We start from the raw sequence: 56559 nt of genomic DNA on the forward strand, positions 1-56559 counted from the left end.
CGGTTCCGGTCGACCCTGTTCCAGGACGCGCTCACGCGGCGTGACTACGACTGTCACCTATACCTGCATCAGTCCCTTCCTCTATGGGTGGGTGCACGATGTCCACCCTGGCCTCCATGGCTCGCCGGAGCGCCTCGTGCACGTCATCAACGAAAACCGAGATGTCTGGATTCTCGGGCGCTGATGCCTCGCGCGTCGTCACGCTCACCTGGTGACCTTCATCGTCTGTCAGCTCGCGATCACCGGCCCAGGACGCGTCGTGGGCTGGGGTGAAGGCGCGGACTTGGACCACGCGGTCGAGCCCGGGAACGCGCCGGGCTTGTGCCGCCGGGCGGTGGACCTGATCGCTCAGACTTTCAGGCCTCGGGTGCTTAGGGCCAGGCCGGCCACGAGGAGCGCGGCCACACCGATGATCCCCAGTGGGGTGTCGATGAACAGGTTCATGGCGGCGGGGGTCTGGGGGGTCGCGACGATGGCGAGCACGGTGCCGAACTGGGAGTTCATCGTGCCGTGAGCGGCCGCTGCGGGTAGAGGGTTGCCGGCCGCCCTGTCGGTGAGGGCACCGAACAGCAGGGTCATCGCGATACACGGGAGTATGAACATCGCTACTGCGAGGTGTCGGGGCGCACCGGTGTAGTTGTGCCCGATGAGGACGATCGGCAAGTGCCACATCGCCCATATGACCCCGCCGGCGGCGGCAGCCCGCAGCCGCCCGAGCGGCCGCAACGCTGGCCACAACCAGCCCCGCCACCCGATCTCCTCCCCCAGGGCGAGGACGCACGTCACGAGCAGACCGGCGACGGCCGTCAACGCGACGAGACCGACGGCCTGCGCCGGACCGACCGGTGAGCCTGACGCCGCCGACATCTGCTCCAGGACGATGCGCATCCACGTCCCGCCGGTCAGGTCGCCCGGCACACCGCGCAGGATCATCGCGACCGCGGTCACGACGTGGACGGCCATCACCACCCCCACGGCCACCAGCGTCCACAGGAGTAGAGACCACCACCGACCTCGAAAGCGCAACCCCACCCGGGTCCGCCACGATGTCTTCTCCACCCCCTTGGCCAGGACCACCGAGGCGATCGCCGGGGTCCACATGCCCGCGCCGATCACCAGCGAGTACGAGGGGTGCCGCACCCCGCCCGGCAGCACCCAGAACGGGGCCGCGAACAGTGCGAACAGCCCGTAGGAGATCAGCATGAACACACCGACCCGCCGCCAGGGCACTCGGTCGTACTCGACCCGGGAGTCCCCACGGGAGCCTTGATCCGGGCTGTCGACGTCGGCGTTCGGCGGTGCGGTCGCTGGTTCGTCCGGCAGCTGAGTCATGTGTGGCAACGTTAGCCCACATGTTGCTTTTATCCAACGGAAATTGGATTCAATCCGACAGATCGTCATTGACATGCACTGCTGCTCTCCCTAAGTTGTCGGCCATGGCAGCGCGAGCACGGCGGGACGGAACCACTCGGCCGCTCCACAACCGAGTGCGCGTCCTGCGCGTCGAGGCGGGGATGTCGCGTGCGGAACTCGCTGCGCTCCTCGGCGTCAACCCGCAGACAGTCGGGGCACTGGAGCGCGGCGACCACTACCCGAGTCTGGATCTCGCGATGAGTGTCTGTGAGGTGTTCGACGTCCCGATCGAGGCGGCGTTCGCGCGTCGGCCGTTCGAATCGATCGCCGCCGGCTACCGGCGCGCCGGCGCTTCCGCCAATGGCGAGGAGGCACTGGCATGAGGGAGACCTCCCATCGCGCCCGCAGCCTGATGGTCGTCGCCGGAGGCGCGCTCGGCTGGTTCGTCTTCGTCATGGCGGTCATCACCGGCGAAGGCGCCTACGGCGGCCTCGGGCTGTTCGGGCTGATGACGTTAGCGGTCAGCTGGATCGCGGGCCGGGTCCTCACGCGCGACGTCGCCGAGCGTCGAGCCGAGCAGGTCGACGAGTACGAGTTCGAGCGGCGCAGCGGCGTCCGCGACATCGGTTACATGGTGGCCCTCGGGGCACTGATCCTGGGGTTTGTGCTGCTCGTCGTGGCGTTGAACCTGGCCGACCGGGGCGTCGTCGGCCTGATGCGCCGGAGCCCGCACCTGGCGCTCGCGGGCTATCTCATCGCCGCTTCCCTGCCCACCTTCCTCTTGGTGTGGCGTACCAGCGACGACGAACACGAGACCCACGAAGGAGTTCTGTGATGACGACACACCTGACGACCGGTGAGCTGACTCTCCCGGAGGCACTCATGGCGTTCCTCCACAACGACGAGGGGCAGGTGTACCAGTCGGCTCGACCGAAGCAACTCACCGCGGCCGCCGAGCTGGGCGAGATGCTCCTCCAGGGACAGGTGGGCGCCGCGGGCGACACGATCACCGTGGCCCCCGAGCCCGACGCTCCGACGCGTCCTTGGATGACGGACGCCGTCGCCGACCTGGGCGATACCCCGGTGAAGATCGACACCTGGATCCGTCGCCGACGCGACTCGCTCACGATCCAGCAGGAAGCAGCACAGGAGCAGGGCGTGCTGCACCATGATCGGGCGAAGCTCGCTGGCCTCGTCGGCTACGAGCGGCACATGGTCGACGACGCATTGCGGCAGAGCATCCTCGCTGAACTCGACGGGCCGGCGGCCCAGCAGGCGCCCCGGGTGGCCGCCTTGGCGAAACTGCTCACAACCCCCGCCCTGGCCAGGGTGCAGCGCTTCGACAAGAACCGCCAGGAGCGCCTCACGACACTGGCGAGCGCGGGCCACACACCCGTTCCCGGGCCACTGTTCACTGCCCTCGACTACGGCGTCGCCACGGCAATCGGCATCGGCATCCTGGGCAGCTGAGGACCGGGCGCCGGCACTCGGACTCGACCGCCCGTACCAGTCGCCGTCAGACGTATGGACCGGACCAGTGCACGAGCAGACCTGAGACACGATCGGGTCGGGGTCAACCGGCCCCACCCTCGGCGGTGACCGCGCCTCGTGAGTTCACGGCCACTGAGGCGACCAGCATGACCAGTGCGACGACCAGCATTGAGGCGCCGATCCACGGGGATGCTGCGAGCAGTGCGCCTCCCACAGGAGTAGTTGTCAAGACCTGTGGTTCGGAGTGTCAGGCCGCGTGAGCGTCTTCTCCTGATCCGGGGTCGTCGGGTCGTTCGACCAGGACGCCTTTGTGGAAGGTGACGCCGTTTCGGACGCGGGCGACGAGGGGGGTGCGTTCACGACCCGCCACCGGGATTGGGCGGATTGGATGAGTTCGAACGCCATCGCGACGCCGGCGGCCCGGCTTCCGGGGCCCTTGGTGACCCGCCGCCGGAGACGGACGGTGGCGAAGGTCGTGACCAACCTCTCCTGCCCTGGTCGCAACGGCCCGCTTTCCAGGCGATGGTGCACCGGGTCTACACCGGGCGAGGACACGCAATGGATAACGGGCTCTTCCCAATCAAGGGTGTAGGTGCTGTGTGAATCCGCCGGCTTCGAGGAGGCTGCGGGCGATGTAGTGGGTGAGGTTGCGGCAGCCCGATGTGATGCCGCGCAGGTGTTCCAGACGTCCGTTGATGGCCTCGGTGGGGCCGTTGCTCGTGCCGGGTGGGTCGAAGAACGCGAGCACGTCCTCGGCGCGTTTGTCCAGCGTCCGGCCCAGGCGGGCGATTTCGGCCAGCCCGGCCGGGACACCGCGAGCGAGGGAGTCGATCAGCGCGCTCATGGTGGCCCTCCCGACGGCGCGGTCGGGATCGCGATAGGCGGCGATCATCCGCCGGTACACACTCCAGGTGACCTCGACCGCGACGTGGCGTTCGTCGGCGAACACCTCCGCCAGGCGTGCCTTCTGAGGGTCGGTGAGCCGGTCGGCACCGGTGTGCAGAGTGCGTGGGGACGCGTACAGCGGGTCGCGGGCCCGGTCGCGGCGGCCGAAGATGTCCTGCTGGGTGCGCTGGCGGCATTCGTCCAGGGCGTCAGCGGCCAGGTGGACCACGTGGAACGGGTCCATCACGGCGGTGACGTGCGGGATCTCCTCTACAGCGGCGGTCTTGAAGCCTGTGAAGCCGTCCATGGCGACGACCTCGACCTGGTCCCGCCGCGTCTTGTCGCGGCCGGCGAGCCAGGTCTTGAAGGCGGCCTTGGAACGCCCTTCGACCATGTCCAGCAGGCGCGCCGTCCCCGTGCCGTCACGGACCGGGGTGAGGTCGATGATGACGGTGACGTACCTGTCCCCGCGACGAGTGTGACGCCAGACGTGCTCGTCCACACCGAGCACCTTCACTCCGTCGAAACGGGTGTCATCGCTGATCACAGGCCTGCGTCCCTCGTCGAGGACGGCGGTGTCGGCGGTGTCCCACGCGACCCCGAGCGCTTGAGTGATACGACTCATCGACAGGTGCGCGACCACGAGCCCTTCGAGTGCCCAGGCCAGCGCGGTCCGGGTCGGCTTGCCCCGTGGCGCGGCCGCGGACGTGGGGTCTTGACGCCACACGTGCCCGCACCCGATGCAGCGGTAGCGCCGTAGCCGTACCCGAGGTCGTTCAGACCGGTGAAGGTGGTCACATCAGGGGCCGTGAAGGTAGCGTCGAACACGTCGAGGTCGGACCCACACCCTTGATCGGGAAGAGCCACATTCCCCCGCAAGCGGGAGGTGCCCCCACCGAGCACGCCACCGCGGGAGGCAAGCCGTACCTGTGTGCGGTCAAGGGCGTCGGTTCGGGGCGGATCGTGCCATGGGACGCGTCGGAGCGGCCGGTGACAACGCCGCGATGGGCATCCTTCTTTGCCCTACTCCAGAAGAACGTCCTGGACCGGAGACGCTCCGACTGCTCCTCGACCTCCGACGCGGCCCTCTGGAGACCCGGGCGACGGGGAAGACCCGCATCTCGGGGGAGGACTCTGTGTAGGAAAAGCCACGCATAGTGCTCGAGTTGGCGTCGCTGGACAGCTTCCTCGCCACGCACGAGAAGGAACGTCTCTGCGCCCTGCGTCGATGCCCGGACCTGTCGACGTCGCGAGTGTGCGGAGATGGTGGGCCCGGCGCCCTCGATCTCACCGGGCCAGGGTCCGCCCCGCGGCTCGACCCGAGAAGAGGCATCCGCCGAGGAAGGTGCCTTCGAGGGCGTTGTAGCCGTGCACGCCGCCCCCGCCGAATCCTGCAACCTCGCCTGCCGCGTAGAGGCCGGGGATCGGGCGCCCCTCCGCGTCGAGCACCCGGGAGTCCAGGTCGGTCTGCAATCCGCCGAGGGTCTTGCGGGAGAGGATGTTGAGCCGGACGGCGATGAGGGGCCCGTGCGCGGGGTCGAGGATGCGGTGCGGGGCCGCCACCCGCACGCGTCGCTCCGTCCAGGCCCGTCGTGCGTTGTGGATGGCCATGACTTGCACGTCCTTGCTGAAGGGGTTGGTGATCTCGCGGTCCCTGGCCTGGATCTGACGGTCGAGGCCCGCCACTTCCAGGTGGGGGCCGCGCGAGAGTCGGTTCATGCCGTCGACGAGGGAATCGAGGTCGTCGGCGACGACGAAATCGATCCCGTTCCTCTTGAACGCCTCGATGGGGCCGGGCGCCCCCGAACTCAACCGGGTGCGTAGGAGCAGGCGCAGGTCGCGGCCCGTGATGTCGGGGTTCTGCTCCGAGCCCGAGAGTGCGAACTCCCGCTCGATGATCGTCTGCGTGAGCACGAACCACGAGTAGTCGTGTCCCGTGGCGAGGATCTGTGTCATGGCGCCGAGGGAGTCCGCGCCCGGTACACCGGACATCCCGGTGAGTCGCCGCCCCGTCGCGTCGAACCACATCGACGACGGACCGGGGAGGATCCGGATGCCGTGGTCGGGCCAGATCGGGTCCCACCCGTGGATGCCCTCGGTGTAGGCCCACATGCGGTCGCGGTTGACGAGCCGCCCGCCGGCGCGTTCAGCGATAGCGAGCATGCGTCCGTCCACGTGCGCCGGCACCCCGGCGATGAGGTGGGTGGGCGCCGGGCCCACCCGCTCGGTCGGCCACGAGCGCCGCATGGCCTCACGGTCGTGGCCGATGCCGCCCGAGGTCACGACGACCGCCGGCGCGCGGTGGGTGAACCGCCTGACGACCTCCCGGGAGCTCGCCACCCCACGTGCCGCGTCGTCCTCGACGAGCACCTCGCCCTGCACTCCGACGACCGCCCCGCCCTCTGTCAGGAGCTCGTCGACCCGATGACGGAAGGCGAACCGCACGAGTCCGCGCTTCTCGGCGGCCAGAACGGGCGTCGCGAACGCCTCGACGATGCCCGGCCCCGCACCCCACGTGAGGTGAAAGCGCGGCACCGAGTTACCGTGCCCGGTCGCGGATCCGTCGCCCCGCTCGGCCCATCCGACCACCGGCACGAGACGCACACCGACCCCCTGGAGGTAGTCGCGTTTGCCGCGGTGGGCCAACCGCACGTATGCCTCGGCCCACCGCGCCCCCCAGAGGTCCTCGTCCGAGAGCCTGTCGAACGCGGCCGATCCCGCCCAGTCCTGCACGGCGAGGTCGAGGGAGTCGCGGATGCCCGTGCGTCGCTGCTCCGGGCTGTCGACGAGGAACAACCCACCGAGCGACCAGAACGCCTGGCCGCCGAGGTTGTGCCTGTTCTCCTGATCGAGCACGAGTACTCGACGCCCCGCCTTGGTGAGCTCGTACGTCGCGACGAGCCCGGCGAGACCGGCTCCCACGACGACGACGTCGGGCGTGAACTCCTGCATGTCATCCATGCCCACTCCCTACCAGGTAAATGGTGACATTCCGCGCCGTTGCGCTCGTGCATCGCGCCGATCCGTCGGCCCGGGGAGGCCCGTGGAGAAGGCGCCTTCACACCGGCGAAAAGTGCGGCCGGACGTCTCGGGGTGGCCCGAGGCCCATCGCCGGGAGACGTCACAGATCCCGAGCTCGGCCCCTCGAGACGGGGCGGGAGGGAAGCCCTAGGGGTGTGGGAGCCCTGGCCTCCCTGCCACCTCGGCGGTCACCTCGGCACTCGACGGTGCCTTCGGTGGGGCCTGGTCGGTGCTCCAGGCGCGACCTCGACGGGGATCTCCGCGGAGAGGGTCCAGCCTTCGCGGAGGGGGAGTTCGTCGCCGCTCCAGAAGCGGCCGGGGTCGTACCAGTTCGAGGGGCGGCCGGGTTCGAGGATGCCCATCTCCTCGTAGGCGACGGCGACGAGTTCGGCGCAGTAGGCGGCTGCGGCGGTGCCCGTGGGGTCCTCGTGGGGGAACTCGCTGCGCAGTCGCCGGACGACGGCCATCGACGCCGACCGTCCCCGCAGCCACCGCCACGCGAGCTGGGAGGTGCGGGGGAACGAGGCGCCGTCCCACCGCGCGATCGTGCGCAGCAGGGCGTCCTCCATGTTGCGGGCCGGGACGGGATCGAGCTGCCGCATCCACGCCTGCTGCCCGTACACCTCCGACCAGCGCCGCACCGCCGCCTCCAGGTCGTGGAGCTGGGCACCGCGATGGTTCGTTCCCGTCCACAGGTCGGTGAGGGAACGACCGAGTTCGGCGTGCCACATCATCGGCGGCAGGTCGTCGAGGACGACGGCCATCCCCACATGATTCACCGGCGCGTTCGTGAGGACCCGGATCGCCCGGTCGGCACGCGACTCCCCCCGGAAGAGCCACAGGTCACCCGTGCGGGCGTTGTCGAGCGCTTCGGCGAGGGTCGTCGTCATACCTCCAGTGCATCACGAGCGTCGCCCAGTGGGGCGCCCGCTCTCGACCGGTGCAGCACCGACCGGGGTCGACGCCTGCGGAAGCAGGAGAATCGACGCCGTTCGCACCCCCTACGTGACTCCCCTCTGGGCCCCGCCGTTGAACAGACCCATGGCCGGAGCCACGTACCCCGAACTCCTGCGCACCCCCCTGCACAGGTGGTGGCGCCCCCTCGCGTCCGCAGCGGTCCTGCTGCCCCTCGCGGGAGTGATAACGCTGCTCGTCTACATCGTCTACTCCCTGGGGCTGACGCTCGCGGGAGTCCCGGTGCCCGCCCGGGAGCACTGGATGGACGACGTCTCGCTCCTCATGCCCTTCATGGGCCTGACGAACGCCTCGATGATCCTCGTGGCGCTCGCCGCCGTCGGGGCGGCACATCCGGTGAAGGCGCGGTTCCTCCACTCCGTCGAGGGACGCGTGCGGTGGCGGTGGCTGGGGCGGTGCGTCCTCGTACTGCTGCCGGTCGACATCGTCCTGGTGGCGGGGATCTTCCTCACCTCGGGCGTCTCTCCGGCCGACGTCACCGTCGACGGCGGGGCCGTCCGCCTCCTTCTGTCGGCGCTGCTCATCACCCCGTTCCAGGCCGCGGGTGAGGAGTACCTGTGCCGGGGGTGGATCCTGGCCTCCCTCGGGTCGTGGTTCCGACGCCCGGGCGGCGCGGTGGCCGTGGCGAGTGTGGTCTCGGGAACGGTGTTCGCCGCACTCCACGGCTCGATGGATCCGTGGATGTTCCTCGCCCTCGCGGCCGATGGGGCGATCCTCGTCGTGCTCACGTGGCGCACGGGTGGCCTGGAGGCGGCGGTCGCCCACCACGCCGTGCACAACGTCGTCCTCCTCGTGCCTGGGGCGCTCACCGGTGCCACGGAGGGGATGCTCGTCGACGAGACGTCGGCCGGTGTCCCCGCCGCTGTCCTCGTGACGACCCTGGTCAACGGCGCATTCGCGGCACTCCTGCTGTGGCAGGCATGTCGGGTGGGCATCGCCCGCACCGTCCCTGAGGCCATCGGCGCGACCCCGTGATCCCGAGGGGTCGACGTCGTGCCGCCCTGCGACACTCTCGTCATGGCCTCTCGCACGTCGACCACGACCGGTTCCTCCTTCATGCCGTCCGCCGGCACGTGGTGGAAGCTCCTCGGCGCCGCGGGAGTCGCCGGGCTCGTCGCCACGGGGGCACTCACCGTGCGGCAGGAACGGCGCCGCGCCGCCTACACCCCCGACGAGATCCGCGACCGCCTCCACCGGCGATACGAGGAGGCGGAGGCCGAACTCGCACGTCGTGAGGTCGTCCTCGACTCGACCGTCACCGCACCCCGCCCCTGGAACGAACGCCTCGACCTCGTCCTCCGCCGCCACCGTCACCAGCCGCCACCGTTCCTCGCCCGCCACCTCCCCGCCGAGCCCCGCGACCAGGCCTGAACCCGACCCTCGACCCTGCCGAGTCGGATCCCCGGTAGCGGCGGCTCACGGAAGGGGCAGCGGTGGCGCCTGCCGCGATCAGGCCCCGGTCTTGACACGCCGACGCCGCGCCCGCTCGTCGCGGCTGCGCTTCTCGAGGGGGTGGGCGAGCCAGAGGAGCGGCGTCATGACGACGAGCGCGACGAGGGCGACCCGGACGAGGTCCGTCACCGACCGGATCCCGAGGAACGGGTGATCGAACCACGACGCCACCCACGCCAGGAACGCGATCGAGACGACCCAGGCGACCGCCTGGCCCACCGCCCATCGCGTGCGCTCGCTCACGCCGGCTCTCCCCTCCGTCTCGTCCCATCCGACTCGTCGAGGTGTCGACGGCGCGTGGGGCACCTCCGCGCAGTACACCACCTGCGCGTTCCCTCGGGAGGCTCTGCAGTTCAGGGTTCGTCCAGTGGCCGCGGGTCGCGTTCCCCGTCGCGCACGAGCGGCCATGCCAGCCCGGTGACGAACAAGACCCCGAGGAAGAGCCACCGCCTTCCCCCGATGAGGGAGGCGCTCGTCGACCACCCGATCCCGAGCCCCATGATCAATCCCATCAGGTAGACGACCAGGGTCCACCGCCATTCCATCGAACGCATCGGTCTCCTCCTCCTCCCAGATGTCATCACACCATGCCGTCACACTGGAACCTCCGCCCCCGGATCCGGCCGGGGCCGACCTGAGGAGCACCATGGATCTCGAGTTCGACCCCACCGCCGCCGAACGACTCCAGCGCATCGTCGGCGAGGCGAATCAGAACGCCTACGACATCGTGCGCGGCATCCAGCGCCGCCTCGGTGAGGACGCCGACCCGCTCAGCCACCCCGAGGTCTCCGACGCGTTGAAGCAGGGCTTCGCCCGCAACTTCGCCGCGGTGCAGATGGGCCAGGCGATCCTCCTCTGCCTCGAGACCGGCGTGCCCGTCCGCGACGTCCTCGTCCTCCTCGACCTCGAAGGCCTCATGGAGCAGGAGAAGAGCTTCGACGACGAACTCGACGCCCTCCTCTCGGACGACGACGGGACCGCCTGACACCCTCCGCCGGGGGACGGGGACCCTGCTGTCGCACCCCTTCACTCCTGCCGCCCTGGCCGCATGCATTCCTTCCGTCGGGTCGACGGAGATCTCCCCGCGGGAAACCGCCGGAACGACGGACTCACTGCCGGGTTCGAGTGGTCGGGCAGCTCCACGCCCGCACGCGCGGTCGGCATGTGCGACCGAGTCGGTGGGGCGGACCCCGTCCCACCACACCTCGTGCCGCCTACAGTGACCGCGTGACCGAGAACTCCGCCGCCAGCGCACGTCATGCGTCCGAGAGGACGAAGGTCTTCCTCGACGAGAGCGAGATCCCGACGCACTGGTACAACATCGTCGCCGACCTGCCCACCCCGCCCGCGCCGCACCTGCACCCCGGCACGCGGGAGCCGATGACGGCCGACGACATGGCGGCGCTCTTCGCCCCAGGACTCATCGAGCAGGAGCTCAGCACGGAGCGGTGGATCGAGATCCCCGAGGCCGTCCAGGAGATCTACCGCCTGTGGCGGCCCTCGCCGCTGCACCGGGCCCGGCGTCTCGAGGAGGCGCTCGGCACGACCGCGCGGATGTACTACAAGTACGAGGGCGAGTCGCCCGTCGGCTCCCACAAGACGAACTCGGCCGTGCCGCAGGTGTACTTCAACAAGAACGCCGGCCGCACCCGCCTCACCACCGAGACCGGCGCCGGCCAGTGGGGTGCCGCGCTCGCGTTCGCGTCCCAGGTGTTCGGGCTCACCTGCGAGATCTTCCAGGTCCGCAACACGTACGAGAACAAGCCCTACCGCAGCCTCCTCATGCGGACGTTCGGTGCGCAGGTGCAGCCGTCGCCGTCGATGAACACCGCGGCCGGGCGCGATCTCAACGCCCGGTTCCCCGGCACGTCGGGCAGCCTCGGCATGGCGATCTCCGAGGCCGTCGAACTCGCACTCCAGGACCCGAACGCCTCCTACGCCCTCGGCTCCGTGCTCAACCACGTCGCCCTCCACCAGACCGTCATCGGTCAGGAGGCGATCCGCCAGTTCGCCGGATTCGGGGAGTCTCTGCCCGACCACCTCTTCGCCTGCGCGGGCGGCGGGTCCAACCTCGCCGGCATCGCGTTCCCGTTCATCCGGGAGAACCTCGAAGGGCGCGCGCACGTCGACGTCGTCGCGTGCGAACCGGCCGCCGCGCCGAGCATGACGCAGGGCGAGTTCCGTTACGACTTCGGCGATGTCTCCGGCACGACGCCGCTCATGAAGATGTACACGCTCGGCAACGAGTTCGTGCCCGACCCCGTCCACGCCGGCGGGCTCCGCTACCACGGCATGGCGCCGCTCGTGAGCCACTGCTACCACGAAGGCCTCGTGCGGGCCGTCGCGATCAAGCAGCGGGAGGCCTTCGAGGCCGGGGTGCTGTTCGCCCGCGCCGAGGGCATCGTCCGCGCCAGCGAGTCGACCCACGCCATCGCCGGCGCGCTGCGTCAGGCCCGTGCGGCGGCCGAGGACGGCACGAGCCCCGTCATCCTCATCGGCGTCTCCGGATCGGGCCAGCTCGACCTGCCCGCCTACGCCGAGTTCCTCTCCGGGGACATGCTCGACACGTGACGACGAGCACGTCGTGACGACGGGGCCGGTGGCGAGCGCCGCGCCCCGGTCACCCCTACGCCACTCGTGCACAGGTCATGCGCCGAGCGGTCACGTGTCCACGGGAGGTGACCACAGCGGGGTCGAGGGTGGGACGTCGTCGGAAGACTTCACGCATGACTCCCGTCGTCTTCTACCGCAGCACTCGTTCACTCGTGCTCGTCGGCCTGGCAACGATTGCCTTCTCGATGGTGGGCCTGTTCCTGCCCTTCCAGCACCCCTCCACCGTCTCCCACGCGAAACTCGTCGTGGCCGGTGTCGCGGGCCTCGTGTTCTCCCTGTTCTGCGCGGTGGGATGGGTGCGGCTGTGGCTGCACCGTCACGAACCCGCCCTCGTCGTCGACCACCTCGGTTTCACCGACGCGACGCGCACCGTCGGAGTGGGCCGGGTCGACTGGTCCGAGGTGCGCGGGATCCGCGTCGTCGAGCAAGACCGCGTGCGCCACGTGTGCGTCGATCTCGTCGACGACGAAGCCTTCCTGGCGAGGTTCTCCCCGCGCACCGCGGTGCTGATGCGCAAAAACATCGAGCTGCTGGGGACGCCGGCCGCCATCGCAGCCGCGGGCCTGGACAGGCCGTTCGGCGAAGTCGTCGTCACGATGGAGTCCGCCCTGGCCGCGTCGCGATGGTCGCACGGACGAGCCGCGGTGTGACACCTCGCAGTCATGGTGTCACTCCCGCCCATGCCCACCGCCCGGCCCAGACGCTCGAGGACACTCCGACACTCCGACACTCCGACACTCCGACACTCCGACACGCGGTGACCGCACGACGTCCACGCACGATGAACCCCGATCCGCAGCAGGCGGATCGGGGTTCGCCGTCACGGGCGGGGGTGCTCAGCCCCAGCAATGCTTGGAGGGGTTCCAGGGCGTCGTGCCCTGCTCCCGCAGCAGCTCGCGGGCAGCCGCGTCCTGCACGGACTTCGGCGCATGCTTGGCGCGGGGATAGCCCTTCGACGCCGACAGGCCACGCCAGGTGGAGTCGATCATCTGGTATGCGCCGGACGCCGAGGAGCGCGGGTTCTGGGCGCGGTAGTCGTCGCCGCTCTCGCCGCCGACGGCGCCGTCGTCGACCTCACCCACGATCCTCTCGTCGCCGGTCGTATCGCCGCCCACGGGGGCTGTGCCGTCGTCGTCTGCGTCGAGACGATCGTCCCCGCCTCCCTCGACTGGTGCCGGGAGGTGCGCGACTCCGACGTGGGCGCCGCGATCCTGCTCGTCGCCGACCATGCCGAGCCGGGCCTCGTCGTCTCCGCCCTCGACGCCGGCGCCGACGACTGCGTCACCCGTCCCGTCCGCCTCGGCGAGATCACCGCACGCGTGCGGGCCGTCGTCCGTCGCGGCGGGTCCCCCCGCCACGTGGAACTCCGGGTCGGATCCCTCCACCTCGACCCCGCCGCCCACCGCGTGTGGCGCGGGAACGAGGAGATCGACACGACCGCGACCGAGTTCGCGCTCCTCGCCGAACTCATGCGGCATTCCGGCCAGGTGCTCAGCCGCGCCGAACTCCTCGATCTCGTGTGGGGGCGGGAGGAGTCCGAGACGTCCAACGTCGTCGACCAGGCCGTCGCCCGCCTGCGGCGCCTCGTCGACGAACCCTTCGACCTCGCCACCCTCGAGACCGTCCGAGGCGTCGGGTACCGCCTCGTCGACGACGACACGACCGGAACGCCCTCGAGCAAGGGCACCGGTGGCGGCGACACGTGAGCGGGGGACGGTGGCTGCGCGTCAGTCCTCCGGCGGGTACGTGATCGTCGTGCCCTCGACGTGGGCGAAGGACGTGAGCTTCTCCGCGGTCACCTTGCCGGGGCCCATGATGTCGAGGACGCGCACGCCGCGGACGAGGAGCGCGTCGCCCACCATTGAGCGGTGACACCGCCAGGGCACCGCCTCGGCGCACATGACGACCGTCGGCGCCTCGGCCGCGAGCGTGAGGAGCTCCTCGACGGCCGTGCTGAACTCGGGGGTCTGCATGTAGTCGGCATAGCCGCGGAACGACGCGTTGCGCCAGCCGGTGTTGACGGAGTCCTTCGACGTGTGGCGCAGACCGCCGAGGCCGGGGAGGCGGACGTAGGCGATGCCCCGTGCCTCCAGGCCCGGCGGGAGGGTGTCTCGCCCGTACTGCGGGTTGTGCCGCGAGCCCGGCACGGTGCGGATGTCGACGAGACGGGTGATCCCGTGCTCCCGCAGCAGGTCCACGAACTCGTCGAGCGAACGTGTCGAATGCCCGATGGTCCACACGGTCGGTTCACTCATGACCCCCAGCATGCCGCGCGCTCGCGTCGCCACCGACGGGCCCTCCGGGTGCGGCGCGATCGCGCTCGCCGAGTGAATCCGCCTGACCGCGCATGCGATCGGCGGGTTCGGCCGGACATCGGGGGTGCCACTCGTCCCTCTTGCCTGCATCCGCGGCGTCGGTACACGCTCCCCGATGGGCAGAATGACGACACGTCGGCGGGCGTCGCCGACGCCAGGACGAGGGGTGGACGATGCGAGAGGTCGTGGTGGTCGCGGCTCTCGCCGCGCTGCTCGCCGGGTGTGCCGGCCCCGCCCCGCTCACCCCAGAGGAGCGTCGATCCTTGCATCCCACCCCCTCCGCTCCGCCGGAGACGCCCGTCCCCGCCCGTCACCTCGTCGGTCGCGAATACGTGAAGAACGGCGACGACGCGCAGGTGCTCGACCTCACCGTTCCCGGTGGCCACCTCGGCCCTCGGCCCGTCGTCGTGTTCGTCCACGGCGGCGGCTGGGAGAGCGGCAGCCGCAGCATGTGGGAGAGCAGCGAGGGGGCGAACTTCGCCGCGCTTCGGGCGCTCCTCCTCGAGCGCGGGTGGGCGACGGTGAGCGTCGACTACCGCCTCAGCGACACGGCCCGGATGCCCGCCCAGCTCCACGACGTCAAGGCCGCCGTGCGGTGGGTCCACGCCCACGCCGGTCGGTACGGCCTCGACCACGACCGCATCGCCGTCATGGGCGATTCCGCGGGCGGGCACCTCGCCCAGCTCCTCGGCACGACCCGCGGGCAGGCCGCCCACGAGGGCGACCTCGGTGTGAAGAACGGTGCCCGCAGCGACGTCGTCGCCGTCGTCAGCTACTACGGCGTCTCCGACCTGCGGCGCCTCGTCTCCGACCGTGTCGCCGCCGGGTGCGGGCAAGGATCGGCCGGAGCGACCTCCCCGGAGGGGCGCCTCCTCGGCGCAGACCCTGCTGCCTCCGCCGGGCGTGCGAGGGCGGACGCGGCGAGCCCCCTCACGTACGTCTCGTCCGAGGCCGCGCCGACGCTGATGTTCCACGGGAAACAGGACTGCGTCGTGCCCGCGGCCCAGTCGGAACGCACCGTCGCCGCCCTGCGTCGCGCCGGGGCATCCGCCGATCTCGTCCTCGTCGACGGCGCCCACCACGCCGACCCGGTCTTCTTCACCCGCCCCGAGCTGCAGCGACGCACCCTCGACTTCCTCGCCCAGCACGTCGAGGAGTGAGCGTGCGGCACCCCGTCGGCCCGTAGGGTGCCGGCATGATCGGAACCCCCGACATCGTCACGACCCTGCTCGTCCTCGTCGTGCCGTGGGCGATCACCCTCTTCGTCCTCCACTGGGTCATCCGCCTCGGCGTGCGCCACGGCGTGCTCGACGCGACCGCGGCCCGCGTGGCCCGATCCGCGATGCCGACGGGTTCCGTCCCGCCGTCCCGACCTCAGGGCTGACCGCCGCCCGCGACGCCGCAACTGCGCCCCGGGGTGGGCAGGACCGGACGTCGCCGACGATCTCCACCCGCTCGTCGGCCCGTCAGCCGAGCGAGATCCCCGAGTAGACGCCCGCGAGGGCGAGCGCCGAGAGGGTGACCCCGTCGCGCAGACGACCGGTGGCGATGAGCTCCTTCACCTCGGCGAGGGTGAACCAGCGGGTCGTCGCGACCTCCGGCTCGTCCTCGTCCTCGGCGTCGGACTCGGCGAACTCGAACGAGGCGAGGACGACGTCGACGGCCGCGCCGAACACGCCCACGTCGGGGTAGATCTCGCCGAGGTCGGCGACGAGGGACGCCTGCGCGCCGGTCTCCTCCCCGAACTCGCGGAGGGCGGACTCGGCGGGCGAGTCGTCCTCCTCGTCGACCATGCCGCTCGGCAGCTCCCACGCGCGGATGCCGGGGGTCGGGCGGACCTGCTCGACGAGGAGGATCCGCGGCTCGGGGCCGTCGCGGCGGACGCACACGCAGGCCGCGCCGGTGAGGCGCCCGTCGGTCTCGCCCATCCGCAACCGCAGGTTCGGGCGTTCCCAGCCGCCTCGGTGCGGATCGCGGACTCGACGCGCCAGTGGCCGTGGCGGTCGTCCTCCCACTCGGTGGTCCAGTCGAGGGGATCGCACGGCGGGGAGGTGCGCTGCCGGGCCGAACGGAGGGAATCACGACTCATGCGACCAGTGTCGACGCGTCGCCCGGCCGCGGCGAACCGGGTCGCAACGAAGGGGCGCGCCGCCACGAGGGGGCCGGCAGGAGGTCAGCGCACGGACCGGCGGAGGGCGGACGTCCACGCTGCCGTGAAGAGGCCGCCGAGTGCGCGGCATACGGGGACGGGGACGGCGAGGGCGAGGCGGGCGGCGAGGTCGCGGATGAGGTCGCGCAGCTCGATGATCCCCTCCGGGTCGAGGCCGTTCTGGGGTTCGTCGAGGACGAGGACCTCGGGGTCGGTGAGGAGCGCGATGCCGAGGGCGAGGCGGGCCTCCATGCCGGTGGAGAACGCGCGGGCCTTCGTGCGGGTCGTGACTTCACCAGGTCGCGGCAGCCGAACATGGGAGCGGTGGTCATGTCTCCAGCGTCGTCGCCGCAGGTCAGCGGCACATCCTGCCCGGGGAGGGTTCTGCGAGGGGTGGAACCGCCCGCCCTCCTGCCGTTGGAGGAGACGCGACGTCGCGGACCTCCGACCGCGGGCGGGTTCGAGGCGACGGGGACGGGGCGGCGTGGGCAAACGGCACGAACGACGGACCCACCATGACCGGCGCCGGCAGCGCCGCCCGTCGCCGCAGGTCGGGGGCGTGCCGCGACGCGCCCCTGGATCGAACCCGCCGTTCGTGTCGTTTCGGTCACCGGGGACCGTGCACCGGGTGGGTCAAGCGAGCCGCCCGTCGTCCGCAGATGCGGTTCTCCCCGTCGGCGCGATGCCAGTGACCTCGCCGCCGACTCACCCGTCCGACGGGGTCGTCGCTGCGGGTCGTTCAGCGGCGACCGGGTGCACGTGCGGCGCGCACGTATGCCCAGCAGGCCTGCACGGCGGCCAGGGCGAGGCAGGCGAGGGCGAACCCCCAGAGCACGCGCGCCGGCGTCGACTGCGTGCCGTCGGTGAACGGGGTCCACCACACCCAGGCGGCGAGGGCCAGGACGGCGATGCGGTAGACCATCGAGCGGCGGGCTCGGACGATCGGGCGCGGGGAGACCCGGGCGGCGTAGGCGGCGGGGCCGCCGAACTCCTCGACGAGAGGGGTGCCGGTGTGCGCGGCGTGGGTGCGGGCCTCGTCGAGAAGCCGACGTACCTGCGCCTCGGTGGTGTCGCCCCGGGTGCGGAGGATGCGGGCCAGCTCGCGGGTCCACGTCTCGTCGTCGGTCGGCGTGGGGCGCGACGTCCCGTCCTTCTCGGGGTCGGGCACGAACCGGCCGAGCAACCAGGCGAGCAACGCGTAGCCGGCGGCGAGAGGCAGATGCCACAGGATCGAGCCGTGCCCGAGGGGGTGCGGGTTCGTGAGGGCGAACAGCCCGGCGATGCCGGCCGATCCCAGGGCGACCACTCCTCCGGCGGCGGCCGCGCCGAGGCCGATGGAGTGTCGGGAGACGACGTGCTCCCAGGTCGTCAGCGCCCCGAGTGCCACCAGCGACCCGAGGAAGGGCAGCAGCACCCACGCGAGGGTCCAGTCGAGGGACCGGTCGCCCTGGAGCGCGCAGACGAGCGCGCACAGCAGTGTCACGCCGACGGCGGTGGCCGCGGCCACCTGCGTGAGTTCCCGCCACCGTGCGGGCTCGTCCCGGATGACGTCGGAGCCGTGGACCGCCCACTCCTCCATGCGGCCCCGGGCCCATTCGTCGGCCGGGCCGTAGAGCTCCTCCGGCCCCTCGCCGCTGCTGCGGACCAGGTCGAGCACCTGCCCCAGCGCCCGGTCGGCCGCGTCGGCGCTCACCTGCCCGCGCATCACGAGGGCGAACCAGGCGGCGGAGGCCCAGTCCTCGTCCTCGGCACGGTCGCGTGCGGCGCGGAACTCGTGGGGCTCGGCGCCGTGGACGTGTCGGCCACCGCCTTTGTCGGACGTTCCGTCGGTCATCGTTCCTCCTTCATCGTCGGTCATCGTTCCTCCTTCATCCGCGGCTCCGGCGACCGCTCGGTGGCGCCGGGCCCGTCGCCGAGGGCCTGCACCAGCGCGGCGAGTTCGTCGAGCTCGGTGGCGCGTCGGGCACGCCCGGTGTCGGTGATCGCGTAGGTCCGTCGCCCCGGGCCACCCGCCCCTTCCTCCCAGGTCGTCGTCACGTCGCCGGCCTCCTCGAGACGGGCGAGCACGGGGTAGAGGGAGCCTCCGCGCAGGCGTCCGAACCCTCGGTCCGCCAGCGCCTCGGCCAGGGCGTAGCCGTGTGCCGGGCCGTCCTCGAGGACCGTGAGCAGGGCGATCTCGAGGACCGCCCGCACCCAGGCCTGGGGCCACCGCGCCGGTACTTCGTTCACGTATCTAAGTACGCCACGTATCTAGTGGTGCGTCAAGGGCTGTGGGGAGATGACCACCAGGGGAGTGTCAGGGGAGCGCCACCGTGCCGGGGCCGGTGGCGACGAGGGCGACGGCGTGGGCGAGGACGACGAGGGCGACGCGGTCGCGGGTGTCGAGCTCGAGGAGCAGGTTGCCGACGTGGGTCTTCACCGTCGTCTGCGCGATGAAGAGGTCGGTCGCGATCTCGGCGTTGGTGCGTCCACGCCCGACGAGGCGCAACACCTCGACCTCGCGTGGGGTGAGCGACGCGATCGCCGCATCGGGCGCCGGGTCGTCCACCGGGTCGGGCGTAGGGGCGTCGTCGGTCGGTTCGGGTAGGACGTCCGGTCGCCGCAACGCCGCGAGCAACGCCGGCGCCGCCTGGCTCGCGACCACCGCCTCGCCCCGGTGGATCGCGCGGATCGCACCGACGACCTCACCCGGGTCGGAGTCCTTGAGGAGGAACCCCCGCGCCCCGGCGGAGACGGCACCGAGGACGAGTTCGTCGACGTCGAACGTCGTGAGGACGAGCACCCGCGGGCGGGGCAAGGCTCGGGGGTGGACGTTCTCGAGGTCGGCGGGGAGGCCCGGCGGGGTGGCTCCCCGTCCGAGGGTCTTCCGGATGGGGGTGCTGCGCGTGGGCCGTCGACGCGGCAGGCGCGCCGGCCGCGTCGACGGGGATGGCCGCGACGAACGCCCCGCCGAAGCCGACCTCCCCGGCACGACGGATACAGGGCCCGGGCGACCGTGTCGCGCGACGCGCGGTACGCGGCGCCACGGCCCGACGAGGGGGTGATCCGGCTACCGTTGACGTCTCATGTCTTCCACACCTGACGACGTCGCCCCCGCCCCGCGACCCAGGCGCCGGCGGGGCCGGATCGTGCTCGCGGTCCTCCTCGTCCTCCTCCTCGCGCTCGCGGGCGCCGGCCTGTGGGGGGTCCGCCACCTCTCGGGAAATCTCCGCACGGCCCCCGTCGGCGACGGTGGCGGCCGCCCCGCCACGGACTCGTGGGAGAACCGGCCCGTCGGCGTCCTCGTCATCGGCTCCGACGCGCGGGAGAGCGAGGCGGACTGCAAGCTCGGCGGTGCGTGCACCTCGACCGACACGAACGGCGACGTCATGCTGCTCGTCCATCTCGCCGCCGACCGATCGAACGCGACGGTGATGAGCATCCCCCGCGACACGATGGCCGAGCTGCCCACGTGCACCGACGCGAAGACGGGGACGACGATCCCGGCCCATCGCGGCATGATCAACAGCGCCCTCAAGGGTGGGCCGTCCTGCCAGGCCTCCGCCGTGCACCGGCTCACGGGCATCCCCGTCGACCACTTCGCGATGGTCGACTTCGAGGGCGTCGTCACGATGTCCGACGCGATCGGCGGGGTGCCGGTGTGCGTCGACGCCGACGTCTACGACACGTACTCCCACCTCAAGCTGTCGAAGGGCGAGCACACGCTCGTCGGCCCGGCGGCGTTGCAGTTCGTGCGGTCGCGGCACGCGTTCGGCGACGGCAGCGACCACGGCCGCACGCAGGCACAGCACCTCTTCCTCTCCTCGATGATCCGTGAGCTCAAGAGCGCCGGCACCCTCTCGGACCCGGTGGCGCTGTACCGGCTCGCCGACGCGGCGACGAAGGCCGTCACCGTGGACACCGGCCTCGGCAGCGTCGACAAGCTCGTCGGGCTCGCCGCCGAGGGCGGCAAGGTGCCGGCCGACCGCATCACGTTCACGACGATGCCGACGACGGCCGACCCGAAGGACCCCAACCGTCTCGTCCCCACGCCGGCGGCGAAGACGCTGTGGGCGAAGATCATCGCCGACGAGTCGCTGAGTCGGCCCGCCCCCACCGCGTCCTCCACGCCGGGCGCGACCGGAGCGAGCACGTCGTCCGGCGCATCCTCCCCCTCACCGTCCACCCCGTCGGAGTCGTCGAACTCCACCGAGGACTCCACGTCGGGATCGGGTTCGTCGCCGAGCCCCTCGGGCACGCGACGGGCGACGACCCCGGGATGTGCCGCGGTGAGCCCGTTCAAGACCGTCAAGATCGACGGCGTGCCGATGACCCCGTCCCGCGCCTACGAGGTCGGCACGAAGAAGGGCATCCCCGACTCCGACGCCGCCTCGTGAGCCCGGCGGGCCCGTCCACGGCCCGCGATGCCGCCGCGTCCCCCTGCATCTCCCGCACGTCTGTGTGAGATGGCGACGGATCTCCGTGCGTCCCGGGGCCTCCCACCTGCACGACGGGTACGGCTCGACGCCTTGGGGTAGGGGGGAGTGAATCACTCGCTTCGTGAGGAGAACCCATGACCACCGTTGCCGAATCCATCGTCGACGCCCTCGCCACACACGGCGTCACCCAGATGTGGGGCGTCGTCGGGGACGCCCTCAACCCCGTCACCGACGCGATCCGCAAGGACGACCGTGTCGAGTGGATCGGGGTGCGTCACGAGGAGGCCGCCGCGTTCGCCGTCTCGGCGCAGGCCCAGCTCGACGGCCGCATCGGCGTCTGCATGGGCACGGTCGGTCCGGGCAGCATCCACCTCCTCAACGGCCTCTACGACGCGAAGAAGTCCCACGCGCCCGTCCTCGCGATCTGCGGTCAGGTGCCGAGCGAGGAGATGGGGTCGGACTTCTTCCAGGAGGTCGACAACGACGTCCTCTTCGCCGACGTCGCCGTGTTCTGCGGCACCGTGACGAGCCCGTCGCAGATGCCGCTGCTGCTGGAGCAGGCCGTCAACGCCGCGTACGCGCACTCCGGCGTCGCCGTCCTCACCCTGCCGGGCGACCTCGGTGACATGGCGATTCCCGACGGTGCCCGGCCTGCGACGTTCGCGCCGAGCGCCCAGTGGGCGGCCGCTCCGGAGCGGCAGATCGCCGAGGCGGCGCGCGTCCTCCAGGACGCCGACAAGGTGACGCTCCTCGTCGGCAAGGGCGCCCAGGAGGGCCGCCAGGAGGTCCTCGACCTGGCCCGCACGCTGCAGGCGCCGATGGTCCTCAGCCTCAAGGCGAAGGAGGGCCTCGAGCACGACAACCCCTTCGAGGTGGGCCAGTCCGGTCTCATCGGCAACCCGGCCGCGGCCCACGCGATGGACGACTGCGACGTCCTCTTCCTCGTCGGCACCGACTTCCCCTACCGCGACTGGTACCCCACCGGCAAGACCGTGATCCAGCTCGACGCCCGCCAGGCGCACATCGGGCGGCGCACCGCCGTCGGTCACGCGCTCGTCGGTGACGTCGCCGAGACGCTGCGTCTCCTCAACCCGCGTCTCACGCCGGTGACGGACTCCTCCCACCTCCAGAAGGCGACGGGAGAGTACGCGTCGTGGAAGGACCGGCAGCGGGCCCTCGTCGACCCGGCGTACGAGAAGAAGTCGCTCATCGGCAAGGTGCGGGGCGTCTTCGACAACCCCGACGACCGGATCCGTCCCGAAATCCTCGCCGCCGCCGTCGACCGGCACGCCGCGCCCGACGCGATCCTCACGGCCGACACGGGCATGTCGACGGTGTGGCTGTCGCGGTTCGTCCACCTCGGCGCGGGCCGCCGACTGCTCGGCTCGTTCAACCTCGGGTCGATGGCGAACGCCATGCCGCAGGCGCTCGGCGCGCAGGCCCTCGACCGCAACCGGCAGGTCGTCTCGTTCAGCGGCGACGGCGGCCTCATGATGCTGCTGGGCGACCTGCGCACCGCCGTCACGTACGGGCTGAACGTCAAGGTCGTCGTCTTCGACAACGGCCGCCTCGGCATGGTCAAGCTCGAGCAGGAGCAGGGCGGACTGCCCGAGTGGGGCACCGAGCTCGACAACCCCGACATCGCCGCGGTCGCGACGGCCCTCGGTCTGCAGGCGCGCCGCGTCGAGAATCCGGGCGACGTCGACGAGGCGGTGCGGTGGGCGTTCGCCACCGACGGCCCCGTCCTCCTCGACGTCGTCACCAACCCGGAGGAGGTCTCGGTGCCGCCGAAGCCGACGATCTCGCAGGGGTGGGGCTTCGCGATCGCGAAGATGAAGGAGTCGATCGAGAGCCGTTGACCTGCGGCGCAGCCCGCATCGCCGGCGCGTGACCACGGCCACCTCCGCCCTCCGGGCGGGGGTGGCCGTGGCATGCCCACCGGGGGCCGAGAATGGGCGGGTGATCGTCGACAAGGCCGTGTACATCGAAGGCGTCCGCCATCCCTGCGGCGACCCCAGCACCGAGTTGGAACGTCTCCGCGAGCAGGGTCAGGGGTTCCTGTGGATCGGGCTGAAGGATCCCGCGCCCGCGGAGTTCGCCGCCGTCAACGACGAGCTGCGTCTCCACCCGCTCGCCGTCGAGGACACCCTCACCGGAAATCAGCGCGCGAAGATCGACTTCTACGAGGAGAACGTCTTCGTCTCGCTCAAGACGTTGCGCTACGTCGAGGCGACGAGCGACGTCGAGACGGGCGAGCTCATGATGTTCGTCGGCGACCGGTTCGTCCTCACGATCCGCAACGGGGAGGCCAACCCGCTCGCGGGGTTGCGGGCCTCCCTCGAACGCCGCCCGGAGCGTCTGAAGATCGGGCCGTTCGCGGTGATGCACGCCGTCCTCGACCACATCGTCGACACGTACCTGCAGATCGACATGGAGCTCGGCAACGACCTCACCGACATCGAGGAGGCCCTCTTCGACGGCGACCAGGACGTGCACGGCGCCGACATCTACAAGCTCAAGCGTGAGGTGCTCGAGTTCAAGCGGGGCGCGGTGCCGCTCGTCATCCCGCTGCGGCGCCTCTGCTCGGGCGACGCGCGTTCGCTCGTGCCGAAGAAGCTGCGGCCGTTCTTCGCCGACGTCCTCGACCACCTCATGCAGGTCGTCGACCATGCGGAGGGCTACGACCACCTGCTGTCGGACATCCTCTCGGCCTACCTCTCGCAGGTCTCCGTCCAGCAGAACGAGGACATGCGCAAGATCTCGGCGTGGGTCGCCATCGCCGCTCTGCCGACGATGATCGCCGGCATCTACGGCATGAACTTCGACAACATGCCCGAACTGCACATGCAGTACGGCTACTACGTCGTCCTCGGCGTCATCGTCACCGCCTGCGTCGTGCTCTACGTCCAGTTCCGCCGCTCCGGCTGGCTCTGAGGCCCGTCCGCAGCATACGTCGACGGGGTCGGCCCGGTTAAGGACCGACCCCGTCGTGCGTCTCAGGCCTGGGGCGCCTGCTCCCTGCCGATGAGGTCGGCGCGCTGGTCGTCGAGCTCGTCCGTGTCGAGCGCGGCGAGCGCCTCCGCGGAGAACCCGAAGAAGTAGGTCGCCGCCCACCCGGTGAGGTACCCGACGAGGAGCCCGCCGCCGTAGACGAGGGCGGCCGCACCCATCCCGGCGTCCCCGGTGACGAGGGGGAACAGCGCCCATCCACTCGGGCCGATCGCGGTGGAGCCGACGGTCGTGCCGAGCGCGTCGAAGAACCCGATGAACCCGCCGCCGAAGGCGCCACCGATGCAGGCGGTGACGAAGGGTCGACCGAGCGGCAGGGTGACGCCGTAGATCAACGGCTCCCCGACACCCAGCAGACCCGCAGGCAGCGCCGACGTGATCGTGTTGCGGAGCGAACGGTTGTGCTTGGCGCGCATGTAGACCGCCACCGAAGCCCCTACCTGCCCGGCGCCCGCCATCGCGAGCACGGGCAGAAGGATCGTGTAGCCGGCCTGGGCGATGAGCGTCGTGTGGATCGGGATGAGCGCCTGGTGCAGGCCGAACATGACGAGCGGGAGGAAGAGGCCGCCGAGGACGAACCCGGCCGGGGCACCGCCCGTCTGCAGCAGTCCGTTGGCGGCGACACCGATGCCACCGGCGATCCAGCCGGCGAGCGTCATGAAGACGTAGAGGGTGACGAGCCCCGCGACGAGCACCGTGACGGTCGGGACGACGAGCATCGCGATCGAACGGGGGCACCACCTGCGGCACCACCGCTCGACGAACGCGGCGAGAACGGCGGCGAACAGGGCGCCGATCACGCCGCCCTGGCCGGGCGCGAGGGCCTGGCCGAGGACCGTCACCTTCGCGACCCCGGCGAACGGGATGATCGCCGCCACGGCACCACCGAGGATCGGGGTGCCGCCGAACTCCTTCGCCGCGTTCATGCCGACGAAGACGGCGATGAGGCTCATGAACCCGTTGGCCATCGCGGCGAGGGCAGGGGTGATGCCTGCGGCCCACGGCGTGATCCCACGGGTCGTGAGGTTCAGGAGCACCCCGTTGAGGCCCGCGATGATGCCGCAGGCGATGAGGGCCGGAATGAGCGGCAGGAAGATGTTCGCCACCCGCCGCAGGAGACGCTTGACCGGCGTCTCGTTCCGCGCCTTGCGTTCGGCCTTGAGGTGTTCACCGCGAGCGGCGAGGGCCTCGGCGCTCGTCGCGCTCGTGGCGTCGGGCGCCGTGGACCCCGCCGACGCGGGCGTCCCGGGATCGTCGCCCTCCGTGACGGTCACCTGCGTGAGGCGCCCCATCTCACCGGCGACCTCGTCGACGAGGCCGGGGCCGAGGACGACCTGCATCGTCGGGCCGGGGACGACGCCGAGCACCTTCGGGATCGCCTTCAGGGCATCGACGTCGACCGCGTCTGTGTTCCGCACCCCGATCCGCAGCCGCGTCATGCAGTTCTCGATGTCGTGGATGTTGTCGGCGCCGCCCAGGGCGTCGAGCACCTGTCGGGACAGCGCTGTCACCGTGCTCATGGGATCTCCGTCTCGGTCGTGGGGGACGTCGTGGGGGACGTGGTGGTGGTGTCGCCGGATCCAGCCGCGAGGGCTGCGCGAAGGACCCCGTCTGCACGCTCGAGTTCGGCGTCGACGCGGTCGCGCGGCCACCCGGTGAGGATCGCGAGGACGGCGTCCTTGGCGCGGCCGCCGTGATCGGCGAGAGCGCGGGTCACCGTGGCGTCGTCGGCGCCGGTCGCGGTGGTGACGATGCGGTGGGCCCGGTCGCGCAGTTTCTCGTTCGTGGCGCGGACGTCGACCATGAGGTTGCCGTACGTCTTGCCGAGGCGGACCATCGCGCCCGTCGTGATCATGTTGCAGACGAGCTTCTGCGCCGTTCCCGCCTTGAGTCGCGTCGATCCGGCGACGACCTCGGGGCCGACGACGACCTCGATCGCCACGTCCGCGGCCCGCCCGAGGGGGGAGCCCGCGTTGCACGCGAGCCCGATGGTGCGGGCACCGCGGCGGTGCGCCTTCTCGACGGCGCCGACCGCGTACGGGGTCCGCCCGGACGCCGAGATCCCGACGACGACGTCCGTCGGGCCGATACCCAGTCGCGCGAGATCGTCCACGGCGCCGTCGCGGTCGTCCTCGGCGCCCTCGACGGCCGTCGTGAGAGCGGTCGGGCCGCCCGCGATGAGGCCGACGACGCGGGAGGGGTCGGTGTCGAACGTGGGCGGGCACTCCGAGGCGTCGAGGACCCCGAGCCGTCCCGCGGTGCCGGCGCCGGCATAGACGAGGCGGCCGCCCGCGCCGAACGCCTCGACGACGAGGTCGACGGCCTCGGCGATGCGGGGAAGCTGCGTCGCGACCGCCTTCGGGACCGTCGCGTCCTGCGCGTTGATCCGGGTGAGGAGATCGAGGGTGTCGAGCCGGTCGATGTCCCCGAAGACGGGGTCCACCTGCTCGGTCGTGAGGCGCCAGAGGCCCTCGGCCCGGACGGCGTCGTCGGGCGGGAGGTCGGGCACGTCGGTGGTCATCGGTCAGGACTCCTCGGGTGGGGTGTGGGTGCCGGTGGGACGACGGTGGCGGGGCGCGAGGGCGTGCCACGACTCGTCGATCGCCGCGCGGGCCCGATCGAAGGTGCGTTGGGAGACGAGCGTGAACAGCACGTCGATGACGAACATCTGCCCCGTGCGGGAGGCCATCGCCGCAGGTCGAAGCGCGCTCTCGCGGGCGCTCACGCTGAGCAGCGTGACGTCGGCCGCGGTCACCGGGCTCCCGGGCCGGGCGGTCACGGCGATCGTGGGGATGCCCGCCCGGCGCGCGCGTTCGAGGGGTTCGACGACGTCCACGGTCGACCCCGAGGAGGAGACGACGACGAGGAGGTCGTCCGGGTGGAGCACGACGGCGGCGGTCATCGCGGCGTGGCCCTCGACGAGGGCCTGCGCGAGGACACCGATGCGGGCGAGCTTGCCGGCGAGGTCGAGCGCGACGAGGCCGGAGGCCGCGATGCCGACGACGACGACGCTGCGGGCCGCGACGACCATGTCGGCCGCCCGTTCGAGGGCGTCCCGGTCGAGGGTGGCGGCGGTGTCGCCGATCGCGGCGCACTCCTCGGCCGCGAGCTTCGCGACCGTCGCCTCGACATCGTCGTCCCGGCTGACGTCGCTCGTGACGAGGCGTGACGGGAGGTCACCGGCGGCTCCGGCGGCGAGGGCGATCTGCGTGCGCAGGTCCCGGTATCCGCGATACCCCGCCGAGGTGGCGAGCCGGACGACCGTCGACTCGCTCGTCCCGACCCGCTCGGCCAGCGCCGCCAGCCCGAGTCCGGCGACCGCCGTCGGGTCGTCGAGGATCTGCTGGGCGACCCGCCGCGGCTCCGGCGACAACGTGGGCAGGACGCGTCGCAGCGCCGCCGTGAGTGGCGTCGGGGTCGGGGTCGGCGTGACGCCGTTCACCGTCCGCGACTCGTGGAGGCGGGCCCCCGGTAGCCGAGGCCACTGCCACGACGGAACAGAACCGAACCGTCGGCGGCCGGGATGTCCACCGGAAGGCGCCCGCGCGGATCGTTCTCGCCCACGAGCGTCCGGACCAGGGACTCCAACGCCACGGGCACCCAGGAGTACGTGGCGAGGTAGGCATCCACCTGCGGGAGATGCGCGATGTCGTAGGGGTTCCGCACCGCGGCGACGACGATCGGGCGCCCCGTGGCACGCAGCGCCTCGACGAGACGCATCTGCGGGGAGTCCGCCGCGACGTTGTACGTCGTGACGAGGACGGCGTCGGCCAGACGGGTCGCCCCGACCGCGGCCTCGATCTGCGCGGGCGTGGGCGTGGCGCCCGTCGTCGCTCGCGTGACGGTGGCACCGCGCACGCGAAGCGCCGACTCGAGGACGTCGTGGGTGGTCTCACCGCTGCTCCACCCGACGAGTGCGATGCGACGACCACGCACCCGGGCGGGCAGCACGCCCTCGTTGCGGAGGAGCGTGGTGGAGTCGTCGGAGACGCGCGCGGCGATGCGCCGGTGATCGGGCCGGCCGACGATCCGCCCGACGGCCGCCTCGTCGACGATCGGACGGGCGACGACGCCCCGCACGGCCTTGAGTTGCAGATGCCGAAGGACCGACTCGTCGAGTCGACGCATCGGGATCCGGCCGGCGCGCACCGCCTCGAGCACGGCGGTGTAGGCCGTGGGGACGTCGGGGGACTGGACGAGCATGTCGGCCCCGGCGAGGATCGCGCGCACCGCGACCTCGTCGTCGCCGTACTTCTGCCTGACGCCGGCCATCATGAGGCCATCCGTCGCGACGAGCCCGCGGAACCCCAGGCGCTCGCGGAGGAGGCCCGTCAGGATCGGCCGGCTGAGGGTCGCCGGGTCGCCGGAGGCGTCGAGCGCGGGGACGACGAGGTGGCCCGACATGACGACGTCGACCCCGGCGTGGATCCCGGCCGCAAACGGCGGGAGGTCGACGCGGGTCCACTCGTCGAGGTCGTGGGTGATCGTCGGGAGGCCGACGTGAGAGTCGACGGCCGTGTCGCCGTGCCCGGGGAAGTGCTTGATGGCCGCACTCACCCCGTGGGGGGCCTGCAACCCTGCCACCTGGGCCTTGACGACGGCCGAGACGAGAGAGGGGTCGGAGCCCGCCGAACGCACCCCGATGATCGGGTTGGCGGGGTTCACATTGACGTCGGCATCGGGGGCGAAGTCCATCGTCACGCCCATCGCCCGCAGCTCGGCGGCGGTCACCCGACCGGCCGCCATCGCGTCACCGGAGTTGCGGGTGGCGCCGAGCGCCATCGCGCCGGGGAACAGCGTCGCGGGAGGACCGATGCGGGTGACGACGCCCTGCTCCTGATCCACCGAGATCGTGAGCGGCACGGGGACCCGGGCGGCGAGGGCCGCCTTCTGGAGACCGTTGGAGAGCCTCGCGATCTGGCGTGGGTCGTTCACGTTGTTCGACCACGCGAAGTAGAGGATCCCTCCGAGGTGGTACTTGGCCACGGCTTCGGCGCCGGTACGGACCCCGAACATCGTGAGGTTCTTCGCTGCCTCCTCGTCGGTGACGTCCGTCGCGCTCGCGCCGTGGACGTAGCACGTGAAGAGCTGCCCGACCTTCTCCTCCACCGTCATCCGACGTAGGACGCGTCGCGCCCAGGCGCGGTGGCGGGGTGCGCTCCCCGGGAGGGTCACCTCGTCGGAGACAGGGGGAGGGGTGGGACGGTGACCGGTGGTCGCGGCGACTGCGGCGTCAGGGGCGGCGGCGAAGGGCAGGGCGGCCGAGCCGAGCGCCAGCCCCTGCAGGACGGCACGTCGATCGATCTGGGGCATCCTCGGTCTCCTCGTCGAGACAGTGAATAGAAACTCCTCGCACTGTAAGAGTAACGTGACTACTTTTTGCTGTTTTCGCTCGCGTGAGTTGGTCGGGTCGTTCTGGGGCCGCGCAGGGCGGTGGGCGCGTGACGGCGGCGGTTCACGAGCGGAGGCACATCCCCGAGGTGCCGTGGGGCACCCTCGGGCCGGGCAGGGGACAGGCGACGTCGCCCGGACCGAGGGGTCCGGGCGTCGTCGTGAGGTCCGTCGTGGCTCAGCGGAACTGCGACTCGATGCGGGAGATCTCGTCGGGGGTGAGGTCGAGGTCGGCGGCGCGGGCGGAGTCGGTGATCGACTCGGGCCGGCTCGCGCCGGGGATTGGGACGACGTGCTCGCCCAGCGACAGCTCCCACGCGAGGACGACCTGCTGCGGGCTCACACCGCGGGCCTCCCCGATCTCGTGGAACGCCGGGTAGGTGACGCCGACGTCCCTGCTGTGGCCGCCGGTGCCGCCGAGCGGACTCCAGGGGAGGAACGCGACGCCGAGCTCCCCGCAGTGCTCGAGTTCGTCACGGCTGCTGCGGAACCGGGGCGAGAACTCGTTCTGCACCGACGCGAGACCGCCCTCGCCGAGGACCTCGAGGGCCACGTCGATCTCCTCGACGTTCGCGTTCGAGATGCCGACCGCGCGGATCTTGCCCTCCTCCTGCAGCTCCTTGAGGGTGGCGACGCACTCGCCGTACACGCGCCACCGGTCGGGCCGATGCCACTGGTAGAGGTCGATGACGTCGCGCCGCAACGCCCGCAGAGACGCCTCGACGGCGCTGCGCAGGTACTCGGGGGAGCCGTCCCGGCCCCACGTCTCGCCCTCGCCGCGGGTGATGCCGCCCTTCGTCGCGACGGCGACGTCGCCGGTGTCGCCGTAGGAGGCGAGGGCCTCCGCGACGATCTCCTCGTTGTGGCCCATCGCGTCCCAGGAGGGCGCGTAGATGTCGGCCGTGTCGATGAACGTCACGCCCGCGCCGAGGGCGGCGTGGACCGTCGCAATGGCCTGATCACGGTCGGGGCGGGCGTTCGCACCCATCGAGAGGGGCATCGCGCCGAGGCCGATCGCCGACACCGTGAACGGCCCGAGATGTCGAGACTTCATGGCCAGACGATAAGGGCAGGAGCGCCTCCCGGTCTCGCCCACCGCGCCGGACCACCCGTCCTCGGCCCCGGGCGCCGTGGCCTCGGCGGGTTTCGAGAGACGCGATCACGGGCAACGAGAGGACATGACGACCAGCGTTCCCACCCTGACCCTGCGTGCCGGCGACGGCACCGTCGACATCCCCCAGCTCGGCTTCGGCACCTGGGAGATCCCGGACGAGGACGTCACCGACGCCGTGCTCCGCGCCCTCAAGACGGGCTACCGCAGCATCGACACGGCGGCCATCTACGGCAACGAGGAGGGCGTCGGCCGCGCCCTGCGCCAGACGGAGATCCCCCGCGAGGACATCTTCCTCACCACCAAGGTGTGGAACGACCGCCAGGGCTTCGACTCCACCCTCGAGGCGATGGACGAGTCCCTCGCCAAGCTCGGCACCGACTACGTCGACCTCTACCTCATCCACTGGCCCACCCCCGCCAAGGACGCCTACGTCGACACGTGGAAGGCGCTCCTCGAACTCCGCAAGCGCGGCAAGGCCAAGGCCGTGGGCGTCTGCAACTTCCACGCCCAGCACCTGCAGCGCCTCGCCGACGAGACGGGCGAGCTACCCGCCGTCAACCAGATCGAGGTGCACCCCTACCTCGCGCAGAACGAGCTGCGGACGTTCAATGCCGAGCACGACATCGTCACCGAGGACTGGAGTCCCCTCGGCGCGCGGCTCAACATCATCGAGGACCCGGTCGTCGGCTCCATCGCCAACGCCACCGGCAAGACCCCGGCCCAGGTCATCCTCCGCTGGCATCTCCAGATCGGCTCCGTCGTCATCCCCCGCTCGACCAAGCCGACCCGCATCGAGTCGAACTTCGGCCTCTTCGACTTCGAACTCACCGACGCCCAGTTGGACTCGATCCGCGGGCTCGACGAGAACAAGCGCTCCGGCCCCGACCCCGACGAGTTCAACGTCGGCGCCTGAGCCACGCCACACGCACGACGGCGGCCGACCCCCTCGAGGGTCGGCCGCCGTCGCGTGTCTCGAGGTGGACCGGGACTCAGCCGCAGTCGCAGATCCCACTCGCGGGGAGCTGGACGAAGCAGCGCGGGCAGATCTTCGGCGCCGGCTCCTCCTTCGCCTTGCTCTTCGTCGCGGCCTTCGACGCCGACCCGGCGGTCGAGGGCTTCGTGCTCCCCGACGTCGACGCCGGACGCGTGCCCGCCCGCGGCGTGCGGGTGCGCTTGGGCATCTCCGGCGCGGGACGCGGCGGCGGGGGCGGGGTCTCCGCCGGGAGCAGATCGACGACGCCGAGGCGCTCGGCGAGCGTCACCGCCTCGGGGATGGCCTGCCACAGCGCGCCGTGACGCACCCGGAACCGTGTGCGTTCACCGCCCCGCCAACTGCCGTAGACCGCGCCCGGGCCGCCACGGGAGTGGAAGTGCTCCCACAGGCCCGGCGACCGCTTGACGACGAACAGGTCGTCCCCGTCACGCATGAGCACCGCCGAGTGCCCGTCGCGGGTCTCGGCGAGGATCGCGACCGCGGCCGTCGCGGGCTCGAGGAGCGTCACGCCACCCATCGCGGCGTCGCCCGCGGGGATCGAGACGCGCAACGCCGCGTCGCCGAGGACCTCGTGGGCGAAGCCGCGCCGCTCGATCTCACCCACGACCTCCGTGAGCGCCTGACGCCCGGTCTCCGTCGGCACCGCGGTCTCGCCGCTCCCACCGTCCTCGTCGACGCCGGTGGGGGCGGGGTCGTGGGCCGCCTCCTGCGTCATGTCGTCGTTGTCGTCCGTGCCCGTCGTGTGGATCGATTCCACGTGCGCCTCCCTGATCGTGCGGTGCGGGCGCCCGACGATCGTCGACCGCGCCGAAACCGCCGGACAGCCTACTGACCCATCGGTCCGCCCCCGACGCCCGGGAGGACAAGCACGCCCGAACTCCCGACGACACCCGGTCACCCGGGGCGTCGGCGTCACCTTCGTCGGGCCCCGGTCGATGGGAAGGGCAGCACCCGGTCGGGCGGCGCCCAGGTGGGCGCTCGGGGGAGGACGGGATCGGAGGGACGCCATGGCACGTGAGGAGACACGTGAGGAGACACGTGTGGAGACACGTGAGGACATGTCGCTGCTCCATCCCGGATGGGACCCGGGGCGACGTCGGCAGGACCGTCGGCGACCCCGCCGGGGCGCGACGGTAGCGGTCCTCGTCCTCGTCGCCGTGGCGGCGGTCGTCGCGCTCCTCCCGTTCCGGCAGGCGGCGCGGACGGAGGATTCGGGGCGCGAACCGGCCTTCCCGGCCGAGACGCTCTCCTCCGCGCCCACGCCGGTCGAGTCGAGGCCCCCGACCGGAAACCCCGAATGGGACGCCGGGAGTCCCCAGGTACCCCCTGCCGTGCTGCCCACGCCGGTGCGCCCGGCGACGGCGGCGCCCGCGACCGCGGAGGCGCCGGCCTGCCGTGTCGACGACCTCTCGCTCGTCGTCCACGGGTGGTCGACGTGGCTCGGCGCGAACGGCACGACCACCCTCACCGCGACGAACCGGACGTCGGCGTCCTGCCTGCTCGGCGGATGGCCCGAGCTGCGTCTCGAGCAGGGCGGGCGCCCCCTCGCCCTCACGATGCAGCAGAGCGCGACCGACCTCGACCACCGCGAGGTGCCGGTGGCGCGCCTCCTCCTCGCACCGGGCACGAGCGCGTCGTCGACGCTGTGGTGGCGCGGGTACGGCACCGCGGCCGACCACGCCGCCCCGCAGCGCCTCACGGTGCGTCTCGGCGACGTCGAGCGGCGCCTCGTGCCCCTGCCCGGTGACCCCGCCTACGCCCCCGATCCCGACGGCCCCGACTCCCCGGCGCCGTTCGACCTGATCGACGGCGGCACGATCTCCCTCACTCCCTGGCGGCCCGCCGCGTGGTGACAGCCGCGAGACGTCGGCGGGTGCGCCCGCATCGAGGGCCCACCTCGCCCGGCACTCCGTCATACAACGATGGATGCGGGGGGCACCCGGCAACGACCCCGTGGCCGTGACCAGGGCGGATGCGGCCTGCGTCGAGGCGAAGGGGCCTCGGGCCGCATCGGTGGACGACGGAGAGCCGGAGATCGCGCGGGAGGGTCCGAATTTTGCGCACGGCCGGGGGATGCCGATGGGTCGTTCCCGCCAGAACCCGGCAGCCGCGGGAATAGCGTTCCCGCATGAAGCCACTCGTGATTCGCAGTGCGATCGTCGCGTCCCTCGGCGGGTTGATCTTCGGGTTCGACACCGCTGTCATCTCCGGAGCCGAGGAGTCCGTCCAGCGGGTCTTCGGGTTGTCCGACGGCATGCTCGGGTTCACCGTGACGACGGCGCTGCTCGGCACGATCCTCGGCGCCCTCACGGCCGGCAAGCCCGCGGATGCCCTCGGCCGCAAGCGTGTCCTCGTCGCCATCGGTGTGCTGTACGTCGTCGGCGCGTTGGGGTCGGCCTTCGCCCCCAACGTGTGGCTGCTGCAGCTCTTCCGGTTCCTCGGCGGCATCGGCGTCGGTGCGTCCTCCGTCGTCGCCCCGATCTACACCGCGGAGGTCGCGCCGCCCGCGAACCGCGGCCGCCTCGTCGGGCTCGTCCAGTTCAACATCGTCCTCGGCATCCTCATCGCCTACGCGTCCAACGCGGTGATCCGGAACATGGTCGAGGGCGACGGTGCCTGGCGGTGGATGCTCGGCGTCATGGCCGTGCCGGCCGTGATCTTCCTCCTGCTCCTCGCGACCGTGCCCGAGACGCCGCGGTGGCTCATGTCCGTCGGCCGCACCGAGGAGGCCGAGGCCACGTCGCGTCGCCTGTGCTCGACCGACGACGAGGCCCGCCTCCAGATCGACGAGATCCGCGCCTCGATGCGTGCCGACGAGAACGCGAAGGACGTGCCGTTCTTCACCCCGGCCCACCGCAAGGTCATCCTCATGGCCGTCGCGATCGCGTTCTTCAACCAGATGTCCGGCATCAACGCGATCCTCTACTACGCCCCGCGCGTCATGCAGGAGGCCGGCGCCTCCCAGAACTCGGCCTACCTCATGAGCGTCGGCGTCGGCGTCGTCAACCTCGTCGCGACGATGACCGCCCTCACCGTCATCGACCGGATGGGGCGCCGCAAGCTCATGCTCGTCGGGTCGATCGGCTACCTCGTGAGCCTCGGGTTCCTCGCCGGCGTGATGTTCTACTACGAGCGCGTCGGCTTCGACTCGACCTCGAGCCTGCTCGTGCTCATCGGTCTCACCGTGTTCATCGCCGCCCACGCGTTCGGGCAGGGCTCGGTGATCTGGGTGTTCATCTCCGAGATCTTCCCCAACCGCATCCGTGGTCGCGGTCAGAGCCTCGGTTCCCTCACGCACTGGGTGTTCGCGGCGATCACGTCGTGGGCGTTCCCGCCCATCGTCGGCGCCCTCGGTGGCGGTGTCGCGTTCTCGATCTTCTTCGTCTGCATGGTCGGACAGCTGCTGTGGGTGCTCAAGGTCATGCCCGAGACGAAGGGTGTGCCGCTCGAGGAGATGGAACGTCGCCTCGGCCTCGGCAGCGCCCGTGATGCCACGCCTGCGCACTGACCTCGTCCCCGCCGTCGCCCCCGGCCCCCGCCGTCCGCGGTGTGGGTCGGGGGCGTTCGTGCGTCCGCCCCGCGCGCGGGGGCCGCTGCCTCGTGAGGCCCGGTCGCGACGATCCACCGGCGGACCCATCGGACACATGAGAGGACCCCGGACGGCAGGCTTCCCCACCGCCGTCCGAGGTCCTTCCCCTCATGCCCGGCCCAGCGGCGACGGGCCGGGTGCCGCACCGGTCGGGGGCCGCACCGGTCGGGAACGGGCACGCTGCGACGCCTGCGCGACGCGGCGGCGGATGCCGGTGACAGCTGGGTCGGCCGGGTCGGTCACGGGGCGTCCCACGCGCAACCCCTCGGGCCGTCGCGTGCACGACCGGGGCGGTTCCGGGGAGGATGGGGCGCGACAGCCGTAGGCGCATCGCCCACACCCGACTCGTCGACACCGTTCGACACGTCTCTTCACGGAGGATTCGACATGACGACGCCCCTCACCGACGACGAGCGCCGGATCGTCACGATCCTCGCCTTCGCCTCCCGGGAGTTCGACCGCGCCCGTGACCTGCTCCTCGGCGACGACGAGCCGGGCGAGCAGGAGGTCGCGGCCGGTGTCGAGGCCGACCCGAAGACGGAGGAGGAGCACAAGGGGGCCGCCCGGAAGGTCCTGTCCGCCGCAGGCGCCGTGGTGGGGGTCGCGGGGCGGCTCGCGCTCGGCTCGGTGCATCCCCGCGCGAAGGGCTGGGACACGGCGAGTCTCGACGACCGGATCGACTGGTGGACCAAGCGGTTCGGCACCGCGGCCGCCGCGCTCGCGGCCGTGCCCGGGCTGGGAGGCAAGATCGGCAAGATGGTCGGGGTCGGTGACGTCGTCGGCGCGGCCGCGCAGATCCTCGTCGTCAACGCCGTCGCCCGTGAGACGGGGCGCGACGACGTGAGCGACCGCGTCGCCGCCGCCGCCCGCATCGTCCTCGGCCACGACCTCGACCCCGCCGCGGTGGACGCCGTCGTCGACGCCCCGGAGGCCCAGCCCGAGCCGGAGGTGCCGGGGGAGGCCGCCGAGGAGAAGGCGGGCATCCTCGGCCGCGTCGGCCGCACGGGTGCGCTCGTGTGGCGGGTCGCCACGCGCATCAAGGGCGTCCGTGCCGATCTCGACGAGCGTCAGCAGGGCGGGTTCCTCTCCCGCGCGGTGAGCAACCTGCCCGGCGTCGGCGCCCTCGGCGCGTTCGTCTCCGAGCGCTCCGGCATCTCCCAGGCCGCCGACAAGGCCCGCGAGGAGTTCGCCGCCTGACGTTCCGCGACGCCCCGTCGCCCCGTCCTCGTGACGGCGCGGCCCTCGCCGACGCCGACGCCGTCCCCCACGCGGGAGGGCGTCGGCGTCGCCGCGCGGGTGGGTGTCCTGCCGTCGTCTGCGATGACGCCCGTCCCCTGCTCTGATGCCGGTGGCGTGAGCCGCGGTTCGCCGCGACAGGACGTGGCGGGGTCGGGGATGCTGGGGCGATGAGCGGCGAGGGTGTGGGCATGCGGTTCGGGGAGGTCGTCGCGACCTCCGCGCAGGTGGGGGCGACCCGCTCCCGCACGACGAAGACGTCTCTCGTCGCCGACGCGCTGCGTCGCGCCGGGGCGGGCGAGGCGCGACTCGTCGCCTCCTACCTCGCCGGGGAGCTCCCGCAGCGCCGCACGGGCGTGGGGTGGCGCTCGCTCACCTCGCTGCCCGAGCCCGCCGACACCTCGACCGTCACCGTCGCCGACGTCGACACCGCGATCACCGAGATCGCCGCGCTCACCGGCGCCGGGTCGGGCGCCCGTCGCGCCACCGCCGTCGCGGCCCTGTTCGGTCGCCTCACCGCGTCCGAACAGGCCTTCCTCCGCGGGTTGCTCACGGGTGAGGTGCGACAGGGCGCGCTCGACGGGGTGCTCCAGGCCGCGGTGGCGGAGGCCGCCGACGTCCCCGTCGCCGCCGTGCGGCGCGCGGTGATGCTCGCCGGGTCGACGACGGCGATCGCCGAGGCCGCGCTCGGAGGCGGTGTCGAGGCGCTCGCGGAGATCGGCCTCGTCGTCGGGCGTCCGCTCCGGCCGATGCTCGCCGGGTCGGCGCCCGACGTCGCCGCGGCGATGACACAGACCGGCGACGGTGCTCCCGTCGCGCTCGAACGCAAGCTCGACGGCATCCGGCTCCAGGCGCACGTCTTCACCGGCGAGGCGCAGGTGGGTGAGAGCGGGGTCGAGGTGCCCGAGGGAGGCCCCTCACCCGACGGGGACGCGGGGATGCCCGGGCGGCGGTCCGTCCGGCTGTTCACCCGCTCCCTCGAGGACATCACCGACCGTCTCCCCGAGGTCGTCGACCTCCTCGCCGCCCTGCCGGTGCGCAGCGCCGTGCTCGACGCGGAGGCGATCGCCCTCCGACCCGACGGACGCCCACACCCGTTCCAGGTGACGGGCGCCCGCACCGCGAGCCGCACCGACCCGGCGGCCCTCGCCGCGACGACGCCGGTGACGACGTTCGCGTTCGACCTCCTCCACCTCGACGGGGAGGACCTCCTCGACGTCCCCGCGGGCCACCGGTTCGCCCGCCTCGCGGCGCTCCTGCCGGAGGAGGCGCTCGTGCCGCGGCTCGTCACCGCCGACCCCGAGGAGGGTGCGGCGTTCTTCGACGCCCAGATCGCCGCCGGTCACGAGGGCGCCGTCGTCAAGAACCTCGACGCCTCCTACGCGGCGGGTCGTCGCGGGGCGGGGTGGGTCAAGGTCAAGCCGCGCCACACCCTCGACCTCGTCGTCCTCGCCGTCGAATGGGGCGGAGGCCGTCGCCGGGGCACGCTGTCGAACATCCACCTCGGGGCGCGCGACCCGGAGGCGTCGGGCGGATTCGTCATGCTCGGCAAGACGTTCAAGGGCATGACCGACGAGATGCTCCAGTGGCAGACGCGGCGGTTCCTCGAGCTCGAGACGCACCGCGAGGGGCACGTCGTCCACGTGCGGCCCGAGCAGGTCGTCGAGATCGCCTTCGACGGGCTTCAGCGTTCGACCCGCTACCCCGGCGGGCTCGCCCTGCGGTTCGCCCGCGTCCTCCGCTACCGCGACGACAAGACCGCCGGCCAGGCCGACACGATCGAGACCGTCCGCGCCCTCGCTGGCTGACCCGCCCCGTCGCCACCACCGCTCGCGCCACTGCGCCAGGACAACGCCGTGAGAACGGAGTCGATGCGCCGCGCAGGGCATCGGCCCCACGCCGACCTGCGGCGCTACCGACAGTGACCGAATCGAGTCCGTTCTCATGGCGGTACGCGCCCGGCCCCGCGTCGTCGACCGGTTCGACGACGCCGCCGCCGGACGGGGTGCTCGGGTTGCCGCAGCGCGGACGGTCGCGTAGGCAGGACGCATGGGTGCACCCGAGCTGGAGCAGACGTACGCCGCCGCAGTACCGGATCTCTCGACGCCGTGGCGTGCGGCGGAGGTCGCCGAGCCGCGTCTCCTCGCGTTCGACGACGGGTTGGCAGGTGAGCTCGGGCTCGATGCCGCTTGGCTGCGCGGCCCGGAGGGGGTGCGGTTTCTCACCGGGGCCGTGCCGGAGTCGCAGCCGACGTACGCACAGGGCTACGCGGGGCACCAGTTCGGTTCGTACTCACCGGTGCTCGGTGACGGTCGCGCGCTTCTCCTCGGTGAGCTCGTCGCCCCCGACGGCGTGCGTCGAGACCTCCACCTCAAGGGCTCGGGGCGTACGCCTTACGCCCGCGGCGGTGACGGCCTCGCCGCCGTCGGTCCGATGCTGCGCGAGTACCTCATGGGCGTCGCGATGGCGGCGCTCGGCATCCCGACGACGCGGTCGCTCGCGGTCGTCGCGACCGGCGGCGTCGTGCGGCGGGAGCGGCCGCTGCCGGGGGCCGTCCTCGCACGGGTCGCACGGAGTCACCTGCGCGTTGGTACGGTGCAGTACGCCGCGTCGACCGGGCGGCTCGACATCCTTAGCGGCGTCGCCGATCACGCGATCGAACGGCACCACCCCGCCGCCCGCGACGCCGACGACCCCTACCTCGCCCTGTTCGAGGCGGTCGCGCGGGTGCAGGCGGAACTCGTCGCGCAGTGGATGGGCGTCGGGTTCGTCCACGGCGTGATGAACACCGACAACTGCACCCTCTCGGGCGAGACGATCGACTACGGCCCGTGCGCGTTCATGGACGCCCACGACCCGCGCACGGTGTATAGCTCGATCGACCACGGCGGCCGGTACGCGTACGGCAACCAGCCGGGGATCGTGCAGTGGAACCTCGCCCGCCTGGGAGAGGCGTTGCTGCCGTTGATCGGTCGCGCGCAGGGCGAGCTCGACGGGCAGGCGTTGTCCGAGCCGACCGAGGCCGCCGTCGAGGCGGCGACCGACGTCCTCGCGCGGTTCCCGGAGTTCTACGACGCGGCGTACCTGCCGCTCATGGCCCGCAAGCTCGGTATCGACGCCGACGCCGCGGGGGAGGGCCTGCGCGGGATCGTCACCGATGCGCTCGCGATGCTCACCGCCGCGCGCGTCGACCACACGCGGTTCTTCCGCGACCTGGCGGCCGGCACCGCACGCGACCTGTTCGACGACCCGGCGCCCTTCGATGCGTGGGTGCAGCGCCGCGACGCCGTCACCGGCTCCGACCGCGAGGCGACGACGGCCGCGATGCGCGCGGTGAATCCGCACGTCGTCCCCCGCAACCACGTCGTCGAGGACGTCCTCGCCGCGGCGACCGAGGGTGACCTCGCCCCGTTCGAGCGGGTCGTCGAGGCCCTCCGGCATCCGTACGACGACGAGACGACCGTCCCCGACCTCGCCCACCCCGCCCCGCAGACCGCGGCCCCGCACGTCACGTACTGCGGCACCTGAGCGGACGCGCGGGTCAGACGACCGCGGCGGGCGCGGCGGCCGGCGTCACCCCTCGCTGAGGGGCCGGCGCCCGCGGCGGGAGTCGAAGATGAGGGAGGTCTCGGCGTGGGCGACCCCGGAGCGGGTCGTGAGGTGGTCGAGGACGAAGTCGCGCAGGTCGCCGGCCGTCGGCTGGGCGACGTGGACGTAGAAGTCGGTGCCGCCGGAGACGTGGAGGAGGCTCACGACGCCGGGGAGGTCGGGCACCGCGGCGGTGAACTCCTCGATGTCGGCGCGGGCGTGCCCGGCGAAGCGCACGGCGACGATCGCCTCGACGCCACGCCCGACGGTCGCCGGATCGACGTCGGCGTGGACCCCGCGGATCACGCCGCGCTCCCGCAGCGACCGCACGCGCGCGAGGCACGTCGACTCGGCGAGGCCGCTCTCACGGGCGAGCTGCGCGTTCGACATGCGGCCGTCCTCCTCGAGGAGGGCGAGCAGTGTGCGGTCGACCTCGTCGAGGGGGCGGGGATCGTCCTGGCGGGTCATCGGCGGCCGTCTCTCGGCTGGGGGAAGGAGCGACGCGACGTCGACACCGCGTCCCGCCCAGCGTAGAACGATCCGTGGGGGAAGATCCTGCGAAACGATTGACCATCCGCCGCAGGATCCGCAGACTGTGAGCAGCCGCACGGAAGATCACGACCGTGCCGGATCCACCGCCGACGATGCCGGAGTCCGCCATGTCAGACACGCACGACCTCACCCACGCCGGGTTCGACACCCTCGCCGTCCACGGTGCACGCGAAGACCTCGCGTCGCTCGGACTGCACGTCCCCTCCATCGACCTGTCGAGCACGTCGCCCCTGCCCGACGTCGAGTCCGGTGGTGACTCCTACGAGAACCTCGCGACCGGCGGCACCCTCGAGGAGGGTCACTCGGCCGTCTACCAGCGCCTGTGGAACCCCACCGTCGCCCGCATGGAGGAGGCCGTCGCCTCCCTCGAGGGCACCGAACAGGCCGTGTCCTTCGGCTCCGGCATGGCAGCCCTCTCGGCCGTGCTCCTCGCCTGCGTGCAGGAGGGCAAGCCGAACATCGTCGCCGTCCGCCCCCTCTACGGCGGCACCGACCACGTCCTCGCCACCGGGATGCTCGGCACGAAGGTCACGTGGGCCACGGCCGACGAGGTGGGCACGTCGATCACGGACGAGACCGGCCTGATCATCGTCGAGTCGCCCGGCAACCCGACCCTCGAACTCGTCGACATCGCCGACGTCGTCCGCCAGGCCGGCGACGTGCCGGTGATGGTCGACAACACGTTCGCCACCCCGGTGCTCCAGCGGCCGCTCGAGTTCGGCGCGACGCTCGTCATGCACTCGGCGACGAAGTACCTCGGCGGTCACGGCGACGTCCTCGCCGGTCTCATCGCGACGAACGCGGAGTGGGCCGCGAAGATCCGCGGCGTCCGCGCCCTCACGGGCGGCATCCTCCACCCGCTGTCGGCGTACCTCATCCACCGTGGCCTGCAGACCCTCCCGATCCGTGTGCGGGCCCAGCAGGCCGGTGCGCAGGTCGTCGCCGAGTGGCTCACGACGCAGGAGGGTGTGGAGAAGGTCTACTACCCGGGCGTCGAGGGCGACGACCAGGCCGGGCTCCTCGGCCGTCAGATGTCGGGCCCCGGCGCGATCGTCGCGTTCGACATGGGCTCCTACGAGGAGGCGGCGAACATCGCGAACCACACGAAGCTCATCACGCACGCCGTCTCGCTCGGCGGTGTCGACTCGCTCATCCAGCACCCGGCCTCGCTCACGCACCGCCCCGTCGCGCCCGGGGCGCGTCCGGTGCCGGGCGTCCTGCGCCTCTCCGTCGGCCTGGAGGACCCGAAGGACCTCATCGCCGACCTCGAGCGGGCGATGCAGGCCTGACCACCCGGTCGCAGACACGACGACGCCGGGAGGGACTGCGTGTCCCCTCCCGGCGTCGTCATGTCACGCGGTCATCGCATGCGCGGTGCGGGACCCTGCGGCGATCGTCATGTGGCGACCGGCAGGCGCCGATCGTCACGGGGTGGGCATGCCACCGGCGACGGCGATCGTCGCGCCGACGACGTAGCTGCTCTCGGGCGAGGCGAGAAACACGTACGCGGGGGCGAGCTCGGTCGGCTGACCGGCACGGCCGAGCGGCGTGGCCTTGCCGAACTCCGGCAGGTTCTCGGTGAGCTGGCCACCGGAGGGCTGCAGCGGGGTCCAGATCGGGCCGGGCGCGACCGCGTTGACGCGGATGCCCTTCGGCGCGAGCTGCTGCGACAGGCTCTTCGTGAAGTTGTTGATCGAGGCCTTCGTCGACGCGTAGTCGACGAGCTGCTGCGACGGCGTGTAGGCCTCGACGGACGTCGTGTTGATGATCGTCGACCCCGGCTGCAGGTGCGGCAGCGCAGCCTTGACGACGCGGAACATCGCCATGATGTTGACGTCGAACGTGGCCTCGATCTGCTCGTCGTCGATGTCGGCGACGTCGGCGACGGCGACCTGCTTGCCACCGTTGTTGACGAGGATGTCGAGCCCGCCCAGGATCTCGACGGCCTTGGCGACGAGGTCACGGCAGAACTGCTTGTCGCGCAGGTCACCGGGGACGGTGCCGACGGTGCGGCCCTCGGCCTTGATGACCTCGGCGACCTTCTGCGCGTCCTCCTCCTCCTCGGGGAGGTAGGCGATGACGACGTCGGCGCCCTCGCGGGCGAACGCGATCGCCGTGGCGGCGCCGATGCCGGAGTCGCCGCCGGTGACGAGCGCCTTGCGGCCCGTCAGGCGGCCGGTGCCGCGGTAGGACTTCTCGCCCAGGTCGGCCTCGGGCGTCATGTCGGCGTCGAGGCCCGTGCCGGGCAGCGAGTCCTCGGGCGGCGTGATCGAGGGGTACCGGGAGACCGGGTCCTGGAACGTGAGCTGGTCGGTCATGGTGGTGTTGGTGTCCTCCGTAGCCATGCCCTGCCCTTACCCGGTCCTCGCCCTGCGCATGCCATGAGGTCGTCATGGGCGACAAGGGAATACGGCTCGGGGCATCGTCCGCCGCCCCTCGGGGAGGGGTGTCGGGGGCGAGGTGACCCGGCGTGTGCGGCCACGGCGGACGGCCGGGATCGGATCGTCGGTGGGGGCGCCTAGGGTGACGCCCATGTCGAGCACCCCGGACGCGCCTCCCCGCGAGCAGTGGGTGGCGCTCGTCGTGGGTCCGTCGGCCGCGCAGGCGTGGGGAGCCCCGCCGCGTCCTCGGGTGGCGTTCGTGGGCCCCGGCATCCGCGAGGTCGTCGACGTCGACGACGCGTCGGCACTCGCCGCACGTCTCGAGGAGGGACGCCCGCGGTGGGTGTGGTGGGCCGCGCTCTCGGCGGGGCGACTCCTCGTCGACGCGGAGGTACGTCCGGCTCGGGTGTGGGATGTCGCCGAGGCACACCGGCTCCTCGTCGGCGGGATGCGCGCCGATCCCGGGCTCGCGTGGGCCGCCGCGCACGGCCTCGACCCGGCCGGGCTCCCCGCCGCCCACCGCGGCGACCTCCTCGACCTCGCGGGCGCCGGGGACGAGGGCGGCGACGAGACCTCTCCGATTCGGCCCGACGGCTACCTGCGCGCCGACGCCGTCGCGGGCGAGTGGGCCGTCACCGACGAGCGCCTCCTCACCTGGGGCGAGGCCGCGCTCGCGTGCGCTCGCGCGCAGGAGGAGGCGGCGCGACGGGTGTCGCCGCGGCTCGTCACCACCGTGCACTCCGAGTCGGCCGCCGCGGCGCTCTGCGAGGAACTGCGCCACGACGGCCTTCCCGTCGACCGCGGCGCCCTCCTCGACATCGTCGGTCCCCTGTGCGGCCCGCCCGCCGCGCGCGACGCGGAGGTGCTGCGCCTCGTGCCCGACCGGGAGGACACCGACCTGCGCAACCCCGCCGCGGTGAAGGACATGCTGGCCTCCGTCGGCATCGACGTCCCTTCGACCCGCAAGCACGTCCTCGCCGACTACGCCGCCGTCCACCCCGTCGTCCCCGCGCTCCTGCAATGGCGCGTCGCCGAACGCATCGCGACGACCTACGGTCTCGCGTGGATCGAGGAGCACATCGGCCCCGACGACCGTCTCCGCGGCGAGTGGCGCCCCTGCGACGGCGGCGCAGGGCGCATGACCGCCGCGAGCGGCCTGCACAACCTGCCCGCGATGCTCCGCCCGGCCGTCGCCGCGGGCCCCGGGCACGTGTTCGTGCGCGCCGACCTCGGGCAGATCGAGCCGCGGGTCCTCGCCGTCGTCTCCGGCGACGCGGCGTTCGTGCAGGCCACGCAGGCCGACGACCTCTACGCGCCCGTCGCCGCCCGCCTCGGGGTCGAGCGGGCGCACGCGAAGGTCGCGGTGCTCTCGGCGATGTACGGCGGCCGTGCGGGGGCCGCGTCCGCCGCGCTCGCCGGGTTGCAGCGGGAGTACCCCGTCGCCGTCGCCCACCTCGAACGGGCCTACGACGCGGGGGTGCGGGGCGAGGCGATCCGCACGTACGGCGGGCGCCTGCTGCCCACGGGCCGGATGCTCGGCCCCGACCGACGCCCCGGGGAGAATCCCGAACTCGACGCCGCACGAGGCCGATTCGCGCGCAACGCGATCATCCAAGGCGCAGCGGCGGAGCTGTTCAAGGCGTGGGCCGCGACCGTACGGGCCACGACGCGCGACCTCGGCGCGCGGATCGTCCTCTGCCTGCACGACGAACTCCTCGTCCACGTCCCCGCCGACCACGGCGAGGAGACCGCCGCCCGCGTCGACCGCGCCCTCCTCGACGCCACCCGCCGCTGGACCGGCGGCAGCCCCGCCCGGTTCGTCAGCGACACCCAGATCGTCGCCCGCTGGTCGGAGGCGAAGGAGTAACCGCCCCCGCACCCGTGACGCCGCCCGCGGCGATGTGAGGATGACCGCGAGACGGTCGGTACCGACCGCGACGACGGCACGAGGAGGACGGTCATGGGTGTGCGGGTGACCGCGATCGGGATCCACCCGGTGAAGAGCACGGCGATCCGGCGCGTGGCGCGGGCCGAGGTCACCGCCGCCGGGCTGCGGGGCGACCGCGAGTGGATGGTCGTCGACGACTCCGGCGAGATGGTCTCCGCCCGCCAGGAGCCGAGGCTGTTCACGGTCTGCGCAAGCACCCCCGCGACGGGCGACACCGCCGCCGACCTGCGCCTCGAGGCACCGGGCGTGGCCCCCCTCGACGTCGCCTACTCGGATGAGGGCGACCGCGACGTGCGGCTGTTCCGTCGGACCCACCTCGTCGGACGCCCCGCGGGTGAGGCCGCCGACGCATGGCTGCAGCGGGCCCTCGGCCGTGACGACCTCCACCTCGTCCGCTGCGCCGAGCCGCAACCGCGGCGCTCGAGGAGCGGGGTGGAGCGCATGGCGACGTTTCAGGACGGTTACCCGGTGACGCTCCTGTCGGAGGAGTCCGTCGTGCAGGTGGACGCGTGGGCGGCCGAGGCGGCCCGGGCCCGCGGGGAGGAGCCGGTCCACGTCGACGCCCGCCGCTTCCGCCCCAACGTCCTCGTGAGCGGCGCCGAGGCCGCGTTCGCCGAGGACGACTGGGAGCGCATGCGCATCGGTGACGTCGTCCTGCGCCGCGCCTCCCTCGTCGCCCGCTGTGTGATGACGACGATCGACCCCGACGACCTCGGCCGCGGCAAGGACCCCATCCGCACCCTCGCCGCCCACCGCCGCTGGGACGGCAGCACGTGGCTCGCGGTCAACCTCGTGCCCGAGCAGGACGGCGTGATCGCCGTCGGCGACGACGTCGAACCCCTCTGACCCTTCCGCGACCGAACGGCGGTCAGGCCGAGGCGTGGTCGCGTTCGAGGTCGAGGAGGGCGCGCTTGCGTTCGACACCGCCCGCGTAGCCGGTGAGATCACCGTTCGCACCGACGACGCGGTGGCACGGCACGACGACGCTGATGGGGTTGCGGCCCACCGCGGCCCCGACCGCCCGCGAGGCGCCCGGCTGCCCGACCTCCGCGGCGAGGGTCGCGTAGCTGCGCGTCTGCCCGTACGGGATCCGGGCGAGCGCGGCCCACACGCCTCGCTGGAAGGCGGTGCCGACCGGGGCGAGCGGCAGGTCGAAGGCCGTGCGCTCGCCGGCGAAGTACTCCCCGAGCTGTCGACGGGCCTCCGAGAACGGGGCCGCGTCATCGTCCCGGGCGCCGAACGTCGCCACGTCGGGCCGGTGCTTCTGGCCGTCGAGGTACACCCCGACGAGATGCGTGCCGTCGGAGACGAGCGTGACCTCGCCGACGGGGGTGTCGACGCTGCTGTGGATCCGCGGCCCGGGCGACCCGTGGGTCCTGGGGCGGCGGGGAGCGTCCGGCGGGGTCGTCATGACCCCGAGTATCGCCCCCGCCCGCGGGTCAGCGACGCCGCACGGTGCCCCGGCCGAGCAGCGCACAGGCGTCGTCGACGGCGGCGCGCGCCCACTGGCCGACGCCGATGAGCGTCGCCGAGGCCGGGCCCGCCCAGTCGCCGTAGCCGACGAGGTAGAGGCCGGGGACGCCCTCGACGCGCGGGCCGTCGGTGACGACGTGGCCGCTCTCCCGGGGTAGGTCGAGGCCGTCGAGGTGTCGCAACGCCGGCCGGAACCCCGTGCACCAGACGAGGTCGTCGAACTCCCGCGTCGTCCCGTCGGCCCACACCGCCCCGGTGCGGGTGAGCCGCTGGGGCATCGGCAGACGTCGCAGTGCACCGGTGTCGCGCGCCTCACGCACCGGCGGGACGACGACGATGTCGCCGAGACCACCGACCCCGCGTGCCCCCTCCTCGCCCCGTACGCGTGCGCTCGCGAGGCGGAAGAGTTCGCGACCGTCGACGTCGTCGGGCAGGTACCGGGGCTCGTCGAGCGTGCACCAGAGGATCTCGGGCACGGCCGGGTCCAGCGCGAGGTCCGCGGCGATCTGAGCCCCGGAGTTCGCGCCCCCGACGACCATGACGCGGCGCCCCTCGTGCGCGGCCGGCGAGACGTAGCGGGAGCAGTGGAGCTGCCGGCCGAGGAACGTCGACCGACCGTCGATCGCGGGCACGAACGGCCGCGACCACGTGCCCGTCGCACTCACGACCACCGGCGCCCGCCACGTGCGCGTCTCGTGGGCGCCGTCGACCCCCACGACCACGAATCCGCCCGCCGCCTGCCGCACCTCGGTGACGTGCACCGGACGTTCGACGGGGATCTCGTACCGCTCCTCGTAACGCCGCAGGTAGTCGACGACGTGCGCGGCGTCGGGATTCCCGCCGCGCGACGGAGGCATCTGCCACCCCGGCAGCGAGGAGAACTCCGCCGGGGAGAACAACCGCAACGACTCCCACGTGTGCGTCCACGCCCCACCGGGCTCCGGCGCGTCGTCGAGGACGACGTACTCGAGCCCCGCCCGCCGCAGATAGAACGCGGCCGCGAGTCCCGCCTGACCACCACCGATGACGACGACGTCCATCGCCCCATCCTGGCACCCCGCGCCGGGCGACGGCAGGGGGTCGCCGACCTCGCCGCACGACGTCTCGGCGGCACCCGGAAACGCATGGCTCGCCGCAATCCCCCTCATGGCGTCCTGACAGGTCCGACGTCGACCCTCGAGGTGTCGGGTCGGAACCGCTCCGACACCCCACGACGGGAGGACCACCGATGACCACCAGGACGAAGATCGCGATGGGCGCAGCCGCTCTCGTGAGCACCGGATCCCTCGCCTTCGCGGGGGCGACCCTCGCCTCCGCCGACACCCCCACCCCGGGCGCCGGCTCCGGCACCACCGCGACGACCGACACGGCCACCACCCCGCCGGACCGTTGCGGACCCGGCGGCGGCTCGCAGGGCGGGCAGCAGCAGGACGACGGGCCGGGTGCGCAGCAGCAGGGCGGGGCGCAGGGCGCGGCGCCGTCGGGTGCCTCGTCGCGCGTGCCCTCCGCGGGGACGAGTCCGACGGACGTCCCGGCCCCTGCGGCGGCCACGACCTCACAGGCCGCGTGAGCGCCGGACGGCCGGGTGCACCACGGAGACGCACCCGGCCGGCCGTGTGGCGTGGCTCATGTCTCCGAGGCCGTCCTGGCCGATCCGCCTGCGGTGACGGGTTTTTCGGAGAGAGGTGTGGGCGGACGTCCTGGTCTTGCGTCCCAGTCGACCGACTAGATGATGCATCACTGTCATACTGGGGGAATGACGGATTCACCGTGGCTGGATGATCGGAGCCAGCGCGTGTGGCGCCGGTGGCTCACCGTGACCGGCGCCCTGCCCGGTGCGCTGGGCGCACAGCTCCAGGCCGACTCGCGCCTCTCGACCGCGGACTTCTCCGTCCTCGTGCAGCTCAGTGAGGCCGAGGGGGAGCGGTACCGCATCGCCGAGCTGGCCGACGCCCTCCAGTGGGAACGCAGTCGCCTCTCCCACCAGCTCACCCGCATGGAGAAGCGCGGGCTCGTCCGGCGCGAGGAGTGCACCCACGACGGACGCGGCGCGTTCGCCGTGCTCACCGACGAGGGTCGCGACCGCCTCGTGCAGGCCGCGCCCGGTCACGCCCGCCTCGTCCGCGGCATCTTCTTCGACGACATCCCCGCCGAGGATCTCGACGCGTTCGAGCGCGTCCTCACCCGCCTCGACGAACGCATCGCCGCCGCCGCGGCGCCCGCGTCGGACTGAGCGTCCGGACACCTCCTCGGTGGCTCGGCCACCGACGAACCCCCTGAACCCCAGGGACTCTCGTGCGTGTGATGCCCTGAGATGCTCGTCGTCGAAGGGTTGTCGCCGACGACGCCTAGTCTCGGAGCAGATCCCACCGATGAGGTGAACGGCGCCGTTCACGCAGCGGTGGGGCCGGGCGTCGTCGGGCGCCCGTGACCCGGGCACGAGGAGGGCGACATGGCACTGCACCTGCATCGCGGGGTCGACACCGCGGCGCTCGCGGCCGGTCTCGCCGGGATGCTCGCCGAGCCGTTGCCCGACCCGCTCGTGCAGGAGTTCGTCGTCGTGCCCGCCAAGGGCATCGAACGCTGGCTCACCCAGCAGCTGTCCCACCGCCTCGGTACGACCGGCACCACCGCGTTCGGTGCCGACGGGGTGTGCGCAGGCGTGCGGTTCGTCTCGCCCGCCTCCCTCGTGGCACTCCTCACCGGTCGCCGCTCGACGTTCTCCGGCCGCGGGGCCGACGACCCGTGGTCCCTCGACCGGCTCACGTGGGCGGTCCTCGACGTCCTCGACACCCACCTCGACGAGCCGTGGCTGCGCACCGTCGCCCGGCACCTCGGCCGCGGCAAGGAGGGGCTCGAGGCGGAGCTGCGCCTCGGCCGCCGGTACGCCGTCGCCCGGCACCTCGCCGGTCTCCTCGCCGACTACGCCCTCCAGCGCCCCGAGCTCCTCGCCGCATGGCGCCGGGGCGAACTCACCGGCACCGAGGGCGACCTCGACTGGCAGGCGCCGCTGTGGCGGCACGTCGTCGAGCGCATCACCGAGGCCCCCGCGACCTCGGACGACGCCGTCGGCCCCGCCCTCGGTGGGGATCTCGACCCGGTGACCCCGCCCGACGTCCGCCACGCCGCGGTCGTCGCGGCGTTGCGCGAGGGCTCCGTCGAGCTCGACCTGCCCCCGCGTCTCTCGATGTTCGGGCACACGCGCCTCGCGAGCACCGAGATCGACCTCCTCGCCGCGCTCGCCACGCACCGCGACGTGCACCTGTGGCTGCCGCAGGCCTCTCCCGTCGCGTGGGACCGCCTCACCGACGTCGTCGCGGACGGACCGATCCGCCGGGCCGACGACGCCTCGGTCCGGCACGTCCGGCACCCGCTCCTCGCCTCCCTCGGCCGCGACGCCCGCGAGTTGCAACGCAGCCTCGTCGGGTGCGGGGCGATCGACCACGGACCCGTCGAGTCCGCCGACCCCGTCGACCCCAGAGGGCGCGACCGTCGGGGCGACACCCTCCTCGCCTGGTTGCAGGAGGACCTCGCCGACGACCACCCCGCCGACGCCGCACGTCGCCGCGCTCGGGTGATCGACCCGCGCGACGACTCGATCGGCATCCACGCCTGTCACGGTCCCGCCCGCCAGGTGGAGGTGCTCCGCGACGTCCTCACCGGACTCCTCGAGGACGACCCCACCCTCGAACCCCGCGACATCCTCGTCATGGTCCCCGACATCGAGGAGTACGCACCCCTCTTCGCCGCCGCGTTCGGACTCGGCGACGAGGCGGGCGAGTTCGCCCACCCCGCCCACGGATTCCGCGTCCGCCTCGCGGACCGCTCCCTGGTCGCGACCAACCCCCTCTTCCACGTCACCCTCGCCCTGCTCGACCTCGCGGCCGGCCGCGTCACCGTCTCGCAGATGCTCGACCTCGCGACCCACCCGGCCGTCGCCCGCCGTTTCCGTTTCGACGACGACGCCGTCGAGAAGATCGAGGCGTGGATCGAGCAGGCCGGCATCCGGTGGGGCCTCGACGCCGCCCACCGCGAGACCTACCGCCTCGCCGCGTTCGACCAGAACACGTGGCGCGCCGGCCTCGACCGGCTGCTCCTCGGCGTCGCGATGGCCGACGGCGTCACGACGCACGGCGACGCCGGGGACACCGGGTTCGGCGACCGCAACCACCTCGGCCCGGTCCTGCCCGTCGACGACGTCGGCTCCGGCGACATCGACCTCGTCGGTCGTTTCACCGAGTTCACCGATCGCGTCGCGGCCGTCCTCGACGCCGTCCGCGCCGCCGACGGCGTCCACGAGTGGATGGCGGCCCTGCGCGGCGGGGTCGCCGCCCTCACCTCCGTCGCCACCGCCGACGAGTGGCAACAGGCCCAGCTCGACCGGGAGCTCGTCTCCGTGGCCGACTCCGCCCGCACCGACACCCACATGCGCCTCGCCGACGTACGGCGTCTCCTCGAACGTCGCCTCGGGGGCCGCCCCACCCGCGCGAACTTCCGCACCGGCACCCTCACCGTCTGCACGATGGTGCCGATGCGCTCGGTGCCGCACCGGGTCGTCGCCCTCGTCGGACTCGACGACGGCGCATTCCCCCGCGCCGAGACCCTCGACGGCGACGACGTCCTCCTCCGCGACCCCCGCACCGGCGAACGCGACCGCCGCAGCGAGGACCGCCAGCTCCTCCTCGACGCCCTCATGGCCGCGCGGGAACACCTCGTCCTCACGTACGGCGGCGCGAGCGACGTCGACGGCTCCACCCGGCCCCCGGCCGTGCCCGTCGGTGAACTCCTCGACACCATCTCCGGCCTCGCCGACGACGTGACGAGGGACGACGGCACCCCTCGCGTGCTCCACGCCCACCCGCTCCAGCCGTTCGACCCCGCTCTCCTCGACGCCGACGCCCCGTTCACGTTCGACCGGGCCGCGTTCGAGGGCGCCCTGGCGCTCGCCGCGCACCGCACCCCGCGCGACCCGTTCCTCACCGGCCCGCTGCCCACCGGTCCCGACGCCGGCGGCGACGTCGCCCTCGACGACCTCCAGGCCTTCTTCGCCAACCCGGCGCGCGCGTTCCTCCGGGAACGTCTCGACGTCCAACCGCTCCGCGACGAGGAGTCCGACCTCGACGCGATCCCCGTCGAGCTCGACGGGCTCGGCACGTGGGGCGTCGGCGACCGGATCCTCCACGACGCCCTCGCCGGCGTGCATCCCGACAACGCGGTGCGCGCCGAGGCCTCCCGTGGCCTCGTGCCCCCGGCCAAGCTCGGGGAGCGGGCCGTCACCGGCGTCGTCGGCGTCGTCCACGCACTCATGGCGGCCGCCGCCCCCGTCCGCGTCGGCGAGGCCCGCGCGGTCGACCTCACCGCCGTCCTCCCCGGCGGTCGCCGACTCACCGGCACCGTCACCGGGGTGCACGGCACCGACGTCCTCACGGTCTCCTACTCGGCCCTCTCGGCGAAGTCCCGCATCCGCGCCTGGATCGACCTCCTCGCGCTCACCGTCGCCCACCCCGAGGGGCCCTGGGTCGCCCACGTCGTCGCCCGGCAACGCGGCGGCGCCGTGCATCGTGTGTGGGGACCGTTGCCGCCGACCGCGGCCGCGCAGTGGCTCGCCGACCTCGTCGACGTGCGCGACCGGGGTCTCTGCGAACCGATCCCGTTGCCGCCCAAGGCGTCCCTCGCCTACGCCGAGGCCGCCTCCCGCCGCCGCGACGTCGAGGCCGACGATCCCCATGCGGGGCGCGACACGACCGCGCCCGTCGACGCCGCCCGCCGCGCCTGGGAGACCGACCGCAAGCGCGGCGCCTTCCCCGGCGAACACGCCGACCCCTCCTTCGCCCGCATCCACAGCGACGGCGCCCCCCTCGAGGTGCTCTTCGCCGGGTCCGGCCCCGACGAGACGTGGAACGACGAACCCACCCGATTCGGCCGCTACGCCGTCCGCGTGTGGCAGCCCGAGATCACGAACGGCAGGCGGGTGTGATGAGCGCGCACGACCACGAAGCGACGACCCCGGCGCACGACGTACCGTCCGCGGAGACGCCCCGACTCGAGACGTTCGACGTCCGCGCCCCCCTGCCCACCGGCACCGTCCTCCTCGAGGCGAGCGCGGGCACTGGCAAGACGTGGACGATCGGCGCGCTCGTCACCCGGTACGTCGCCGAGGGCGTGGCGACGCTCGAGGAGATGCTCGTCGTCACGTTCGGCCGCGCCGCGAGTCAGGAGCTGCGCGCCCGCGTCCGCGAGCACCTCGTCGACGCCGTGCGCGCCCTCGCCGATCCGCCCCCGCCGGAGCGCCGCGACGCGCTCGTCGACCTCCTCCTCGACGCCGACGCCGCCGAGCTCGCCCTCCGCCGCGAACGCCTCGTCGCCGCCCTCGCGGGGTTCGACTCCGCGACGATCGCGACGACCCACGGCTTCTGCCAGATCGTCCTGCGCTCCCTCGGTGTCGCGGGCGACACCGAACGCGACGCCCAGCTCGTCGAGGACGTGAGCGACCTCCTGCGGGAGGTCGTCGACGACCTCTACCTGCGCGGATTCGCCCACGACGAGGCGACGCCCGTGTTCTCCCTCGCCGAGGCGCGGGCCATCGCGGCCGACGTCGTCGAGAACCCCCAGGCCCGCATCGAACCGTCCGACCCGCCCGCGGGGTCCCCGGCGGCGCGTCGCGTCGGGTTCGCCCGCGCCGTGCGCGACGAGATGGCGCTGCGCATGCGTCGGGGCGGCCTCCTCGGGTACGACGACCTCCTCACCCGCCTCGCCGCCGAGCTCGCCGACGAGGACTCCCCGGCCGCCGCCCGCATGCGGAGCCGGTGGCGCATCGTCCTCGTCGACGAGTTCCAGGACACCGACCCCGTCCAGTGGGCCGTGCTCGACCGGGCGTTCTCCGGCCACTCGACCCTCGTCCTCATCGGCGACCCCAAGCAGGCGATCTACGCCTTCCGCGGCGGCGACGTCGTCACGTACCTCGACGCGGCCCGCACCGCCGACGTCCGCCGCACCCTCGGCTGCAACCACCGCACCGACGACGCACTCCTCGCGCCCCTCCAGGTCGTCCTCGAGGGGGCGCAGCTCGGCGAGGCGGGCATCGTCGTGCGTCCCGTCTCGGCCGCCCACGAGGGGTCGCGAATCTCCGGCGCGCCGTCCGACGCGCCCTTCCGCGTGCGGGTGCTCGACAGGTCCACCCTCACGTGGCGCTCCGACCGTCTGCCGCCGGTCGCGACGATGCGCAGCCGGGTCGCCACGGACGTCGCGGGCGAGATCGGCGCACTCCTCGCCTCGGGAGCGACGTTCGGCGAGGGCGAGCACGCCCGCCCCGTGCGCCCCGGCGACGTCGCCGTCCTCGCGCACACCTCCCGCCAGCTCCAGGCCGTGCGGGACGCGTTGCGGAAGGCCGGGATCCCCGCCGTCCTCGCCGGCACGGGCAGCGTCCTCGAGACGCAGGCCGCGGCCGACTGGCTCACGCTCCTCGTCGCGATGGACGCCCCCCACCGCACCGGCCTCGTGCGGGCCGCTGCGCTCACCGACCTCCTCGGCTACTCCGCCGCCGACCTCGACGGCGGCGGCGACCGCCTCACCGACGCCCTCGCCGGGCGCATGCGTCGGTACGCCGACCTCTTCGCCACCCGGGGGCTCGCGGCCGTCATGGCGATGCTGGACGCGGAGGGGCTCTCCTCCCGGATGCTCTCGCTCCAGGGCGGCGAACGCGACCTCACCGACCTCCGCCATGTCGCGGAGATCCTCCACGAGGAGGCCCACGTCGGCCGCCTCGGACTCGTCGCGCTCATCGGGCGCCTCACCGACCTCCGCGAGGACGCCCGTCGCGCCGGCGGGTCGACGCGGCGCCGCCGTCTCGACAGCGACGCCGCGGCCGTGCAGCTCGTCACGATCCACGGCAGCAAGGGCCTCCAGTACGACGTGTGCTTCGTGCCCTACCTCTGGGACCGCTGGGTGCCCGAACCCGACCGGCCGACGTACCACCTGCCCCCCGACGCGCAGGGCCACCGCGCCCGCGCCGTCGACGTGGGCGGACGTCACCCCGGACGACGGGACGCGCTCGCCACCCACGCCGAGGAGGAGGCGGGCGAGTCCCTCCGTCTCGCCTACGTCGCGCTCACCCGCGCCCGCGCCCAGGTCGTCACCTGGTGGGCGCCGACGAAGAACACCGAGGGTGCGCCCCTGCACCGACTCCTCCTCGGCCGCGGCCCGGGGGAGGCCCAGGTACCCGACACCGTGCCCGTCGCCGACGACGTCACCACCGTCGCGACCCTGCGGCGGTGGGAGGCCGCAGGTGGGCCCGTCGTCGAACCCGCCCGACGCGAGGAGACGCCCGAGCCCGCACCGCCCACGCCGCCGGGCGAGCTCGCCGTCCGCACGTTCACGCGCACCATCGACCTCGCCTGGCGCCGCACGAGCTACAGCGCCCTCACCCGGGACGCGGGCGTCCACGCGCTCGGTGCCGTCGTCACGAGCGAACCCGAGGTCCTCGGCACCGACGACGAGGCCGACCTCCGCGTCGAGCAACCGCCCACGCTGCCCGGCGATCTCCCCTCGCCGATGACGGATCTGCCGCTCGGCACCCGGTTCGGCTCCCTCGTCCACGGCGTCCTCGAGGAGGCCGATCCGCAGGCCCCCGACCTGCGTGCGGAGTTCCTCGAACGCATCGCCGAGCTCCGCGTGCTCTGGCCGATCGAGCTCGACGCCGACGACCTCGCCGACGCGCTCGTCGCCGTCTGCGACTCCCCGCTCGGCCCCCTCGCCCCCGGAGCCACCCTCCGCGACATCGGCCGCGGCGAACGGCTCTGCGAGGTCGAGTTCGAACTGCCCCTCGGCGGGGGCGACGAGGCGGGTGCCGGAGGTGTCCCCGGGGACGTCGCCGACGTGCGCCTCGGGCAGATCGCCGCCCTCCTGCGCGCCCACCTGCCCGAGGACGACCCCATCCGCCCCTACGCCGACGAACTGGACCGCCCCGAGCTCGGCGGCCAGCTCCTCCGCGGCTACCTCACCGGCTCGCTCGATGTCGTCATGCGCGTCGACGGTCGCTACCTCGTCGCCGACTACAAGACGAACTGGCTCGGCCCCTTCGAGGAGCCCCTCACCGCCGCCGCGTACGTGCCCGACAACCTCGACGCGGCGATGCGGCACTCCGACTATCCGCTCCAGGCCCTCCTCTACGCCGTCGTCCTCCACCGCTACCTGCGGTGGCGCCTGCCCGGGTACGACCCCGAGCAGCACCTCGGCGGCGTGCTCTACCTCTACGTCCGCGGCATGTGCGGGCCGGAGACGCCCCTCGTCGACGGTCGGCCCTGCGGTGTGTTCTCGTGGCAGCCGCCCGCGGTGCTCGTCGAGGAGATCTCGGCCCTGCTCGACGGAGGAACCCGATGACGACCCCACCCGCCGACTCCCCGCTCGCGCGGCTCACGGCCCTCGCCGCCTCGCCCGTCGACGCCCGCGTCGCGCTCCGCGCGCCCGAGCCGCTCGCGACGTTCAACGCCGCCGGATACCTCCGCCCGGCCGACGTCCACGTCGCGACCCGCCTCGGCGCCCTCGCCGGCGAGACCGACCCGGACGTGTGGCTCGCGCTCGCCCTCCTCGTGCGCGTCGTCCGCGACGGGTCGACGTGCCTGCGTCTCGCCGAGGCCCACGAACTGGCCCCCGAGGTCGTCGACGACCCGACCGCCGACGACGACATCACCGGCACCCCCGGGGCTGCCGCCGAGGCCGGGACGACCGCCGACGGGATCGCTGGGGGTGCTGCGGCGGGCCCGGCCGGCGGCCTGCCCTGGCCCGAGCCGGTGCGGTGGGCGGTGGCCGTGGCGGCGAGTCCGCTCGTCGCGGCGGGGGTGCTCCGGTTCGAGGACGGACTGCTCTACCTCGACCGGTACTGGGCGGAGGAGCGCAGCGTCTGCGCCGACCTCCTCCTGCGTCGCCGTACGCATGTGCCCGCCGTCGACGCGACACTCCTCCGCCGCGGGCTCGACGAGGTGTTCCCCGACGCCGGGTACGCCGAGCAGCGCGAGGCCGCGGCGCGACTCGTCCACGCCGGCACCGGGGTCCTCACCGGCGGCCCCGGCAGCGGCAAGACGACGACGATCGCCGGGTTCCTCGCCGTCCTCGTCGACCAGCTCGACGACGGGACCGGCACCCCGCCCCGCATCGCTCTCACCGCACCGACGGGCAAGGCCGCCGCCCGACTCCAGGAGGCGGTCGCCGACGCCACCGCGCGGTTTCCCGAGCACGCCCGCGCACGCCTCGAGGGACTCGAGGCGTCGACGCTCCACCGCCTCCTCGGCTGGCGGCCGGGATCCCGTACCCGGTTCCGGCACGACCGGACGAACACCCTCCCGCACGACGTCGTCGTCGTCGACGAGTCGTCGATGCTCTCCCTCACGCTCACGGCGCGGCTCCTCGAGGCGCTGCGGCCGACGACGCGGCTCGTCCTCGTCGGTGACGCCGACCAGCTCGCCTCCGTCGACGCCGGTGCCGTCCTCGGCGACCTCGTCGGTGGCCTCGGTGGCGCCGACGACCTGGGCACCGGCGACACTCCCGTCGACACCGGTTCCGACGCGGGGTCGGCCGAGGCCGACCCCGGGGAGAGCGGCAGGGGCCGGGGGGTCGC

Annotated in this window: 50 protein-coding genes and 2 pseudogenes (1 of these 52 only partly in view); 28 read left to right on the forward strand and 24 right to left on the reverse strand. The window is 72.7% G+C overall.

Annotated elements, in window-relative coordinates; all coding sequences use genetic code 11:
• Positions 1 to 348: 348 nt before the first annotated feature.
• On the reverse strand, positions 349 to 1332 hold the full coding sequence (locus MOPEL_RS00005; protein WP_009480818.1) for a CPBP family intramembrane glutamic endopeptidase: 984 nt from the start codon (positions 1330 to 1332) through the stop codon (positions 349 to 351).
• Positions 1333 to 1487: 155 nt separating this feature from the next.
• Between MOPEL_RS00005 and MOPEL_RS00010 the strand changes: the two genes are divergently transcribed.
• From MOPEL_RS00010 to MOPEL_RS17480, 3 genes are read left to right on the forward strand one after another with little or no spacing between them, the layout of a single operon-like run.
• Positions 1488 to 1736 (forward strand): helix-turn-helix transcriptional regulator, encoded by a 249-nt coding sequence (locus tag MOPEL_RS00010; protein ID WP_009480819.1) that lies wholly within the window; start codon positions 1488 to 1490, stop codon positions 1734 to 1736.
• Positions 1733 to 2188, forward strand: a complete 456-nt coding sequence (locus tag MOPEL_RS17475; protein WP_009480820.1) for a hypothetical protein — start codon at positions 1733 to 1735, stop codon at positions 2186 to 2188. Before MOPEL_RS00010 ends, MOPEL_RS17475 begins: the two co-directional genes overlap by 4 nt.
• Entirely contained in the window at positions 2188 to 2823 is a 636-nt protein-coding gene (locus MOPEL_RS17480) for a GPP34 family phosphoprotein (RefSeq protein WP_009480821.1), read from the forward strand. The genes MOPEL_RS17475 and MOPEL_RS17480 overlap by 1 nt, the downstream gene beginning before the upstream one ends.
• 268 nt (positions 2824 to 3091) lie before the next feature.
• Here MOPEL_RS17480 and MOPEL_RS16305 read toward each other — a convergent pair.
• The 4 genes and pseudogenes from MOPEL_RS16305 to MOPEL_RS00035 form a co-directional block, all read right to left on the reverse strand.
• A pseudogene (locus MOPEL_RS16305) lies at positions 3092 to 3321 on the reverse strand (IS256 family transposase); the annotation flags it as partial.
• Positions 3322 to 3424: 103 nt separating this feature from the next.
• Positions 3425 to 4495: pseudogene (locus tag MOPEL_RS00025) on the reverse strand (ISL3 family transposase); the annotation flags it as partial.
• A gap of 521 nt (positions 4496 to 5016) precedes the next feature.
• Positions 5017 to 6690, reverse strand: coding sequence for an FAD-binding dehydrogenase (locus MOPEL_RS00030; RefSeq protein WP_009480823.1), 1674 nt, complete (start codon positions 6688 to 6690; stop codon positions 5017 to 5019).
• 248 nt (positions 6691 to 6938) lie between these two features.
• The gene (locus tag MOPEL_RS00035; RefSeq protein WP_009480824.1) at positions 6939 to 7640 is read right to left on the reverse strand and encodes a hypothetical protein; all 702 of its coding nucleotides are present in this window, start codon (positions 7638 to 7640) and stop codon (positions 6939 to 6941) included.
• Positions 7641 to 7791: 151 nt separating this feature from the next.
• Here MOPEL_RS00035 and MOPEL_RS00040 point away from each other — a divergent pair, with 151 nt between their 5' ends.
• Together MOPEL_RS00040 and MOPEL_RS00045 are read left to right on the forward strand one after the other, a co-directional pair.
• Entirely contained in the window at positions 7792 to 8700 is a 909-nt protein-coding gene (locus MOPEL_RS00040) for a CPBP family intramembrane glutamic endopeptidase (protein ID WP_009480825.1), read from the forward strand.
• Between the two features lie 42 nt (positions 8701 to 8742).
• A complete protein-coding gene (locus MOPEL_RS00045; protein WP_141631084.1) occupies positions 8743 to 9096 on the forward strand; it encodes a hypothetical protein in 354 nt (117 codons plus the stop codon).
• Between the two features lie 78 nt (positions 9097 to 9174).
• On the opposite strand, the gene MOPEL_RS00050 is transcribed toward MOPEL_RS00045, so the two are convergent.
• The gene (locus tag MOPEL_RS00050) at positions 9175 to 9420 is read right to left on the reverse strand and encodes a hypothetical protein (RefSeq protein ID WP_009480827.1); all 246 of its coding nucleotides are present in this window, start codon (positions 9418 to 9420) and stop codon (positions 9175 to 9177) included.
• Between the two features lie 110 nt (positions 9421 to 9530).
• On the reverse strand, positions 9531 to 9731 hold the full coding sequence (locus MOPEL_RS00055) for a hypothetical protein (protein WP_009480828.1): 201 nt from the start codon (positions 9729 to 9731) through the stop codon (positions 9531 to 9533).
• Positions 9732 to 9823: 92 nt separating this feature from the next.
• On the opposite strand from MOPEL_RS00055, the gene MOPEL_RS00060 reads away from it, so the two are divergent.
• The 3 genes from MOPEL_RS00060 (at position 9824) to MOPEL_RS00070 (ending at position 12440) form a co-directional block, all read left to right on the forward strand.
• Positions 9824 to 10162: a hypothetical protein gene (locus MOPEL_RS00060; protein WP_009480829.1), complete on the forward strand. Its 339-nt coding sequence runs from the start codon at positions 9824 to 9826 to the stop codon at positions 10160 to 10162.
• Positions 10163 to 10404: 242 nt separating this feature from the next.
• Positions 10405 to 11748, forward strand: coding sequence for a TrpB-like pyridoxal phosphate-dependent enzyme (locus tag MOPEL_RS00065; protein WP_009480830.1), 1344 nt, complete (start codon positions 10405 to 10407; stop codon positions 11746 to 11748).
• Between the two features lie 155 nt (positions 11749 to 11903).
• On the forward strand, positions 11904 to 12440 hold the full coding sequence (locus MOPEL_RS00070; RefSeq protein ID WP_009480831.1) for an STM3941 family protein: 537 nt from the start codon (positions 11904 to 11906) through the stop codon (positions 12438 to 12440).
• A gap of 186 nt (positions 12441 to 12626) precedes the next feature.
• On the opposite strand, the gene MOPEL_RS17485 is transcribed toward MOPEL_RS00070, so the two are convergent.
• On the reverse strand, positions 12627 to 12872 hold the full coding sequence (locus MOPEL_RS17485; protein WP_169316254.1) for a transglycosylase family protein: 246 nt from the start codon (positions 12870 to 12872) through the stop codon (positions 12627 to 12629).
• Between the two features lie 99 nt (positions 12873 to 12971).
• Here MOPEL_RS17485 and MOPEL_RS00080 point away from each other — a divergent pair, with 99 nt between their 5' ends.
• Positions 12972 to 13496, forward strand: a complete 525-nt coding sequence (locus MOPEL_RS00080; protein WP_009480833.1) for a response regulator transcription factor — start codon at positions 12972 to 12974, stop codon at positions 13494 to 13496.
• A 21-nt stretch (positions 13497 to 13517) separates the two neighbouring features.
• On the opposite strand, the gene MOPEL_RS00085 is transcribed toward MOPEL_RS00080, so the two are convergent.
• On the reverse strand, positions 13518 to 14045 hold the full coding sequence (locus MOPEL_RS00085) for a DUF488 domain-containing protein (protein ID WP_040632148.1): 528 nt from the start codon (positions 14043 to 14045) through the stop codon (positions 13518 to 13520).
• A gap of 233 nt (positions 14046 to 14278) precedes the next feature.
• Here MOPEL_RS00085 and MOPEL_RS00090 point away from each other — a divergent pair, with 233 nt between their 5' ends.
• Together MOPEL_RS00090 and MOPEL_RS00095 are read left to right on the forward strand one after the other, a co-directional pair.
• Positions 14279 to 15265 carry an alpha/beta hydrolase gene (locus tag MOPEL_RS00090; protein ID WP_009480835.1) on the forward strand — a complete coding sequence of 329 codons (987 nt, stop codon included), beginning with the start codon at positions 14279 to 14281 and terminating at the stop codon, positions 15263 to 15265.
• Between the two features lie 35 nt (positions 15266 to 15300).
• The gene (locus MOPEL_RS00095) at positions 15301 to 15489 is read left to right on the forward strand and encodes a hypothetical protein (protein WP_009480836.1); all 189 of its coding nucleotides are present in this window, start codon (positions 15301 to 15303) and stop codon (positions 15487 to 15489) included.
• A gap of 82 nt (positions 15490 to 15571) precedes the next feature.
• On the opposite strand, the gene MOPEL_RS00100 is transcribed toward MOPEL_RS00095, so the two are convergent.
• The 5 genes from MOPEL_RS00100 to MOPEL_RS00120 all read right to left on the reverse strand — a co-directional run bounded on the left by MOPEL_RS00100 (position 15572) and on the right by MOPEL_RS00120 (position 19051).
• Positions 15572 to 16033: an NUDIX hydrolase gene (locus MOPEL_RS00100; RefSeq protein WP_009480837.1), complete on the reverse strand. Its 462-nt coding sequence runs from the start codon at positions 16031 to 16033 to the stop codon at positions 15572 to 15574.
• A 245-nt stretch (positions 16034 to 16278) separates the two neighbouring features.
• Positions 16279 to 16746 (reverse strand): ATP-binding cassette domain-containing protein, encoded by a 468-nt coding sequence (locus MOPEL_RS19070; protein WP_169316255.1) that lies wholly within the window; start codon positions 16744 to 16746, stop codon positions 16279 to 16281.
• Between the two features lie 247 nt (positions 16747 to 16993).
• Positions 16994 to 18088 carry a hypothetical protein gene (locus MOPEL_RS00110; RefSeq protein ID WP_009480839.1) on the reverse strand — a complete coding sequence of 365 codons (1095 nt, stop codon included), beginning with the start codon at positions 18086 to 18088 and terminating at the stop codon, positions 16994 to 16996.
• Positions 18089 to 18108: 20 nt separating this feature from the next.
• Positions 18109 to 18483, reverse strand: a complete 375-nt coding sequence (locus tag MOPEL_RS00115) for a PadR family transcriptional regulator (protein ID WP_009480840.1) — start codon at positions 18481 to 18483, stop codon at positions 18109 to 18111.
• A gap of 67 nt (positions 18484 to 18550) precedes the next feature.
• Complete coding sequence (locus tag MOPEL_RS00120) at positions 18551 to 19051, reverse strand: LuxR C-terminal-related transcriptional regulator (RefSeq protein ID WP_141631087.1); 501 nt, start codon at positions 19049 to 19051, stop codon at positions 18551 to 18553.
• Between the two features lie 268 nt (positions 19052 to 19319).
• Between MOPEL_RS00120 and MOPEL_RS00125 the strand changes: the two genes are divergently transcribed.
• The 3 genes from MOPEL_RS00125 (at position 19320) to corA (ending at position 23606) form a co-directional block, all read left to right on the forward strand.
• Entirely contained in the window at positions 19320 to 20630 is a 1311-nt protein-coding gene (locus tag MOPEL_RS00125; protein WP_083841655.1) for an LCP family protein, read from the forward strand.
• Positions 20631 to 20806: 176 nt separating this feature from the next.
• Positions 20807 to 22531 (forward strand): thiamine pyrophosphate-dependent enzyme, encoded by a 1725-nt coding sequence (locus MOPEL_RS00130; protein WP_009480843.1) that lies wholly within the window; start codon positions 20807 to 20809, stop codon positions 22529 to 22531.
• Positions 22532 to 22631: 100 nt separating this feature from the next.
• On the forward strand, positions 22632 to 23606 hold the full coding sequence (gene corA, locus MOPEL_RS00135) for a magnesium/cobalt transporter CorA (protein ID WP_009480844.1): 975 nt from the start codon (positions 22632 to 22634) through the stop codon (positions 23604 to 23606).
• 62 nt (positions 23607 to 23668) lie between these two features.
• Here corA and MOPEL_RS00140 read toward each other — a convergent pair whose 3' ends face one another.
• The 5 genes from MOPEL_RS00140 to MOPEL_RS00160 form a co-directional block, all read right to left on the reverse strand.
• Positions 23669 to 25201, reverse strand: a complete 1533-nt coding sequence (locus MOPEL_RS00140; RefSeq protein ID WP_009480845.1) for a PTS transporter subunit EIIC — start codon at positions 25199 to 25201, stop codon at positions 23669 to 23671.
• Positions 25198 to 26202 (reverse strand): N-acetylmuramic acid 6-phosphate etherase, encoded by a 1005-nt coding sequence (murQ, locus tag MOPEL_RS00145; protein WP_009480846.1) that lies wholly within the window; start codon positions 26200 to 26202, stop codon positions 25198 to 25200. Before murQ ends, MOPEL_RS00140 begins: the two co-directional genes overlap by 4 nt.
• 3 nt (positions 26203 to 26205) lie before the next feature.
• Complete coding sequence (locus MOPEL_RS00150) at positions 26206 to 27123, reverse strand: MurR/RpiR family transcriptional regulator (protein WP_009480847.1); 918 nt, start codon at positions 27121 to 27123, stop codon at positions 26206 to 26208.
• Complete coding sequence (locus tag MOPEL_RS00155; RefSeq protein ID WP_009480848.1) at positions 27120 to 28994, reverse strand: glycoside hydrolase family 3 protein; 1875 nt, start codon at positions 28992 to 28994, stop codon at positions 27120 to 27122. The genes MOPEL_RS00150 and MOPEL_RS00155 overlap by 4 nt, the downstream gene beginning before the upstream one ends.
• Before the next feature lie 256 nt (positions 28995 to 29250).
• Positions 29251 to 30126, reverse strand: coding sequence for an aldo/keto reductase (locus MOPEL_RS00160; protein WP_040632121.1), 876 nt, complete (start codon positions 30124 to 30126; stop codon positions 29251 to 29253).
• 124 nt (positions 30127 to 30250) lie between these two features.
• Here MOPEL_RS00160 and MOPEL_RS00165 point away from each other — a divergent pair, with 124 nt between their 5' ends.
• Complete coding sequence (locus tag MOPEL_RS00165) at positions 30251 to 31099, forward strand: aldo/keto reductase (protein WP_009480850.1); 849 nt, start codon at positions 30251 to 30253, stop codon at positions 31097 to 31099.
• A 76-nt stretch (positions 31100 to 31175) separates the two neighbouring features.
• On the opposite strand, the gene MOPEL_RS17495 is transcribed toward MOPEL_RS00165, so the two are convergent.
• Positions 31176 to 31937 (reverse strand): hypothetical protein, encoded by a 762-nt coding sequence (locus MOPEL_RS17495; RefSeq protein ID WP_009480851.1) that lies wholly within the window; start codon positions 31935 to 31937, stop codon positions 31176 to 31178.
• A gap of 283 nt (positions 31938 to 32220) precedes the next feature.
• Between MOPEL_RS17495 and MOPEL_RS00175 the strand changes: the two genes are divergently transcribed.
• The 5 genes from MOPEL_RS00175 (at position 32221) to MOPEL_RS00195 (ending at position 39533) form a co-directional block, all read left to right on the forward strand.
• Positions 32221 to 33033: a DUF4232 domain-containing protein gene (locus MOPEL_RS00175; protein ID WP_040632123.1), complete on the forward strand. Its 813-nt coding sequence runs from the start codon at positions 32221 to 32223 to the stop codon at positions 33031 to 33033.
• Between the two features lie 275 nt (positions 33034 to 33308).
• Positions 33309 to 34688: a sugar porter family MFS transporter gene (locus tag MOPEL_RS00180; RefSeq protein ID WP_009480853.1), complete on the forward strand. Its 1380-nt coding sequence runs from the start codon at positions 33309 to 33311 to the stop codon at positions 34686 to 34688.
• 468 nt (positions 34689 to 35156) lie between these two features.
• Complete coding sequence (locus tag MOPEL_RS00185) at positions 35157 to 35966, forward strand: hypothetical protein (RefSeq protein WP_009480854.1); 810 nt, start codon at positions 35157 to 35159, stop codon at positions 35964 to 35966.
• Between the two features lie 230 nt (positions 35967 to 36196).
• On the forward strand, positions 36197 to 37813 hold the full coding sequence (locus MOPEL_RS00190; protein ID WP_040632158.1) for an ATP-dependent DNA ligase: 1617 nt from the start codon (positions 36197 to 36199) through the stop codon (positions 37811 to 37813).
• 241 nt (positions 37814 to 38054) lie between these two features.
• Positions 38055 to 39533 (forward strand): protein adenylyltransferase SelO, encoded by a 1479-nt coding sequence (locus MOPEL_RS00195; RefSeq protein WP_009480856.1) that lies wholly within the window; start codon positions 38055 to 38057, stop codon positions 39531 to 39533.
• Between the two features lie 45 nt (positions 39534 to 39578).
• On the opposite strand, the gene MOPEL_RS00200 is transcribed toward MOPEL_RS00195, so the two are convergent.
• Positions 39579 to 40061: an Lrp/AsnC family transcriptional regulator gene (locus MOPEL_RS00200; RefSeq protein ID WP_009480857.1), complete on the reverse strand. Its 483-nt coding sequence runs from the start codon at positions 40059 to 40061 to the stop codon at positions 39579 to 39581.
• A gap of 191 nt (positions 40062 to 40252) precedes the next feature.
• Here MOPEL_RS00200 and MOPEL_RS00205 point away from each other — a divergent pair, with 191 nt between their 5' ends.
• Positions 40253 to 41434 (forward strand): trans-sulfuration enzyme family protein, encoded by a 1182-nt coding sequence (locus MOPEL_RS00205; RefSeq protein ID WP_009480858.1) that lies wholly within the window; start codon positions 40253 to 40255, stop codon positions 41432 to 41434.
• Between the two features lie 135 nt (positions 41435 to 41569).
• Here the strand turns inward: MOPEL_RS00205 and MOPEL_RS00210 are convergent, their stop codons facing one another.
• Positions 41570 to 42463, reverse strand: a complete 894-nt coding sequence (locus tag MOPEL_RS00210; RefSeq protein ID WP_217994484.1) for an SDR family oxidoreductase — start codon at positions 42461 to 42463, stop codon at positions 41570 to 41572.
• A gap of 214 nt (positions 42464 to 42677) precedes the next feature.
• On the opposite strand from MOPEL_RS00210, the gene MOPEL_RS00215 reads away from it, so the two are divergent.
• Both MOPEL_RS00215 and MOPEL_RS00220 read left to right on the forward strand, forming a co-directional pair.
• Positions 42678 to 44393, forward strand: a complete 1716-nt coding sequence (locus MOPEL_RS00215; RefSeq protein ID WP_009480860.1) for a DNA polymerase — start codon at positions 42678 to 42680, stop codon at positions 44391 to 44393.
• 93 nt (positions 44394 to 44486) lie between these two features.
• Entirely contained in the window at positions 44487 to 45320 is an 834-nt protein-coding gene (locus tag MOPEL_RS00220) for an MOSC domain-containing protein (protein WP_009480861.1), read from the forward strand.
• A gap of 22 nt (positions 45321 to 45342) precedes the next feature.
• On the opposite strand, the gene MOPEL_RS00225 is transcribed toward MOPEL_RS00220, so the two are convergent.
• Both MOPEL_RS00225 and MOPEL_RS00230 read right to left on the reverse strand, forming a co-directional pair.
• Entirely contained in the window at positions 45343 to 45885 is a 543-nt protein-coding gene (locus tag MOPEL_RS00225; RefSeq protein WP_009480862.1) for a methylated-DNA--[protein]-cysteine S-methyltransferase, read from the reverse strand.
• A 28-nt stretch (positions 45886 to 45913) separates the two neighbouring features.
• Entirely contained in the window at positions 45914 to 46987 is a 1074-nt protein-coding gene (locus MOPEL_RS00230) for an ArsO family NAD(P)H-dependent flavin-containing monooxygenase (RefSeq protein WP_009480863.1), read from the reverse strand.
• Between the two features lie 188 nt (positions 46988 to 47175).
• Between MOPEL_RS00230 and MOPEL_RS00235 the strand changes: the two genes are divergently transcribed.
• The 5 genes from MOPEL_RS00235 to recD all read left to right on the forward strand — a co-directional run.
• A complete protein-coding gene (locus MOPEL_RS00235; RefSeq protein ID WP_009480864.1) occupies positions 47176 to 47517 on the forward strand; it encodes a hypothetical protein in 342 nt (113 codons plus the stop codon).
• A 186-nt stretch (positions 47518 to 47703) separates the two neighbouring features.
• Complete coding sequence (locus tag MOPEL_RS00240; protein WP_040632126.1) at positions 47704 to 48180, forward strand: MarR family winged helix-turn-helix transcriptional regulator; 477 nt, start codon at positions 47704 to 47706, stop codon at positions 48178 to 48180.
• Positions 48181 to 48399: 219 nt separating this feature from the next.
• Positions 48400 to 51924, forward strand: coding sequence for an exodeoxyribonuclease V subunit gamma (gene recC, locus MOPEL_RS00245; RefSeq protein ID WP_009760493.1), 3525 nt, complete (start codon positions 48400 to 48402; stop codon positions 51922 to 51924).
• The gene (locus MOPEL_RS00250) at positions 51924 to 55325 is read left to right on the forward strand and encodes a UvrD-helicase domain-containing protein (protein WP_009760494.1); all 3402 of its coding nucleotides are present in this window, start codon (positions 51924 to 51926) and stop codon (positions 55323 to 55325) included. Before recC ends, MOPEL_RS00250 begins: the two co-directional genes overlap by 1 nt.
• Positions 55322 to 56559: the 5' portion of an exodeoxyribonuclease V subunit alpha gene (gene recD, locus MOPEL_RS00255; RefSeq protein ID WP_009760495.1), read on the forward strand. It continues 763 nt past the right edge of the window; 1238 of the gene's 2001 nt are visible here — the first part of the coding sequence; the start codon lies at positions 55322 to 55324; the stop codon falls past the right edge of the window. The genes MOPEL_RS00250 and recD overlap by 4 nt, the downstream gene beginning before the upstream one ends.

The sequence above is a fragment of the Mobilicoccus pelagius NBRC 104925 genome (assembly GCF_000247995.1).
GTDB classification, from domain to species: Bacteria; Actinomycetota; Actinomycetes; order Actinomycetales; family Dermatophilaceae; genus Mobilicoccus; species Mobilicoccus pelagius.

Bases quoted from the DNA above. Each gene is read 5' to 3' on its own strand.
- MOPEL_RS00160 (WP_040632121.1), bottom strand. From the start codon at position 30,126: ATGAAGTCTCGACATCTCGGGCCGTTCACGGTGTCGGCGATCGGCCTC.
- MOPEL_RS17475 (WP_009480820.1), top strand. From the start codon at position 1,733: ATGAGGGAGACCTCCCATCGCGCCCGCAGCCTGATGGTCGTCGCCGGA.
- MOPEL_RS00060 (WP_009480829.1), top strand. From the start codon at position 9,824: ATGGATCTCGAGTTCGACCCCACCGCCGCCGAACGACTCCAGCGCATC.
- MOPEL_RS00215 (WP_009480860.1), top strand. From the start codon at position 42,678: ATGTCGAGCACCCCGGACGCGCCTCCCCGCGAGCAGTGGGTGGCGCTC.
- MOPEL_RS17480 (WP_009480821.1), top strand. From the start codon at position 2,188: ATGACGACACACCTGACGACCGGTGAGCTGACTCTCCCGGAGGCACTC.
- MOPEL_RS00190 (WP_040632158.1), top strand. From the start codon at position 36,197: ATGCGGTTCGGGGAGGTCGTCGCGACCTCCGCGCAGGTGGGGGCGACC.
- MOPEL_RS00225 (WP_009480862.1), bottom strand. From the start codon at position 45,885: ATGACGACCCCGCCGGACGCTCCCCGCCGCCCCAGGACCCACGGGTCG.
- murQ (WP_009480846.1), bottom strand. From the start codon at position 26,202: ATGACCACCGACGTGCCCGACCTCCCGCCCGACGACGCCGTCCGGGCC.
- MOPEL_RS00155 (WP_009480848.1), bottom strand. From the start codon at position 28,994: ATGCCCCAGATCGATCGACGTGCCGTCCTGCAGGGGCTGGCGCTCGGC.
- MOPEL_RS00235 (WP_009480864.1), top strand. From the start codon at position 47,176: ATGACCACCAGGACGAAGATCGCGATGGGCGCAGCCGCTCTCGTGAGC.
- MOPEL_RS00110 (WP_009480839.1), bottom strand. From the start codon at position 18,088: ATGACCGACGGAACGTCCGACAAAGGCGGTGGCCGACACGTCCACGGC.
- MOPEL_RS00045 (WP_141631084.1), top strand. From the start codon at position 8,743: ATGGCCTCTCGCACGTCGACCACGACCGGTTCCTCCTTCATGCCGTCC.
- MOPEL_RS00165 (WP_009480850.1), top strand. From the start codon at position 30,251: ATGACGACCAGCGTTCCCACCCTGACCCTGCGTGCCGGCGACGGCACC.
- MOPEL_RS00180 (WP_009480853.1), top strand. From the start codon at position 33,309: ATGAAGCCACTCGTGATTCGCAGTGCGATCGTCGCGTCCCTCGGCGGG.
- MOPEL_RS00210 (WP_217994484.1), bottom strand. From the start codon at position 42,463: ATGACCGACCAGCTCACGTTCCAGGACCCGGTCTCCCGGTACCCCTCG.
- MOPEL_RS00250 (WP_009760494.1), top strand. From the start codon at position 51,924: ATGAGCGCGCACGACCACGAAGCGACGACCCCGGCGCACGACGTACCG.
- MOPEL_RS00240 (WP_040632126.1), top strand. From the start codon at position 47,704: ATGACGGATTCACCGTGGCTGGATGATCGGAGCCAGCGCGTGTGGCGC.
- MOPEL_RS00095 (WP_009480836.1), top strand. From the start codon at position 15,301: ATGATCGGAACCCCCGACATCGTCACGACCCTGCTCGTCCTCGTCGTG.
- MOPEL_RS00005 (WP_009480818.1), bottom strand. From the start codon at position 1,332: ATGACTCAGCTGCCGGACGAACCAGCGACCGCACCGCCGAACGCCGAC.
- MOPEL_RS00035 (WP_009480824.1), bottom strand. From the start codon at position 7,640: ATGACGACGACCCTCGCCGAAGCGCTCGACAACGCCCGCACGGGTGAC.
- MOPEL_RS00185 (WP_009480854.1), top strand. From the start codon at position 35,157: ATGACGACGCCCCTCACCGACGACGAGCGCCGGATCGTCACGATCCTC.
- MOPEL_RS00230 (WP_009480863.1), bottom strand. From the start codon at position 46,987: ATGGACGTCGTCGTCATCGGTGGTGGTCAGGCGGGACTCGCGGCCGCG.
- MOPEL_RS00090 (WP_009480835.1), top strand. From the start codon at position 14,279: ATGCGAGAGGTCGTGGTGGTCGCGGCTCTCGCCGCGCTGCTCGCCGGG.
- MOPEL_RS00200 (WP_009480857.1), bottom strand. From the start codon at position 40,061: ATGACCCGCCAGGACGATCCCCGCCCCCTCGACGAGGTCGACCGCACA.
- MOPEL_RS00085 (WP_040632148.1), bottom strand. From the start codon at position 14,045: ATGAGTGAACCGACCGTGTGGACCATCGGGCATTCGACACGTTCGCTC.
- MOPEL_RS00040 (WP_009480825.1), top strand. From the start codon at position 7,792: ATGGCCGGAGCCACGTACCCCGAACTCCTGCGCACCCCCCTGCACAGG.
- MOPEL_RS00220 (WP_009480861.1), top strand. From the start codon at position 44,487: ATGGGTGTGCGGGTGACCGCGATCGGGATCCACCCGGTGAAGAGCACG.
- MOPEL_RS00030 (WP_009480823.1), bottom strand. From the start codon at position 6,690: ATGGATGACATGCAGGAGTTCACGCCCGACGTCGTCGTCGTGGGAGCC.
- MOPEL_RS00205 (WP_009480858.1), top strand. From the start codon at position 40,253: ATGTCAGACACGCACGACCTCACCCACGCCGGGTTCGACACCCTCGCC.
- MOPEL_RS00055 (WP_009480828.1), bottom strand. From the start codon at position 9,731: ATGCGTTCGATGGAATGGCGGTGGACCCTGGTCGTCTACCTGATGGGA.
- MOPEL_RS00125 (WP_083841655.1), top strand. From the start codon at position 19,320: ATGTCTTCCACACCTGACGACGTCGCCCCCGCCCCGCGACCCAGGCGC.
- MOPEL_RS00070 (WP_009480831.1), top strand. From the start codon at position 11,904: ATGACTCCCGTCGTCTTCTACCGCAGCACTCGTTCACTCGTGCTCGTC.
- MOPEL_RS00140 (WP_009480845.1), bottom strand. From the start codon at position 25,201: ATGAGCACGGTGACAGCGCTGTCCCGACAGGTGCTCGACGCCCTGGGC.
- recC (WP_009760493.1), top strand. From the start codon at position 48,400: ATGGCACTGCACCTGCATCGCGGGGTCGACACCGCGGCGCTCGCGGCC.
- MOPEL_RS00130 (WP_009480843.1), top strand. From the start codon at position 20,807: ATGACCACCGTTGCCGAATCCATCGTCGACGCCCTCGCCACACACGGC.
- MOPEL_RS00195 (WP_009480856.1), top strand. From the start codon at position 38,055: ATGGGTGCACCCGAGCTGGAGCAGACGTACGCCGCCGCAGTACCGGAT.
- MOPEL_RS00100 (WP_009480837.1), bottom strand. From the start codon at position 16,033: ATGGGCGAGACCGACGGGCGCCTCACCGGCGCGGCCTGCGTGTGCGTC.